The sequence below is a fragment of the Halomonas sp. ML-15 genome, assembly GCF_014779595.1.
GTDB lineage: Bacteria > Pseudomonadota > Gammaproteobacteria > Pseudomonadales > Halomonadaceae > Franzmannia.
This window is the reverse complement of sequence record NZ_JACXZT010000019.1, coordinates 406090-462243: the sequence shown is the minus strand read 5'-3', so window position 1 is coordinate 462243 and position 56154 is coordinate 406090. Positions and strand designations below refer to the sequence as shown.

54 protein-coding genes and 4 pseudogenes (2 of these 58 cut by a window edge) are annotated in these 56154 nt (G+C 60.0%); 41 read left to right on the top strand and 17 right to left on the bottom strand.

Going from position 1 to position 56154, the window contains the following annotated elements:
- The 6 genes in view from IEI94_RS13765 to IEI94_RS13740 are tightly spaced (at most 54 nt apart) and all read left to right on the top strand, a layout consistent with a single transcriptional unit that may run on beyond the window.
- Positions 1 to 31: the 3' end of an alpha/beta hydrolase gene (locus IEI94_RS13765; RefSeq protein ID WP_191167868.1), read on the top strand. The gene continues 656 nt to the left of window position 1, outside the view; the window shows 31 of its 687 coding nt (coding positions 657–687); the start codon falls outside the window, past its left edge; it ends in the stop codon at positions 29 to 31.
- 11 nt (positions 32 to 42) lie between these two features.
- On the top strand, positions 43 to 690 hold the full coding sequence (locus tag IEI94_RS13760; RefSeq protein WP_224750141.1) for a DUF938 domain-containing protein: 648 nt from the start codon (positions 43 to 45) through the stop codon (positions 688 to 690).
- 54 nt (positions 691 to 744) lie between these two features.
- Positions 745 to 969: a hypothetical protein gene (locus tag IEI94_RS13755; RefSeq protein ID WP_191167867.1), complete on the top strand. Its 225-nt coding sequence runs from the start codon at positions 745 to 747 to the stop codon at positions 967 to 969.
- A gap of 14 nt (positions 970 to 983) precedes the next feature.
- Complete coding sequence (locus IEI94_RS13750; RefSeq protein ID WP_191167866.1) at positions 984 to 2216, top strand: complex I subunit 5 family protein; 1233 nt, start codon at positions 984 to 986, stop codon at positions 2214 to 2216.
- Entirely contained in the window at positions 2213 to 3721 is a 1509-nt protein-coding gene (locus IEI94_RS13745) for a proton-conducting transporter membrane subunit (protein ID WP_191167865.1), read from the top strand. The genes IEI94_RS13750 and IEI94_RS13745 overlap by 4 nt, the downstream gene beginning before the upstream one ends.
- Entirely contained in the window at positions 3718 to 5595 is a 1878-nt protein-coding gene (locus IEI94_RS13740; protein WP_224750140.1) for a complex I subunit 5 family protein, read from the top strand. Before IEI94_RS13745 ends, IEI94_RS13740 begins: the two co-directional genes overlap by 4 nt.
- 37 nt (positions 5596 to 5632) lie before the next feature.
- On the opposite strand, the gene IEI94_RS13735 is transcribed toward IEI94_RS13740, so the two are convergent.
- From IEI94_RS13735 to IEI94_RS13715, 5 genes are all read right to left on the bottom strand, one after another.
- Positions 5633 to 6106, bottom strand: a complete 474-nt coding sequence (locus IEI94_RS13735; protein WP_191167864.1) for a RidA family protein — start codon at positions 6104 to 6106, stop codon at positions 5633 to 5635.
- Between the two features lie 2 nt (positions 6107 to 6108).
- On the bottom strand, positions 6109 to 6486 hold the full coding sequence (locus tag IEI94_RS13730) for a c-type cytochrome (RefSeq protein WP_191167863.1): 378 nt from the start codon (positions 6484 to 6486) through the stop codon (positions 6109 to 6111).
- Positions 6483 to 8111, bottom strand: a complete 1629-nt coding sequence (locus IEI94_RS13725) for a flavin monoamine oxidase family protein (protein ID WP_224750139.1) — start codon at positions 8109 to 8111, stop codon at positions 6483 to 6485. The genes IEI94_RS13730 and IEI94_RS13725 overlap by 4 nt, the downstream gene beginning before the upstream one ends.
- 257 nt (positions 8112 to 8368) lie before the next feature.
- A complete protein-coding gene (locus IEI94_RS13720) occupies positions 8369 to 9778 on the bottom strand; it encodes a PhoH family protein (RefSeq protein ID WP_191167862.1) in 1410 nt (469 codons plus the stop codon).
- A 231-nt stretch (positions 9779 to 10009) separates the two neighbouring features.
- Entirely contained in the window at positions 10010 to 10507 is a 498-nt protein-coding gene (locus IEI94_RS13715) for an Lrp/AsnC family transcriptional regulator (RefSeq protein WP_224750138.1), read from the bottom strand.
- An 87-nt stretch (positions 10508 to 10594) separates the two neighbouring features.
- Here IEI94_RS13715 and IEI94_RS13710 point away from each other — a divergent pair, with 87 nt between their 5' ends.
- Positions 10595 to 11593, top strand: coding sequence for a nucleoside recognition domain-containing protein (locus tag IEI94_RS13710; protein ID WP_224750137.1), 999 nt, complete (start codon positions 10595 to 10597; stop codon positions 11591 to 11593).
- 43 nt (positions 11594 to 11636) lie between these two features.
- Here the strand turns inward: IEI94_RS13710 and IEI94_RS13705 are convergent.
- Positions 11637 to 12614: pseudogene (locus tag IEI94_RS13705) on the bottom strand (patatin-like phospholipase family protein); the annotation flags it as partial.
- A 251-nt stretch (positions 12615 to 12865) separates the two neighbouring features.
- On the opposite strand from IEI94_RS13705, the gene IEI94_RS13700 reads away from it, so the two are divergent.
- Entirely contained in the window at positions 12866 to 14578 is a 1713-nt protein-coding gene (locus tag IEI94_RS13700; RefSeq protein ID WP_191167861.1) for a thiamine pyrophosphate-dependent enzyme, read from the top strand.
- A gap of 73 nt (positions 14579 to 14651) precedes the next feature.
- Here the strand turns inward: IEI94_RS13700 and IEI94_RS13695 are convergent, their stop codons facing one another.
- Positions 14652 to 16049 carry a PLP-dependent aminotransferase family protein gene (locus tag IEI94_RS13695; RefSeq protein WP_191167860.1) on the bottom strand — a complete coding sequence of 466 codons (1398 nt, stop codon included), beginning with the start codon at positions 16047 to 16049 and terminating at the stop codon, positions 14652 to 14654.
- Positions 16050 to 16202: 153 nt separating this feature from the next.
- On the opposite strand from IEI94_RS13695, the gene IEI94_RS13690 reads away from it, so the two are divergent.
- Both IEI94_RS13690 and IEI94_RS13685 read left to right on the top strand, forming a co-directional pair.
- The gene (locus tag IEI94_RS13690; protein ID WP_191167859.1) at positions 16203 to 17372 is read left to right on the top strand and encodes an MFS transporter; all 1170 of its coding nucleotides are present in this window, start codon (positions 16203 to 16205) and stop codon (positions 17370 to 17372) included.
- The gene (locus IEI94_RS13685) at positions 17369 to 17989 is read left to right on the top strand and encodes a LysE family translocator (RefSeq protein WP_191167858.1); all 621 of its coding nucleotides are present in this window, start codon (positions 17369 to 17371) and stop codon (positions 17987 to 17989) included. Before IEI94_RS13690 ends, IEI94_RS13685 begins: the two co-directional genes overlap by 4 nt.
- A 237-nt stretch (positions 17990 to 18226) precedes the next feature.
- On the opposite strand, the pseudogene IEI94_RS22650 reads toward IEI94_RS13685, so the two are convergent.
- Positions 18227 to 18355, bottom strand: a pseudogene (locus IEI94_RS22650) (tyrosine-type recombinase/integrase); the annotation flags it as partial.
- A gap of 84 nt (positions 18356 to 18439) precedes the next feature.
- On the bottom strand, positions 18440 to 18709 hold the full coding sequence (locus IEI94_RS22645) for a site-specific integrase (RefSeq protein ID WP_224750134.1): 270 nt from the start codon (positions 18707 to 18709) through the stop codon (positions 18440 to 18442).
- 217 nt (positions 18710 to 18926) lie between these two features.
- Here IEI94_RS22645 and IEI94_RS13675 point away from each other — a divergent pair, with 217 nt between their 5' ends.
- The 23 genes and pseudogenes from IEI94_RS13675 to IEI94_RS13565 all read left to right on the top strand — a co-directional run bounded on the left by IEI94_RS13675 (position 18927) and on the right by IEI94_RS13565 (position 37325).
- Entirely contained in the window at positions 18927 to 19787 is an 861-nt protein-coding gene (locus IEI94_RS13675) for a hypothetical protein (RefSeq protein ID WP_191167857.1), read from the top strand.
- Positions 19788 to 19897: 110 nt separating this feature from the next.
- Complete coding sequence (locus tag IEI94_RS13670) at positions 19898 to 20821, top strand: phage exclusion protein Lit family protein (protein WP_191167856.1); 924 nt, start codon at positions 19898 to 19900, stop codon at positions 20819 to 20821.
- Between the two features lie 85 nt (positions 20822 to 20906).
- Positions 20907 to 21143, top strand: a complete 237-nt coding sequence (locus tag IEI94_RS13665) for a helix-hairpin-helix domain-containing protein (protein WP_191167855.1) — start codon at positions 20907 to 20909, stop codon at positions 21141 to 21143.
- Between the two features lie 140 nt (positions 21144 to 21283).
- A complete protein-coding gene (locus tag IEI94_RS13660; protein WP_191167854.1) occupies positions 21284 to 22003 on the top strand; it encodes a hypothetical protein in 720 nt (239 codons plus the stop codon).
- A 632-nt stretch (positions 22004 to 22635) separates the two neighbouring features.
- Positions 22636 to 22866: pseudogene (locus tag IEI94_RS22640) on the top strand (integrase core domain-containing protein); the annotation flags it as partial.
- A 208-nt stretch (positions 22867 to 23074) separates the two neighbouring features.
- On the top strand, positions 23075 to 25024 hold the full coding sequence (locus IEI94_RS13655) for a hypothetical protein (protein WP_191167853.1): 1950 nt from the start codon (positions 23075 to 23077) through the stop codon (positions 25022 to 25024).
- Between the two features lie 18 nt (positions 25025 to 25042).
- The gene (locus tag IEI94_RS13650) at positions 25043 to 25282 is read left to right on the top strand and encodes a hypothetical protein (protein WP_191167852.1); all 240 of its coding nucleotides are present in this window, start codon (positions 25043 to 25045) and stop codon (positions 25280 to 25282) included.
- 933 nt (positions 25283 to 26215) lie between these two features.
- Positions 26216 to 26794 carry a hypothetical protein gene (locus IEI94_RS13640; protein ID WP_191167851.1) on the top strand — a complete coding sequence of 193 codons (579 nt, stop codon included), beginning with the start codon at positions 26216 to 26218 and terminating at the stop codon, positions 26792 to 26794.
- Positions 26795 to 26974: 180 nt separating this feature from the next.
- The gene (locus IEI94_RS13635; protein ID WP_191167850.1) at positions 26975 to 27322 is read left to right on the top strand and encodes a DUF3024 domain-containing protein; all 348 of its coding nucleotides are present in this window, start codon (positions 26975 to 26977) and stop codon (positions 27320 to 27322) included.
- Positions 27323 to 27662: 340 nt separating this feature from the next.
- The gene (locus IEI94_RS13630) at positions 27663 to 28064 is read left to right on the top strand and encodes a GNAT family N-acetyltransferase (protein WP_191169589.1); all 402 of its coding nucleotides are present in this window, start codon (positions 27663 to 27665) and stop codon (positions 28062 to 28064) included.
- 68 nt (positions 28065 to 28132) lie between these two features.
- Positions 28133 to 28783 (top strand): glutathione S-transferase family protein, encoded by a 651-nt coding sequence (locus IEI94_RS13625; RefSeq protein WP_191167849.1) that lies wholly within the window; start codon positions 28133 to 28135, stop codon positions 28781 to 28783.
- A 74-nt stretch (positions 28784 to 28857) separates the two neighbouring features.
- Positions 28858 to 29172, top strand: coding sequence for an NIPSNAP family protein (locus tag IEI94_RS13620; protein ID WP_191167848.1), 315 nt, complete (start codon positions 28858 to 28860; stop codon positions 29170 to 29172).
- A 93-nt stretch (positions 29173 to 29265) separates the two neighbouring features.
- On the top strand, positions 29266 to 29880 hold the full coding sequence (locus tag IEI94_RS13615; protein ID WP_191167847.1) for a SagB/ThcOx family dehydrogenase: 615 nt from the start codon (positions 29266 to 29268) through the stop codon (positions 29878 to 29880).
- Between the two features lie 109 nt (positions 29881 to 29989).
- On the top strand, positions 29990 to 30226 hold the full coding sequence (locus tag IEI94_RS13610) for a helix-hairpin-helix domain-containing protein (RefSeq protein WP_191167846.1): 237 nt from the start codon (positions 29990 to 29992) through the stop codon (positions 30224 to 30226).
- Positions 30227 to 30521: 295 nt separating this feature from the next.
- Positions 30522 to 31010 (top strand): SRPBCC family protein, encoded by a 489-nt coding sequence (locus tag IEI94_RS13605; protein ID WP_191167845.1) that lies wholly within the window; start codon positions 30522 to 30524, stop codon positions 31008 to 31010.
- 76 nt (positions 31011 to 31086) lie between these two features.
- Entirely contained in the window at positions 31087 to 31680 is a 594-nt protein-coding gene (locus IEI94_RS13600) for a methyltransferase domain-containing protein (protein WP_191167844.1), read from the top strand.
- A gap of 180 nt (positions 31681 to 31860) precedes the next feature.
- Positions 31861 to 31985: pseudogene (locus IEI94_RS13595) on the top strand (type II toxin-antitoxin system prevent-host-death family antitoxin); the annotation flags it as partial.
- A gap of 161 nt (positions 31986 to 32146) precedes the next feature.
- Positions 32147 to 32692, top strand: coding sequence for a nucleotidyltransferase family protein (locus IEI94_RS13590; RefSeq protein ID WP_191167843.1), 546 nt, complete (start codon positions 32147 to 32149; stop codon positions 32690 to 32692).
- A 90-nt stretch (positions 32693 to 32782) separates the two neighbouring features.
- Positions 32783 to 33184: an NUDIX hydrolase gene (locus IEI94_RS13585; RefSeq protein WP_191167842.1), complete on the top strand. Its 402-nt coding sequence runs from the start codon at positions 32783 to 32785 to the stop codon at positions 33182 to 33184.
- Between the two features lie 567 nt (positions 33185 to 33751).
- On the top strand, positions 33752 to 34318 hold the full coding sequence (locus tag IEI94_RS13580) for a histidine phosphatase family protein (protein ID WP_191167841.1): 567 nt from the start codon (positions 33752 to 33754) through the stop codon (positions 34316 to 34318).
- Between the two features lie 411 nt (positions 34319 to 34729).
- Positions 34730 to 35293 carry a GNAT family N-acetyltransferase gene (locus tag IEI94_RS13575; protein WP_191167840.1) on the top strand — a complete coding sequence of 188 codons (564 nt, stop codon included), beginning with the start codon at positions 34730 to 34732 and terminating at the stop codon, positions 35291 to 35293.
- Positions 35294 to 35360: 67 nt separating this feature from the next.
- On the top strand, positions 35361 to 35660 hold the full coding sequence (locus IEI94_RS13570; protein ID WP_191167839.1) for a YciI family protein: 300 nt from the start codon (positions 35361 to 35363) through the stop codon (positions 35658 to 35660).
- A 378-nt stretch (positions 35661 to 36038) separates the two neighbouring features.
- Positions 36039 to 37325 (top strand): hypothetical protein, encoded by a 1287-nt coding sequence (locus tag IEI94_RS13565; protein ID WP_191167838.1) that lies wholly within the window; start codon positions 36039 to 36041, stop codon positions 37323 to 37325.
- Positions 37326 to 37392: 67 nt separating this feature from the next.
- Here IEI94_RS13565 and nirD read toward each other — a convergent pair whose 3' ends face one another.
- The 5 genes from nirD to IEI94_RS13540 form a co-directional block, all read right to left on the bottom strand.
- The gene (nirD, locus tag IEI94_RS13560; RefSeq protein ID WP_191167837.1) at positions 37393 to 37773 is read right to left on the bottom strand and encodes a nitrite reductase small subunit NirD; all 381 of its coding nucleotides are present in this window, start codon (positions 37771 to 37773) and stop codon (positions 37393 to 37395) included.
- 22 nt (positions 37774 to 37795) lie between these two features.
- The gene (gene nirB, locus IEI94_RS13555) at positions 37796 to 40300 is read right to left on the bottom strand and encodes a nitrite reductase large subunit NirB (RefSeq protein WP_191167836.1); all 2505 of its coding nucleotides are present in this window, start codon (positions 40298 to 40300) and stop codon (positions 37796 to 37798) included.
- Positions 40297 to 41631 carry an NAD(P)/FAD-dependent oxidoreductase gene (locus tag IEI94_RS13550; protein ID WP_191167835.1) on the bottom strand — a complete coding sequence of 445 codons (1335 nt, stop codon included), beginning with the start codon at positions 41629 to 41631 and terminating at the stop codon, positions 40297 to 40299. The genes nirB and IEI94_RS13550 overlap by 4 nt, the downstream gene beginning before the upstream one ends.
- 266 nt (positions 41632 to 41897) lie before the next feature.
- Complete coding sequence (locus IEI94_RS13545; protein ID WP_191167834.1) at positions 41898 to 42920, bottom strand: CmpA/NrtA family ABC transporter substrate-binding protein; 1023 nt, start codon at positions 42918 to 42920, stop codon at positions 41898 to 41900.
- Complete coding sequence (locus IEI94_RS13540; RefSeq protein ID WP_191167833.1) at positions 42917 to 43510, bottom strand: ANTAR domain-containing response regulator; 594 nt, start codon at positions 43508 to 43510, stop codon at positions 42917 to 42919. The genes IEI94_RS13545 and IEI94_RS13540 overlap by 4 nt, the downstream gene beginning before the upstream one ends.
- 596 nt (positions 43511 to 44106) lie before the next feature.
- On the opposite strand from IEI94_RS13540, the gene IEI94_RS13535 reads away from it, so the two are divergent.
- The 4 genes from IEI94_RS13535 to IEI94_RS13520 all read left to right on the top strand — a co-directional run bounded on the left by IEI94_RS13535 (position 44107) and on the right by IEI94_RS13520 (position 49451).
- Complete coding sequence (locus IEI94_RS13535) at positions 44107 to 46866, top strand: nitrate reductase (RefSeq protein ID WP_191167832.1); 2760 nt, start codon at positions 44107 to 44109, stop codon at positions 46864 to 46866.
- Entirely contained in the window at positions 46826 to 47731 is a 906-nt protein-coding gene (cobA, locus tag IEI94_RS13530) for a uroporphyrinogen-III C-methyltransferase (RefSeq protein ID WP_191167831.1), read from the top strand. The genes IEI94_RS13535 and cobA overlap by 41 nt, the downstream gene beginning before the upstream one ends.
- 110 nt (positions 47732 to 47841) lie before the next feature.
- Positions 47842 to 49071 carry a formamidase gene (gene fmdA, locus IEI94_RS13525; RefSeq protein ID WP_191167830.1) on the top strand — a complete coding sequence of 410 codons (1230 nt, stop codon included), beginning with the start codon at positions 47842 to 47844 and terminating at the stop codon, positions 49069 to 49071.
- A 47-nt stretch (positions 49072 to 49118) separates the two neighbouring features.
- Positions 49119 to 49451 (top strand): zinc ribbon domain-containing protein, encoded by a 333-nt coding sequence (locus IEI94_RS13520; protein WP_191167829.1) that lies wholly within the window; start codon positions 49119 to 49121, stop codon positions 49449 to 49451.
- A gap of 31 nt (positions 49452 to 49482) precedes the next feature.
- Here the strand turns inward: IEI94_RS13520 and IEI94_RS13515 are convergent, their stop codons facing one another.
- Both IEI94_RS13515 and IEI94_RS13510 read right to left on the bottom strand, forming a co-directional pair.
- Entirely contained in the window at positions 49483 to 49968 is a 486-nt protein-coding gene (locus IEI94_RS13515) for a GNAT family N-acetyltransferase (RefSeq protein WP_191167828.1), read from the bottom strand.
- 73 nt (positions 49969 to 50041) lie between these two features.
- Positions 50042 to 50941 (bottom strand): LysR family transcriptional regulator, encoded by a 900-nt coding sequence (locus IEI94_RS13510; RefSeq protein WP_191167827.1) that lies wholly within the window; start codon positions 50939 to 50941, stop codon positions 50042 to 50044.
- Between the two features lie 121 nt (positions 50942 to 51062).
- On the opposite strand from IEI94_RS13510, the gene IEI94_RS13505 reads away from it, so the two are divergent.
- Genes IEI94_RS13505 through IEI94_RS13490 form a run of 4 tightly spaced genes read left to right on the top strand, consistent with a single transcriptional unit; the run spans position 51063 to position 55740 of the window.
- Positions 51063 to 52043, top strand: a complete 981-nt coding sequence (locus tag IEI94_RS13505; RefSeq protein ID WP_224750132.1) for a TAXI family TRAP transporter solute-binding subunit — start codon at positions 51063 to 51065, stop codon at positions 52041 to 52043.
- A gap of 22 nt (positions 52044 to 52065) precedes the next feature.
- Positions 52066 to 53985 (top strand): TRAP transporter permease, encoded by a 1920-nt coding sequence (locus tag IEI94_RS13500; RefSeq protein WP_224750131.1) that lies wholly within the window; start codon positions 52066 to 52068, stop codon positions 53983 to 53985.
- Positions 53982 to 55370, top strand: coding sequence for an acyclic terpene utilization AtuA family protein (locus IEI94_RS13495; protein WP_191167826.1), 1389 nt, complete (start codon positions 53982 to 53984; stop codon positions 55368 to 55370). Before IEI94_RS13500 ends, IEI94_RS13495 begins: the two co-directional genes overlap by 4 nt.
- Positions 55357 to 55740, top strand: a complete 384-nt coding sequence (locus tag IEI94_RS13490) for a hypothetical protein (protein WP_224750130.1) — start codon at positions 55357 to 55359, stop codon at positions 55738 to 55740. The genes IEI94_RS13495 and IEI94_RS13490 overlap by 14 nt, the downstream gene beginning before the upstream one ends.
- 81 nt (positions 55741 to 55821) lie before the next feature.
- On the opposite strand, the gene IEI94_RS13485 is transcribed toward IEI94_RS13490, so the two are convergent.
- Positions 55822 to 56154, bottom strand: the 3' portion of a protein-coding gene (locus tag IEI94_RS13485; RefSeq protein ID WP_191167825.1) for a peroxiredoxin. It continues 144 nt past the right edge of the window; only the last 333 of its 477 coding nucleotides appear in the window; its start codon lies off the right edge, out of view; it ends in the stop codon at positions 55822 to 55824.

Below are 56154 nucleotides of genomic sequence, written 5' to 3'. Positions count from 1 at the left end.
CTGGCTAGCGTCACGCCTGGCGCAGGATTAAACGGAGCCGTGATGGATACCCTCGACAAGATGGCAGCACCCGGGCCGGATCGACGGCTGTCGAGTCCGGCGGCGATGCGCAATCGCGAGCCGATTCTCAAGGTACTACGCGACTGGCTACCGGCCCAGGGGCAAGTGCTGGAGGTGGCGAGTGGCAGTGGCGAGCACGCGCTGCATTTCGCCACGGCACTGCCGCATCTGAGCTGGCAACCCAGCGACCCGAGTGAGAGTGCACGTGTCTCGATCGAGGCGTGGCGCCTCGAGCAGGGGCCCGCCAATCTGCTCGCGCCGCTGGCGCTGGACGTACTGCAGCGGCCGTGGCCGGTGCCCGAGTTCAACGTGCTGATGGCCATCAATCTGTTGCATATCTCCCCCTGGGCGGTGAGCGAAGCGCTGTTCGCCGAAGCGGGTGAGCGGCTACCCGAAGGCGGCATGGTGTACCTGTATGGCCCCTTCAAGCGCGACGGTGAGCACACTGCCGAGAGCAACGCCGCCTTCGACATCGACCTGCGCCGACGCAACCCCGAGTGGGGCATTCGCGAGCTCGAGGAGGTGTTGGCGCTGGCCGAGCGCCATGCCCTCGGTGTGGTGGCCGTGGAAGAGATGCCGGCCAACAATCTCAGCGTCGTGCTGCGCGTCGAGCCGCCCGGTGGAACTTGAACTCGTCGCCCCTGCCCCAAGGTCTAACGGTAAGCCTATCAAGGAGGAGTAAGCATGCACGATCTGTCTGAAGACATCCGCCTGCCCGACGGTTGCCCCAACTGCGGTAGCCATCGCGCCAGGGTTTCGCGGGTCGGAAATCCCGATGACAAGGTGTTCTGCGCGTCCTGCAACACCGTCATCGGCCTGTATGGCGAGGTCAAGGAACGCCTCATCAAGGCCTCTCCCGGTGAGGCCGAACAGCTGCTCGAGGAAGCCGCCAACAAGAAAAGCTCCTGACCTTCCCCGCGCCGATGCCGTTTCCGCATGCCGATGGCTTGGCCCTGCTGCTGATCGCGCTGACCACCCTGGTGATCGGCGCCAGCGCCCTGCATGGCATGCGCTATCTGCGCGAGAGCGGTGCGCCGCGCCGCCGCAGCCTATTGCTGTGGCCGCTGCTGGCGATGCTCTGGCTGGCGTTAAGCACCCTCTTCGCCAGTGCTCATCTGGTGATTCAGTACCTGGCCCTCGAGGTCACCGCGCTGTGCGCCGTGGCGCTGATGCTGCTGCCTGGCAGCCAGGCCTCGAAGGAAGCCGGGCGCCGCTATCTGCTATGTACCCTTAGCGGTTCGCTGCTGATTCTGCCGGCGGTGGTGTGGCTGGCGAGTCGGCACGACGACCTGAGCATGGCCGCTCTGGCACAGGTAGAGGTCGCACCCTTGTGGCTGGCGGCGGTGACCGCGGGGCTGTTGATCAAGATGGCGGCCTTTCCGCTGCACGGTTGGCTGCCGCCGGCCCACGCCGCTGCCTGGGTGTCGGTGAGCACCGTCCACGCGGCCCTGGTGATCAAGGCGGCGTTCTTCATGGCGGTGAGCCTGTGGACGACGCTGGCGCCGGAGGCGGTGGGAGGCGCGCAGCTGCTTGGCTGGCTAGGGGCCGCGGCGATTATCTGGGGCAGCCTGCTGGCGTGGCGACAGAGCGAGCTCAAAAGCGTGGTCGCCTACTCCACGGTGGCTCAGGTGGGCTACTTGCTGCTGCTGTTTCCGCTGCTGTTCGGCACTACCGGCGAGGTGGCGGCGCTGGCCTGGCAGAGCACCTGGCTGCTGGTGGTCAGCCACGCCCTGGCCAAGGCGGCGATGTTCATGGCCACGGGCAGCCTGGTGCTGGCGATGGGGCGCGGCGACCTGCAGGGGCTGTCGGGTGTCGGCCAGCGCTTGCCGCTGTCGCTGCTGGTGTTCGGCCTGGCCGCGGTATCGCTGCTGGGGCTGCCGCCCAGCGGCGGCTTCACCGCCAAGTGGATGCTGCTGCATGCGGCGATCATCGCCGAGCAGTGGCAGTGGGTGCTGGTGGTAGGCCTGGGCACCCTGCTGGGGGCGGCCTATATCTTCCGGGTGTTTCGCTACTGCTTCATCGTCCCCGAGAATGAGCAAGAGATCCGTGTGCCGCCGGTGACGCTGGACGTGATTGCGCTGCTGCTGGCACTGGGTGCCATGGGTGTCGGCCTGGCCGCTGCGCCGGTGGTGGCGCTGATAGGAGGCGCACCATGAGCGACAATCCGGGCCTGCTACTGGCAACCCTGGCCGCGTCGCTGCTGGTTGCGCCGGTGATCTTCCTGCTGCCGGAGCGCGCCTGGCTGGCGCGCACCGCGTTCAACCTGGGCGCCGCCCTGCTCAAGTTGGGCCTGGTGGCGCTGATGGTGTGGGGGGTGGCCCGCGGTGAGAACTACGCCTTCGGCTTTACGGTCGTGGAGGGGGTCAGTTTTCAGCTGCGCGCCGACCCGCTGGGCATCATGTTCGCCGGACTGTCGTCGTTGCTGTGGCTGTTCACCACCCTGTACGCCATCGGCTACCTGGAGGGGTCGGACAACCGCAAGCGCTTCTTCGGCTTCTTCAGCCTGTGCGTGGCCAGCACCCTGGGGATTGCCCTGGCCGGCAACCTGTTCACCTTCCTGCTCTTCTATGAGCTGCTGACGCTCTCCACCTACCCGCTGGTGGTGCATCGCGGCACGCCCAAGGCGCTGGCCTCCGGCGCCACCTACCTGCGCTATACCGTGAGCGGTGGGGTACTGCTGCTGATCGGGGTGGTGGCGCTGCACGCCCTGGCCGGCGAGGTGAACTTCGGCCAGCGCGAGGTACTGGCCGACCTGGGGCCCGACTATCACCCCTGGCTGATCGGCATCTTCGTGCTGATGATGGTGGGGCTGGGGGTCAAGGCCGCGCTGGTGCCGCTGCACGGCTGGCTGCCCCAGGCGATGGTGGCCCCCGCCCCGGTCAGCGCCCTGCTGCACGCGGTGGCGGTGGTCAAGGCCGGGGCCTTCGGCATCGTGCGGGTGGTCTACGACGTCTACGGGATTGCCTTCAGCTTCGAGCTGGGGCTGCTGACCGGACTCGCCATCATCGCCTCGTTCACCATCCTGTATGGCTCGCTGAGAGCCCTGGCCCAGGTCGATATCAAGCGCCGCCTGGCGTTCTCCACGGTCAGCCAGGTCTCCTACATCATGCTGGGTATCAGCCTGTTCGGCCCCATGGGCACCGTGGCCGGGCTGGCACACCTGCTGCACCAGGGCTTGATGAAGGTCACGCTGTTCTTCTGTGCAGGCAATTACGCCGAGGAGCTGGGCATCCACCGCATCGATGAGCTGGACGGGGTAGGGCGGCGCATGCCGGGTACCAGCCTGGCGTTTACGCTGGGGGCGCTGGGCATGATCGGCATCCCGCCGCTGGTCGGCTTTCTCAGCAAGTGGTACCTCGGCATGGGGGCGATTCAAGCCGGCATGCCGTGGGTGATTGCGGTGCTGGTGGCCAGTAGCCTGCTCAATGCCGCCTATTTCCTGCCCATTCTGTACCGGCTGTGGTTCAAGCCTGGCCCGCTGGAGGGCGTCGGCGAGTGGCCCCATGAGCAGCGCCTGGGTCGGCTCGAGACCAGCGGTTGGCTGCTGTGGCCGGCGTTGGCCACAGCGGCGTTCAGCCTGCTGGCGGGGATCTTTGCCGGGCTGCCGTTCAGTCCGTTGAGCTGGGCGAGCCTGATCGCCCTCCAGGAGTATCTGCCATGAGTCTGGCGCATATGCTGCTGCTGACGGTGGCCTGGCCGCTGGCCCTGACGGCGCTGGTGGCGGCCACCCTGGCCTGGCGCCACGGCCGGGCGCTGGTCGCGCAGCGCAGTTCGGGGCGCTACGTGATGCCCCCGGGACTCGCCGGTGACTGGTCGTATCGCGGGCGCGTGGCGCTGTGGCTCAGCGCGCCGCTACCGGCCCTGGCGGTGGCGCTGGCGTTGCCCGAGTCGACGCTCATCCTGGACTGGTGGCTGCTCGGCGGCGTCTGGCAGTTGGACGGCGTGCGCCGTGCGCTGCTCGGCTTCAGCGCACTGCTGTGGGCGCTGGCCGGCGTCTACGCCCACGGCTACCTGAGTGGCAAGGCGCGCCGGGCGCGTCACGGCGACCAGGATGCCGAGCGCGACCTGCAGGGCTTCGTGCTGCTGTGGCCGCTGACCCTGGCCGGCAACCTGATGCTGATCCTGGCCGAGGATATCGCCAGTTTCTATACCGGCTTTGCCCTGATGACCTTTGCCGCTTACGGACTGGTGGTCAACGCCGGCAGCCGCGAGGCGTATCGCGGCGGTCGTGCCTATCTGATCATGGCGATCCTCGGTGAGGGCATGATCCTGGCCGGCCTGCTATGGGCGGCGGCGAGTGCCGAGACCCTGACGCTGACCGGCCTGCGCGAAGGGCTGGCGGTATCGCCCCATGCCAACGCCATGGCCACGCTGCTGTGGCTGGGCTTTGGCGTCAAGGCTGGGGTGATCGGGCTTCACGTGTGGCTACCGCTGGCGCATCCGGTAGCGCCGACCCCGGCCAGTGCGGTGCTCAGCGGGTCGATGATCAAGGCCGGCTTGCTCGGCTGGTGGCAGACCCTGCCACTGGGGCTGACGGCCCTCGAAGGGCTCGGGACGGTGGTCATGACGCTGGGACTGCTCGCCGCCTTTGGTGCGGCGCTGTACGGCGTGACCCAGCGCCACCCCAAGGCGGTACTGGCCTACTCCAGCGTCAGCCAGATGGGCATGATGACCGCGCTGGTGGGGGTGGGCCTGCTCTCCCCATCGCTATGGCCCGTGTTGGCTCCGGCGCTGATGCTGTTCGCGGTGCATCATGGGCTCAACAAGGGCGCGCTGTTCCTCGGCGTGGGTATCACCGAGCACCCGCCGCGCTGGCCCGGCTGGCTGCTGTGGGGGCTGTTGGTGCTACCCGCGCTGTCGCTGGCCGGCGCGCTGGCCAGCGGCCTGAGCGCCAAGTGGGTGCTCAAGGCGGGACTCTATGATGCCGGCTGGAGCGGACTGGTGATGCTGCTGACCTTGGCCGCCCTGGGCACCAGCCTGCTGATGGCGCGAACCCTGTGGTGCCAGGCCCACGCCTGGAAGGAAGCGCACCGCCATGGTGCTGCCCCGGCGCCGCTGTCGATGACCCTGGCCTGGACGCTATGCGCACTGCTGGCGGCGGCCGTGCCCTGGTGGCTGGCGCTGCCCGAGGCGCCGGTTGGCACGGTACAGGCTGGCGAGCTGCCGCCCTTGGGTGAGCTGCCCGGCCTGCTGTGGCCGGTGCTGCTGGGGGCGGTGTTGACCGCCGCACTGGTGGTGGCCTGCCACCTCGAACCGCGGCTGCATACGCGCCTGAGTCGAGCCGAACGCCTGCCCCCGGGGGATCTCTGGCAGCTCTACGTACGCTCGACGAATGTGCTGATGGATGGCATGCGGCGCGGCGTGGCGCGACTGGCCAACGCCCAGGAAGCGGTGCAGAGCACGACAACTGCCACCGGCCAGTGGGCCATGGGCTGGCTGACGTCGCTGCAGCGCGGCGAGGCGTGGCTGCGTCGTTGGGCAGTAGCGCTGATGGTGGTGATGATCGCGGGGCTGTGGTTGGCGCTGGTGCGTTGAATCGCGCCGCGCCGGCGACCGCCGGCGCGGCGATGTGTCAGCGTTCGGTGGCGGCGACTACCTCAATCTCTACCAGCCATTCCGGATTTGCCAGGTCGGCGACACCAACCACCGATCGAGTCGGCAGATTGGGCTGCTCCTCGGTGCCAAAGTACCGCGTATAGCCGTCCATAAAGCCGCTGAAGTCGATACGGCCGGTTTCCTCGGTGGGCACCAGGAAAACGGTCATCTTGACCACGTCGGACATGTTGAGATCGAGCCGCTCCAGGTTCCCTTTTATACGCTCCAGCACAGAGATCGTCTGCGCTTCTGTATCACCGAAATCGCCGTCGTCATCGGCCAGCGGCACGGTGCCGCTGAGGTAGGTGATATCAACGTCGCTGAGGGTCACGGCCTGCAGAATCGGAAAATCCGAGTCCGGTATCGGGTGGCGCTCGATGGCGTCGGCATGGACGCCGGTCGCCATTGCGGCGGCTAGCAGGGCGCTGGCAAGTGCGTATTTAATCGTCATGGTCACTCCTCTCTTCCCATCTTGGCGGTTCCAGTGACCTTGAGCGCCTCTACATCGGTGGCACTCAGGTCGCTAGGGGTGTCATTGAAGGTGTCGCGGATATAGTTGAGGATCTCGGCCAGTTCCGCGCTGGCCAGTTCGTCGCCAAAAGAGGGCATGCCGGCGCGTCCATAGGCCACGATGCGGATCAGCTCCTCGAGGTTGCCGGCGACGAAATCGCTGTCGGCGAGGGCGGGGAAGGCCCCGGGGATCCCGCTGCCATCGGTCATGTGGCAGGCCGAGCAGTTCTGCTGGTAGAGGGGCTCGCCGTCGGCAAGCGCTGATTGAGCAGCCATCAGCAGCGGTACGGCGATCACGGTGGCAGGTATCAGCTGTTTCATGACGCCATCGCCATCGCATGCAGCTTCTCGATCTGCAGCCAGGATGACTCGATCGCCCCCGACATCCAGCCGGTCATGTAGCTGAGGTGCTCCCCGGCGAGTAGCACGCGCCCTTGGGGTTCATTGAGCAGCGGGTAGCTATGCTGACGCGCCTCATCGGACCAGCTGGCCCAGCCGCCGAGGTTCTCCGGCACCAGGTGCCAGGCGGTGCTGAAGGCATTCTCGAAGTCGCGCCGATAGCCGGCATGGATCTTCTCGCCGACGCCCAGGGCTTTATCGATACGCTGATCCCGAGGCAGGGCGCTGAACTGGGCGGCGTTGGCGCCAAAGTTGTAGACCCCTTGCAGGACCCCCTTTCTGCCCTGCCAGCCGGTGGAGGGGTAGCTGATATTGCCCACTTCGCTGTTATGGGTGAAGGAGTGCCCGCCGAACACGTGATCCTCGACCTCCCAAAAGCGGGTCTTCATCTGCAGGGCCAGCTTGCAGGTCGGGGTATAGCTGACTGCATCCATGGCGCTGCGGAATTCGTCGGAAAAGTCGTTCTCGATATTGCGCAGTACCGAGAGGGGGATGGTGCATAGGCAGTAGTCACCCGCTAACTGACGGGTCTCTCCGCTGTCACCATCCAGGTAGTCCACAACGACTCCGTCATCGCTATGCTGCAGCTGCGTGACCCGGGCGCCGAAGGTGATGGCGTCACCGAGCCGCTCCTCGAAGGCCTTGGGAATGCGGTCCATTCCGCCAATCGGCTGGAACATGGTCTTCTGCTGGGTATAGCCGCTCACCGAGCTGACGATGCCGAAGAGGTCGGAGTTCAGCAGCGCCGCGAGGGTGTGCGGTGATGAGGGCTCGCCGGGATTGAGACCGGCGCCGGGGTCGCTGGCATAGCCGCGGCCTCCAGTACCCAGGTAGTCGAGACTGTCGCGCTCGAGGTGGCCTTCGCCGACCAGAAATTCCAAGAATTTCTCGCGCTCCTCGGCGCTGAGGGGGACGTCCAGGGCGCCTTGATCGACATGCTTGGCAAGGATTTCCGCGGTATGGCCGCGCATGTCGGCGATGATCTCCTTCTGGCGCACTGGCTGGCCGTTGAGGGGCCCTCCGCCATCGCGATAGGCAAAGGCGGCTTCGTTGTGGTTGACGAATATCTCCAGGGGGATACCGAACTCCTGGGTGTAGTGCAGGGTCGAGCGGTGGTGATAGGGGATCCGCCAGGGGCCGTGGTTGAAATACTCACCATCGTCGAAGTCACACACTTCGTCATCCTGTCCCAGCTGGGGCAGGACGAAGCCGCGGCGCGCCGTCTGGCAGCGCCCTCCCGCATAGCGGCGCGCCTCCAGCACCTTGCAGTCATACCCCTGACGCCCCAGCTCATAGGCGGCGACAAGTCCTGCGAGCCCTGCCCCCAGAATGATCACCGACTTGCCGTTGGCATCACCAGAGAGGGGCGGCGGCCGGTCTTGGGCCGAGGCAATGCCGATGTTGAAGGCCGAAAGCCCTGACATCAGCATGCCAGCGCCGCCCACGGTCCCCAGGGCCTGCAGAAAATGGCGCCGGGTCAGCAGTCCGGTGACAGCGCCAGTGCTATCCCGCTCGCCAGCCAATGGCGTTTGTTCTTGTTGATGCATCTGCGATTCCTCCGTGTCAGACATAGAGGACAGCGCAGCATTCATGCCAAGTTACGATATATCTTTATAAGACAAGACAGTATGAGAATATTCGACTTTACAATTCCATTAGCCTGCAATCTATTTGCACCAGGATGACGAGTGCTGGTGACGGATATTGAAGGAAGTGGTGCAGTGGCAAGGCCAACAGGTAGCATGAAATGACAAGCCCCGCGTGCCGGCGGTACCAGCACGCGGGGCCTTGTGCGGTGGGCGGGTTACAGCAGCTCTTCGGCGGCCAGCGCCAGGCGTGAGCGTTCGACGCTCTTGAGGGTGACATGGCCGGCGTGGGGCCAGTCGCGGAAGCGTTCGACCACTGCGGCCATGCCGCAGGTGTTGGCGGTGAGGTAGGGGGTATCGATCTGGCCGACGTTGCCGAGGCAGACGATTTTGGTGTTGCGGCCAGCGCGGCTGACCAGCGCCTTGAGCTGTTTGGGCGTAAAGTTCTGCGCCTCGTCGATGATCAGGAAGGTGTCGTTCAAGGTGCGCCCGCGCATGAAGCCGGGCGAGCGGATCTGCACCCGCGAACCGAGCAGCTGGCGGGTGGCGCCGTTGTCCCAGCTGGTATCGCCATCCTCGCTGCGCAGCAGGTTGTCCATGTTGTCGTGGAAGGCGCCCATCCACGGCGACATCTTCTCCTCCTCGGTGCCGGGCAGAAAGCCGATGTCCTCGCCCATGGGGATCGGCGCACGGGTGAACACGATGCGTTCGAACTGCTTGGCGTCGAGGGTCTGCTGGAAGGCCGCGGCCAGCGTCATGAAGGTCTTGCCGGTGCCGGCGTTGCCGGCAATGGTCACCAGGTCGATCTCCGAATCCATCAACAGGTTGAGGGTGAAGTTCTGGCGGCTGTCGTGGGCATGCACGCCCCATACTCCCGCGTGGTGACGATAGTTGGTGAGCAGTTGCAGCCGCGCCGATGACGGCGACAGCTCGCGCACGATGGCCTCGAAATCGGCGCCATTGTCGCTGTCCGAGACCAGCATGCCGACATGCCAGTCGCGCGGCATCTCGCCGCTGAGCTGATAGAAGGTGTGGTGGTCGACGCGCTCGACCTTGACCTCGACGTTGAGGCAGCTCCATAGCCCGTCGCCGTCCTGTCCGGCATCGGCATAGACCTTGGTGCCCTCGATCATGGCGTCGCTGTCGGAGAAGGCGCGGTCGTTGAGGTAGTCCTCCACCGGCACCTTGAGCGCCGAGGCCTTGACCCGCAGGTTGATATCCTTGGTGACCAGGATCACCGAGGCGTCGGGGCGCTCGTCGCGCAGCCGGCAGGTCTCGGCGAGAATGCGGTTGTCGGGGCTGTCCTCGAGGTTGTCGAGGGGCTTGAGATCCTGATAGCAGAGAAACCGCAGGCGGCCGGTCTCGCCGCTGATGCGGGGGATCGGGATGCCCTGCTGGATCTCGTCGAAACTGACCTGGCTGGTGAGGTCGGAGAGGGTGCGGCTGACTTGCCGAGCGGTACGCGCGATCTCGCGGATGCCGTTCTTGTGCTTGTCGAGTTCTTCGAGGACGGTCATGGGGATGACCACGTCGTGCTCTTCGAACTGATAGAGCGCGGCGGGATCGTGAATCAGGACATTGGTGTCCAGCACGTAAAGCCGTGTCGCCTTCTTGTCGATTCGTACCATCGGTGGAAGCACTCCTTGGTTGACGGCAATGTCGACACTGGCAGTGACACCTTACGGTCATGTGACAGGCTGTCATCTGGCGCCCAGCGTCGCTTCCATGATGCGTGCGCTACGTTCCTCCTCTGTGAGTGTGACAGTTATGCTTTCGACATTAGCATGTGCCGCAAGCTCCCGCTTCGCCACTTTTTGTGTCAACGCTATGTCATTCCTCGCCGCCAAGCACCGGGTGAGCTATGCGTTCAACGGCAGCCGCGTCTCGAACTTGTTGCGCTTGCGCGAGATCAGCGTGCGGAACTTGTGCATGCCCCCACCGGCATAGAGCACACTCTCACAGAAGCGATCATAGCCCTGCATGTCGGGTACGCTGACGATCAATACGAAATCGACCTCCCCGGTTACCTGGTAGCACTGGGTGACTTCGGGCGCCGTTTCCACCCGCTGAATGAAATCGCGATAGAGGGCCTTGTCGTCTCGTGCCATGGTGACCTCCACCACCATATTGAGGCTGGCACTAAACGCGTCGGGCGCCAGGATGGCGACTTCGCGTTGAATAACGCCGCTCGCCTTCAGTCGACGCACACGCTTCAGGCAGGCCGAAGGGGAGAGCCCGACGCGTTCAGCAAGCGCTTGATTGGTCAGGCTAGCGTCGTGCTGCAATTGATCGAGGATCCTCAGGTCGAGTCTGTCCATGTGCAGTAAATTTCCCTCGCCGCCTTCAGAAAGCAACATTCTTCCCGTTCCACGCCAAGAACGCCATCGCCTTGTTCGAGAGCTGCGTAACGTTAGCGGTTGACTCCCTGACGGAACATGACAGACATGGCGCAACGACTCCCTGCTCGACTGCTCAGCACACTGGAGCAGCTGTTTCGAGAAGCCTGGACGGTCTATTGGACCCTGCTCAAGGTGATGGTGCCGGCGCTGCTGATCGTGAAGGCGCTCGAGATGCTGGGCATGACCGAGCTGCTCGGCCACTGGCTTTCACCGTTGATGTCGCCGCTGGGGCTGCCTGAGCCACTCAGCGTGGTATGGGCTGCCACTTTGCTGACCAACATCTACACCGGCCTGGTTATCTTCTTTGAGGTCACGCGGGATACGCCATTGACCGTCGCTCAGGTGACGGTGCTGGGGGCACTGATGGCAGTGGGGCATTCGCTGCCGATAGAAGGCGCGGTCGCGCGCATGGCGGGCGTGCCCTGGTGGTTAACACTGTTGATGCGAGTCGGCGGTGCCTGGCTGCTTGGCTGGTTGCTTCATCTGAGCTACTCGCTGGGGGGCTGGCTCCAGCATGCGAACCAGGTGGTGTGGGAGCCCTCTCCACAAGAGGCGACATTGGTGGCCTGGGGGATGGCGCAGGCTACCACCCTCGCGACCATTTTCGTGGTGATCCTGGTGCTGATGGGCTTCCTGAGGCTGCTGCGCTGGCTGAGAGTGGAGCGGCTGATTCACAAGCTGCTCTACCCCCTGTTACGGCTACTGGGCATCGGCCCGGCAGCGGCCAATATCACCGTGATCGGCATGACCCTGGGGCTGAGCTTTGGTGCTGGCCTACTACTACGCGAGGCGCGTTCGGGGCGCCTGACCCCGCGGGACATCGTGCTAACGCTCTGCTTCCTTGGCCTCTGCCACAGTCTGATCGAAGATACGCTACTGATCATGCTGTTAGGGGCGGACCTCTCCGGCATTCTATGGGCACGACTCGCCTTCGCACTGGTGGTCATCGCCCTGCTGGCCAGGCTGCCTTGGTTGCGTCATGCGCAGCTGCCCACCTGGATGTTTGTCGAGAGAAAGCCACCTGACAGGGCGCGAAACCCCTGAGTTGGCTGCTCTAGCCAGGCAGCTGTGGGACGGCAAGGCTGCCTTACTCCTGCTGCAGATAGACGCTGTCGATATCCAGCGAGGAGCGCTGGCCGAGGTCGTCGAAGGAGGCGTCGAGCCAGGCGTCGCAGGCCTTGCGGCCGCTGTCGCGCAGCTTGCACAGAAAGGCCCACTCGGCGTTCATCTTGCTCGACACCGAGAGCCCTTCCAGGGCGTGGTCGGCGCTGATGCGGTGGAAGAGGGTGTCGCGGTAGCAGCCGATGTCCATGCCGCTGTCGCTGATCAGGCCCTTGAGCATCGCCGCCATGCGTACTTCCTTGATCAGCGACGCGTTGAAGGTGATCTCGTTCATACGATTGAGGATGGCCGCGGCGCTGGTCGGCACCTCGTCGCGCTCGATGGGGTTGATCTGCACGATGACGATGTCGCGCGAGCCGCACTCCTCCATCAGCGGGAACAGCGCCGGGTTGCCGACATAGCCGCCGTCCCAGTAGGCGCGGCCGTCGATCTCCACGGCCTGGAACATGAACGGCAGGCAGGCCGAGGCCATCACTGCATCGGCGCTCATCTCCTCGCGGCGGAACACCCGCTGTTTGCCGCTCTTCACATCGGTGGCGCAGACGAACAGCTTGAGTGAGTCGCAGCGGCGCACGCGCTCGAAGTCGACCAGCTCGGCCAGCAGGTCGCGCAGCGGATTGAGGTTGAAGGGGTTGAACTGGTAGGGCGAGACCACGCGGCTCATGAAATCCATCATCAGGTAGCCGGGGGAGTGGTCGAGGCTCCAGTTGCCGAGCAGCATGTCCAGCGGGGTGCGCTTGATGGGGCTGTGCATGGCGGCGTCGCTGACGGCCCGCCAGAAGGTCTCGAGTCCCTCCCGTGCAGCCTGCTCGCCGCCGCGGGTCAGGCCCTCGGCCACCACCACGGCGTTCATGGCGCCGGCACTGGTGCCGCTGATGCCCTCCAGCTCGATGCGCGGGTCTTCCAGCAGGCGGTCGATCACGCCCCAGGTGAAGGCGCCGTGAGCACCGCCGCCCTAGAGTGCAAGGTCTATGGCTTTGGTCTCTGGCATCTCGCCTCCCTGGTGTTGATGCGATGCAATATGCGTCCAGCATAGCGGCCATTCCCTCATGCCACCAAGCCAGTGCTCAACGGCTCAGGAAATTTGAACCCCGCCCGCAGCAGGGCCTAGGCTGGAGGCAACGCCTGCGCCATCAAGGAGGGCAGGCCCAAGATGCACCCCCAGGGGTGCCAACCACGCGGAGGGATTCGCAAATGAGCAAGAAAGTCGCCGAGATTATCGTCGAGACACTGCAGGAAGCCGGCGCCAAGCGCTGCTATGGGGTGGTGGGTGACACACTCAATCACTTCACCGACAGCCTGCGCCAGAGCGACATCCAGTGGGTGCCGGTGCGCCATGAAGAGGTGGGCGGCTTTGCCGCCGGCGGCGAGGCCTATATGACCGGCGAGCTGGCGCTGTGCGCCGGCTCCTGCGGGCCGGGCAGCCTGCACTTCGTCAACGGCCTGTTCGATGCCCACCGCAACGGCGCGCCAGTGGTATTCATCGCCTCCCAGGTGCCGATCGGTGAGTCCGGCGTCGGGTTTCCACAGGAGGTCGACCAGACGCCGATCTTCAAGCAGTACAGCGTCTTCTGCGAGACCCTGGTTTCCCCCGAGCAGGCCCGCCGCATGACCGCCATCGCCGCGCAAACCGCGCTGGCCAAAGGCGGCGTAGCGGTACTGATCGTGCCCGGCGATCTGTTTACCCAGACGCCGTCCCAGGACCTGCCCTACCGGGCGCACCGCTTCGACTATTCGTTGCGGCCCAGCGCCGAGTCCTTCGTGCCGGCGGTCAAGCAGCTCAACCGCGGCGGCAAGATCTCGATCTTTGCCGGTTCCGGCTGCGAGCACGCCCGGGAGCAGGTGCTGGCGCTGGCGGAAAAGCTCAAGGCGCCGGTGGCCTGGACCTCGCGGGCCAAGGACTTTATCGAACACGACAACCCCTACCAGGTCGGCATGACCGGGGTGTACGGGCTGGAGGGCGGCTACGAGGCGGTGGCCGAGTGCGACACCCTGCTGCTGCTGGGCTGCAACTTCGCCTGGACCCAGTTCTATCCCGACAAGGCGACCATCATCCAGGTCGACCACGACCCGACGCAGATCGGTCGCCGCCACCCGGTGGACATCGGCCTGGTGGGCAGCACCCGGGATACCTGCGAAGCGCTGCTCGAGGTGGTCGAGGAGCAGAGCAGCACCCGCTGGCTCGACAAGTGCCTCAAGAGCTACCGCAAGTCGCTGGAGAAGTCGGCGCACAACACCCGCGATGACGGCCTGATCCATCCCCAGGAGCTGACCCTGGCCATTGATCGCCTGGCCGCCCAGGACGCCATCTTCACCGCCGATACCGGCAGCCCGATGGTGTGGATGTCGCGGCATATCCAGACCCACGGCCGCCGCCGCACCCTGGCCAGCCTGCAGCACGGCAGCATGGCCAACGCCTACCCCCAGGCGATCGGGATTCAGCTCGCCTATCCCCAGCGCCAGGTGGTGGCGATGTGCGGCGACGGCGGGTTGGCGATGCTGCTCGGCGACCTGCTGACCCTGGTGCAGGAGCAGATCCCCCTCAAGCTGGTGATCTACAACAACAGTTCGCTGGGCTTCGTCGAGCTGGAGCAGAAGGTGGAAGGGCTGCTGGATGCCTACACCGGCCTGGCCAACCCCGATTTCGGGCGCCTGGCCGAGACCATCGGCATGTGGGGCAAGCGCGTCGAGCGTGAGGATGAGCTCGACACCGCCCTCGGCGAGCTGTTCGCCCAGCCGGGGCCCGCGCTGCTGGATGTGAAGGTCAATCCCATGGAACTGGTGATGCCGCCCAAGGTAGAAGCCGGGCAGGTCGCCTCCACCGCCCTCTACTCCGGCAAGGCGGTACTCGACGGGCGCATGGGTGAGGTGGTCAATCTGGTCAAGAGCAACTTCCTCAAGCGCTGACCTGGCACGGGGCGCTGATCTCAGCGCCCCATGTGTTAGCCGGGGTCGTTACCCGCTCGCTGTCGGTGCGGCGTCAGATTCCAGTGGAGAGCAATGGCTGCTCAATAAACCGCTTCGCCCTAGGGTCGTTGGCATAGGCCACATTGAGGCGCAGCCAGGGCGAGGCGTCTTTGTGGGGGAAGAACAGATCCCCCGGGGAGAGGCGAATGCCTAACTGAGCTGCTCGCTCAACGAGTTGGGAGGAGCGCTCCACCGCGGGGTGGCGAACCCAGAGGAACATGCCGCCAGCAGGGGTGGCGAACACCTCCCAGCCGGCCTGTTTCACCAGCGCGAGCGTCCGGGCCAGCTGCGCTGCGAGCTTTATCCTCAACCGCTCTGTCAATTTCCGGTAACTACCGTTCTCCAGCAGGGTAGCCACCACCTGCTCGGCAAAGGGCGAGGTGGAGATCGCGGTGAGCATCTTGATATCGACCAGGCGCTTCAGCAGCGGTGCCTGGCTGGCGATAAAGCCCACCCGCAATGAGCTCGACAGGCTCTTCGAGAAACTGCCCAGGTAGATCACCCGCTCCAAGCCATCCAGCGCGGCGAGGCGTGTCGTTGGCTGCGCTTGAAAGTCGGCATAGATATCGTCCTCAACGATCTGCACGTCATGCCGTTGCGCCAACTGCAGCACACGATGCGCGATGGTGGGCGCCAGGGTCGTGCCGGTAGGGTTCTGGAATACGCTGTTAGTGAAGAATAGCTTGGGCCGGTGGCGGTGGAGCAGTGCCTCCAGGCGTTGGGTGTCTGGCCCATCGCAGAGGCGGGGAACGCCAACCACCGTGACGCGCTGCAGATGTAGCAGGCCGAACAGGTTGTAGTAGCCCGGGGCCTCGACGAACACCACATCGCCGGGGGAGAGCAACAGCCGCACGATAAGATCCAGTGAATGGCTACCGCCGCCGGTCATAAGAATCTGGTTGGCCTGGGTGTTGATATCGAGCAGCCGCAGCCGCTCCTGAATCAGTTGCCGCAGCCGCGGCGTGCCCATGGGAGTGCTGTACTCGAAGAGACTCGCGCCACCCTGACGAGCCACCTGACGAATGGCATAGGTCAGGTCGTCGTCCTCCCGCCAGTGGTTCGGCAGCCAGCCGCATCCCAACTTCAGGTCGCCCTCATCCGCCTGGAAGAGCCGCCACATCTCATCGGTGACATCCTCCATGCTGACCGAGGGCGTCTGCGTCTCGCCGGCCGCGTTAATGGCGACATAGAAGCCGGAGCCCGGTCGGGCGCGAATCACGCCATGCGCCACCAACTGATCATAGGCCTCGATCACGGCGTTGCGGCTGATGCCATGCTCCGCCGAGAGGCGCCTTATGGAGGGTAGCCGCTGGCCGTCGGCGACCCCATGCTGCTCGATCCACTCCCGAATAGCGTCCACCAGTTGCTGAACCATGGGGGTACTCGAACGGCTGTCGAGGCGCAGCTTCATGGGCAGGAGACTCTCCGTTGCATCCAACCGTTCAGCAAAAAGCGGGAACAGTGCAGGGATAACCGAGGAGAAGTGTACCTTACCGCGACGGCATGCGGATGCGAGCCTGAGACGCCACACCACCGCTGATCTCGTTCGACAGGGAACCTCTGCATGCCGCGTACCAGTGCCATCCGTCTTGCCTTTGTCCTGTGCATGATCACCACGGCAGTGAACCTGCAGGCGCCGCTGTATGATGCCTTGGCCGCACGCAGCGGGGCCGGCGTGGGGGCCACGAGCGTTGCGTTTGCCTGCTATGTGCTGGGCATCCTTCCGGTGCTGCTGGGGCTCAGTGGCCTCGCCGACAGGGTAGGGCGCAAGCCGCTGATCGTGACGGCGCTGCTGCTATGCCTGGCCGCCACGACCTTGACCCTCTTACTGCCTGGCTTGGTGGCCCTCGGCATTGCCCGCTTTCTAATGGGGATCGGTACGGCACTGACCTCGGCAGTCGCCCCGGGATACATGGGTGACTTCTTTACCGGTGAGGACACCCGCAGGCCGGCTAATTGGGTAACGGCCAGTACCGCACTGGGGTTTGGCCTGGGTGCGGCCCTTACCAGTCTGTTCGTGCTGCATACGCCAAGCCTGACACCCCCGGGCCTATGGCTCTATCTGGGTGCCGCTTGGCTGGCATTAATGCTGGTGATAACGTTAAAGGATGCTTCACCCCGGCGGGCGCAAGCGAAGATGCTGCGCTTGCCCGCCTACCCATCGGGCGCCTTCGGCTATGGGTTGGCCATCCTGCTGGCGTGGGCCAGCGTAGGGCTGGTGATTGCGATTCTCCCAGCGACCTTGGCGCAGCATGGCCTATCGGGCTGGGCCGGTTTTGCGACGTTCGGCGTCTGCAGCTGCGGCGTGCTGTTCCAGCCCTGGGCCAGACGGCTGGCGGCGCGTACGGCGACGCAGGTGGGCTTGGTCATCCTGCCGCTGGCCTATGCCCTGATCGCCTGGGGGGCTTTGCAAGGCACCTTGGTGGCCGTGCTGCTGGGTACCGTCATGGCGAGTAGCGCCTGCTATGGCTTTATCTACCTGGGCGGGCTGAGTGGTGTGCTCGAGTTGGCACCGCAGCAGCCGTCGCGGATGAGTGCCGGCTATTTCCTGATGGCCTACCTTGGCTTCAGCGTGCCGGTGATCGCCACCGGCGTGCTGGTCGATGCCGTCGGCCATGATGCTGCGCTGGGGATCTTTGGCTTGGCGCTGCTGGCCGGGGTGATCGCGACACTCGGCGTTATCCGGCGTGATGGCCATGCCAACGTCTATCTCAGGGAGGAGAAACAACCGTGACCTTAATGACCGTGCTGCTCTTTATACCCGCCTGCTTTGCACTGAACATGGCGCCTGGCCCCAACAACCTGCTCTCCATGGCCAATGCGAAGCGCTACGGTGTGCGAGTGGCCTGCTATGCGGGAATCGGGCGTCTTGTGGCGTTCGTGGGGATGATCACGCTGGCGGCGACCGGGCTTGCCACACTGTTATATACCTCTGAAAAGCTCTTCCTGGCGATAAAGGTGGTGGGAGGGCTATATCTGATCTGGTTGGCTTTCCAGCTCTGGACGGCAGACACCATTGACGGCGGAGGTGAGGCCCTGGGCGGAAAGAGCCTGTTTCAACTGGCGAGGCAAGAGTTCCTGCTGGCCGCCGGCAACCCCAAGGCTATCCTGATCTTTACCGCCTTCCTGCCACAGTTTGTTGACCCCAGCGGCCATGTCGCGGGCCAGTTCCTGGTGCTAGGCGTGCTGTTTTTAATGCTTGAGTGGGTCGCCATCGCCGGCTATGCGTTCTTCGGCAAAGCACTGCGCCACTGGTTCTCGCGCCCCGCGATGCGCCGCCTGTTCAACAGAGTATGCGCGGGGCTGATGGGGAGTGCTGGAGTAGGGCTGCTGCTGTCGCGTCGCGAATGATCAAAAAGCGGTCAACTCTACATGCGTACGCCGGCCCCACGTGATTAACGCCCAGCCTCATGTCTTAGTGGGAATTGCCCTTGGCACACCGCTCGGTTAGGGTGATAAAACAAAGGCCGCTTAAGATGGCTCATGCAGTAACAGGGTACGCATGGACTGCCGCACCAGGATGATGCGAGGCATCATCGATGCTGCCAGGTAGGGGCGGTAGCGTATCTAAAGTACGCCATTAACCGCTCAACCCAATGGACTGCGCACTCCGGCGAACCCTTTACCCAGCACATGGGTGTAGATCTGCGTCGTCTCGGGACTCTTGTGCCCCAACAACTCCTGTACTGTTCGAATATCCGTGCCTTGGCTCAGTACGCCCATCACTTCTTAATGGGATAGCACCACTGGCAGCCGGCGTGGGCGCCTGGCGCGTGAGAATTCGCCGATTTCTCCCAATGGCTACTCTAGGATATGGCGATAGAGAAAGACGAGAGCATTCAGAGCCTGATTCTGAGTGGCCGCTGCCACATGGCGTTCCACCGCAAGGTGTTCCAGAAAAACCCTGACTTCGGAAGCTCCCATGCTGGCAGGATGACGCACGCCATGGAAGCGAATGAAGAGGCGTATCCAGTAGCAATAGGTCTTCTCGGTACGTGGGCTGTAGCGCTTCACGCGCATGGCGGCCTTCACCCGGTCCATTAGCTTAGGCGGTTTGTTGTGCGTATCCATACGGCAGCTTCCTCGTTATATGGACATGCATACAGTATTATTGGTTCCGGCAAAACGCGCAAGCGCGCGAATCCTGCATAGGTGGCCGAATTATGCTTAGCTTCTTGTGAAATCAATAGGTTAGGGGAAGAAATATTTGCTCGGCAACATTGTTGAACACGCGGGTATGTTCATCCAATATCAGGACGTGCAGTCCAATCACTGTTAGGCATTAATCATGAAAAACCTGCAAGAACTAGTTGAGTCCGTCAATTCATTGGAGTTGGCTGGAAAGAGCTATGGTGCTAGGGAATGGTTATCGATACTGTTTTCTAGATTTTCAGGTCTCAAGTACGCGACAGAGTGGATTGAATCCGAAAAGTACACTGGAGTCGACGTAAGGCCAATGGTGTTGTTTCGAGTTGAAAGTGCAACCATTTGGTATGAGCAAAACATTGTTGCAAGCGTTGAGTTATGCAATCAATACGAACGGATTATTCTTGATCATGGCTACGAAAGAGAGTTCGCAATTAAACATGCTGCCAACCTACGAGAGATCCAGAACCGGGTTGGCTATTTAGACTCAGTCTACTTTGCCTTCGATTACTTTGTGTCTCAAATGTTAAAAATTCACGGAATCGAACACAAAGGACAGAACAAAGTTAGCGATTTTGAGGCGTTGCTAGGCCATTTTTCTATGGAAACGTCAGGATCGACGAAACACCAAATACTGTCTGAGATTCAATCTCACCTACCCGAAAGCATGTCAGGAAGTGTCGATGCTCTCGTAGAGACAAGCGACGGGTTGGTGACGTTCCAGAAGTCGTTTGAGTACCTCACGCTAATTCGGAACTCCCTACACAACAATGGGTTTGCCAACAAGAATATGAATAATCTAGTTATAGGACCTTTCAAGTATAGAAACATTAAGAAGAATGAGTCATTATGGTGCCTGAGCCTTCCGCATCTACTTGTTTTAATTCTTCAAATTGTGAACTGTATAGAGCAGCTTTGTGAGCGATCTGTATGTGAAGTTCCTTCAAATCAGGTCGATCCGAACTTGCAGTCGTTGCACGGCGAACTGGGCTTCTATCCTTAGAAGCAGAGTAAGGAACATGCCTAACAAGCGGCGGCAGGCGGATCAAATTCCCGTTCGTTCCTCACTGCAATTTTCCCGCTGCGACGGGCATTAGATGAATAGGATCGGAAGTGAGCGAGAATGACGAGTTAACAAAATTGTTTGAGGGCGTGGTTCCAGAGCGTCTTGATGAAGTGCTCGACCTCATTGATATACACTCCGCTCAATTTCGTAGGGTTGGTGACAAAAGTGGCTTCAATCTTGATGCAGGTGCTTATGGCGCAATTCAGTTTACGCAAAGATCCTTAGAGCAGCTTTGGTTGTTCGGTTTTGCTGGGCTATACGCACTTCACTCCTTCTCAGGCGTCATCTTTCTTGTAAAGTGCCGAGGCTTAAAGCTTGACCTTGACGAAATTGACGGGTTGCCGGAGCAGAAAGAGGAGAATGAGCGCTTTTCTAAAATAATAGAGATCATTAAAGGACTAAATTCCGCTGAAAGCGAATATGATTTCACTTGGCCAGCTGGAATACCTAAGCCTGAAGAAGGAAAGCCAAAAGATACAGAGCAAGCTGCTGTGTACGACCTTGTGCTCATGGCTACGGCATATGTTTTTCTGCACGAGCTGAAACACGTCATTTTTGAATCGGAAGGAAACGCTCCCGAAGACAGATTATGTGAAGAACTTGAGTGCGACTCCTTTGCCTCAGAGATGATGCTCTCAAAAATACAGGACTATTCAGCCAAGAGTGGCTACCCAGAAGATCAGGTACGCATGAAAAGGTCAATTTCTATAGCGCTTGGGAGTGCCTTCCTTGCTGTTGCTACTCCCCCTCATAACTTAGGTGGAACGGCAACTCATCCTGCGGTTCACGACCGTTGGTCTGCCGCTCTCGGGAAAATTCAGCTAGAGGAAAATGATTTTTACTGGTTATATTTTGCTTCGATCGCCATAGCTTTATTGAAACACATGAAAATTGTCTTTCCTGCTCAGATGGTTGTTACTTATAAGCAGTTGGCAATGGCAGCAATCAAGGCGCTAGAAGAAGGCATCTAACTAATTGCTGCACGCGGATAAATTACTCGCTGCGCTCGCAATTTACCGGTGAGCAGGGCGTTATGTGCTCAAAAGGAGGTAAGTAGTGGCGTTCTCTGAACCCGAAAGATCCGCTTTATTGGAAATTAAAGGTGTTGGGCCTACAGTACTGAAGCGCTTTGAGGAAATCGGTATCGATTCCTTCAGTAAGCTTTCGGATCACAATGCGAAAGATATTGCTGAAATGGTGGCTTCAATGCTGAGAACCACCTGCTGGAAAAACAGCCCTCAAGCGTTGTCGGCAGTTGAGGCCGCTATTTCTAGAGCAAAACAGGGCCTTTAGTGTTTCATTAGAGCCACCCATAACCAGGCTAGTCACAGCGACGGCGTTTTCGTTGCGGCTCCGCCTCCACTACAAAGCCGCGCGTGCTGGCGGCGTTGGACAGCGGGCCATTGACGTGTGGCGTATTCACCGAGGATTAAATGAAGCAATTCCTGGAAACGAACAAGGTGTACTTCGAGACGGTCGTAGCTATCTTGCTTGGGATCATGGCAGTTGTTGTAGCTGCATCACAGGCTTGGTTGGCTTATAAGTCCTATGAGTTGACAAAGCTTCCATACCTCCCCCAAATAGCTGCGAACATCACCATGGGCGGTGAGCGCTGTGGAGAAGAAAGCTGGAAGCTAACTACAAGAAACCTGTCAGGAAGTGCGTACGATGTACGAGTGGAGCCGATTGCGTTTTTGAGTATACGGGAGCTTCAGTTGTTGAGGGTTGGACAGGAACCAAATTCAAATATCGAGCTAAAGACTGCGTTGTTACCCCTCCGGGGGTATTTCTCACTTCTTTCGTATGCGAGCAGTGCGACGCAAGGAGAGCTCGTAATTCACTGCACTAAACCTCTAAAGGAGATGGACAGCTCAAAGCGTGAGTTCGAGGCTTTGTACGCGTCGAATGCGGAAAAATCCATAACGTCTCACGTTGATGTTTATATGGTTGTAAGTTACAAGGATAGGTTCAGAAACAGCCATACAAAATATTTTCAAGTTAGCGCTGGGGGGATGGCGGAACCTATCTCCGAGGATTCAGGCCGCAATCTATCCGGGCGATACTCACGAATGGTCGACGAAGGTCAGCACTTGGAGTACAGCTCATCAACTGGGGATGACATCCTGCGAGCGTGGAGGGTGAATGCACTGTGAGGGGGCAATTAGCCGCCCAACCATTCACTGCACCGGATACCAATTCCGCTCACGCTCCATTGCCACCGGTGAGTTTAACGTTATGTTTTATGAGGAGGCTTAGTTGAGGACTCGAGTCATTGAGGTGGCGAAATTTAGAGCTAAATATAGATATTCATTTGATGATGAGTACTTTTACTTGTTTTGGAAGAAGGGGCTACGAACGCTAGTTCACGATAGATATCCATTGAATGAAATGTCACCCGAGTTAGATCACTGGCGTGGACGCCCTCATTCCACTATAGCGAATATAAAGAAGTCTATATTCTGGCTTATAGTGTCGGTTGTGGTGGTCATTCTGTCTTCTTCCCCTTTGACAGTGTTGGTTGCTGTTTTTGCTTTCATCATATCCAGTCTATTGCTATTCAATGAAATTGGCTTTTTGCTCCCCGTGAGTGCAACAATTCTGGATTACGAAGATTTCAGTGGAAGTGTTTATATGTTCCATGGGCGCAAAGAATCTGAAGATTGGCCAGCTTTTGAGAGAGGGCTTTCAGATGCAATTCGAGTCTCTAAGCTGCCCAGAACATAACAAGTCGCGTCACGCGGGTGGTGGACTTCCCCCTGTGCAGTAGACACTCCTAGTCTATGATTGGACTTACCAGATGAGGCAAAGTCTCTGTCGCCGTAGAAAATGCTGGGATAACGCTCTGACAGAACGCTTTTTCAGGAGTTTGAAGTCGAAGTGGATGCCAGAGATAGGCTATTCCGATGTTGCTGCGGCGAAGTGATCTATCACGGATTACATTATCGGTTACTATAGCAGCCTCAGACCGCACAAGCATAACGATGAGCTGCCGCCGAATGTGGCAGGAATAAAATAATTAATGCTCAAAACTCAGTGGCCAATCACGCTTGACCACTAAATATTATACATTTGATATTCAACTCATTCATGAGGGCGCCGCTGCTAAGTGGTTTGGTGGCTCAAAAGCGCTCATTATTCTTAGTTAATATACACTAAGCTAACCTGTAAACGAAAGTAGTAGCAGATCAGGTGTTGAGAATATAATAGGTAAGGCGTCGACAAAGATGGAAATGTTAAAGTTGGTTACGCTTTCTAGTGTGTTAACCAGTATCATGTTTATCATCGGTTGTGCAGGAGAGCAGGATATAGACCAGGAAGGGCTTGGCGTGAAAGCGAAGTTTGATCAGTTGAAAGCCGCCCATAAAGCCCGCACTGCGATTTTAGAGGACATTGAAGATAAAGCGTTGGCCCAACTACTGTGGCAAGAACAAAGCGGAAACTACTACAGTATGTTGAATCTTATTCCTTTCCATATGGGGCCCGACCAATTTAAGTACACTCAGCCATGGTTGCTGCGACTGGAGGACTATGCAGGCCTTGATGATTTGACGGACACTTATGTGCAGAGTTTGCTAGCGTTAAGTAGCTACGACCACCCCCAGTGCATGGGGTATTCAGATCACCATGGTTTTAAATTGAGTCAGGGGTTTGAATTTCCATTTCGTCATTATTTGGACTTTCCGCAGATGACATTTGAGGACGGCCGCACGATAGAGATCCCAGAGGTTGCGAACCAGCAGCGGGAAACCGCCGATGTTGTGTACGCTGGTGAGAGTTTTTGTTTCAAGGCGCCCTTTACTGCCAACGATCCGCAGCCACTAAAAGTAACTGGTGTATTTCATGCGGACTTGCCAAACCATTTTCTTGAGTTTGAATTCACTGCTGATGATGTGGGTAAAACAGCTGAGCGGGGGGGGTATTTAGTGACTCTGCTGGAGTTCGAAAATGGGCGCTATGTGATAGAGGTGGATGCCGAGGAAGGCACACCTATGAACTTTGGTAATAGGGATATCCTTGCCGAAGCAGTCGATAACCATGGCAATTATATTGCCTGGCGCGCAACTGAACGGGCACCGACGAGCCGCCCTCAACGCATAGATGAGGTGTTGGAAGACCTCTTCCAACGGGCGGAACAGGGGACCCTGGACGAGGAAGAGGCACGTAGCGAACTTGAAGCGCTACGCGATACCCTGCGTGAGGAGCAGGGCCGTAAGTTATTCTTGGGCCGCTCGTTCAATGGCATTGTCGACAAGGCACGCATTACCCTGATGGTTTATACCGAGGGGAGCGAATCGGTGAGCCATGAACTGGAGTTGCCCGTGCACAACTTCGCGCATCCGCTGAAGATTAATGACGGAAATTTGGACGCTTTACCTGAAATTCCGCCCACGGCGCCGGTGTATAGTACCCGTGACGAACACAGACTACCTATTGTTGAGCTCGATGACGCACTGATGCAAGAGCGGATAAGAATGAGCCAGTGGCATGAAGAGGGTGAAGGGTTGGACCCGGATCGGGAACACTCAGGGCAGATTGGCTGGTTCTATCCACCAGTGCAAAGCGATCTTTTTATGAAGAAAGAGGACCGCGCAGGAGCCCTGCATGTGCTCGGTACATTCGATTTTTATGATGCTCAGGGTGAGCGGGTTGAAGCGCGTGAGGCGAGCGAGATCGAAAGTGAGGTGGTTGCCTTTGAATACAAGCCGGGAGACAGAGGGCTAAGTATTGTATACCCACGCATGTTTGGACGGCTGGACTATAGTCCTGACCGATTCACCGAGACTCCAGTGCGCATCAAAGGCACGTTACCGATGATTGTTGCGCCGAATCTGATTAAGGACAGTTTTTCCAGAGATGAGCTTCCGGCAGGTATCACACTGAACGGCAACCAGTTAATTATCGACTATGCTGTGTTTGAGCCACGGGAAATGGCAGAGGTGCGTGATGATCGCACTGAACGTAGAAATCAGGTTTTCGTCAAGGACAGCCAGGGCTACCTGGCAGAAATCACGAAACGAACCTATTTCAATCATCTGCCACAACGAACGCCGGTGGATGTTTATTACTTTCATGGTCAGCCGGAAAGCGTCGAGATTTGGTACAAAGGTGCGACCACGCTTGTTGACTATGAATTCGACTTTGAACTAGCTACTCATGCTTTTAAGGTTCAGTGAGCCTGAGTAGGCGCCTAAGTGCGCTGGACTTCGCTGAGCTCGGTAACTGTTGGCGGCGTTGATGCTGTAGAAAATGAGGGCTGGGAACGAATATCAAAACTTGATTTTGCAGCAGAGCTCGACCTTGATGGTGGGACATTCTCTCAAGCAGTTACGAGTGGTGCCGCATTCGATTTTTACTACTACATTCACCGGGCCGATGTGAGTGGCTATCAGCGGCACCGTGTCGTTGCTTGCATCTTTATCCCATGTAAGTGAAGAACGGTTTATTTTGAAATAGTCCCTTAACAAGTGAATGAAGGAAAGCCAACTTTTCGCTGTCGCTATAAGTTGGTGGTTTATTCAAGGCGTTAATTTGTTGCTTAGTATCCGAGCTGATTTATGGAATTCAAAGTTGGGGAATGCGTAAAGAAAAATCCGCTGACTTGGCAGCCGAATGACTTTGACTCTTGGGGCCGCGGTATAGGTGTAGGACAGATCGTCGAGCCCCCCTTTGAGATGCCGAACGATCAAGTTGATGTGCTGTGGCCTGGAGGTAGGTGCTTTGAAAGCATACACCAGCTATTGCTGATAACTAAAGCTGGGGGCCATGGCAATGGCAGTTAATAAACCAAGGCGGCTGTAATATTTCCCTGCTTGGGGCGTTAGCCCGGATTTCTCATAGCACCTCAGCCACTACCCCGCTCAGGCTTTCATGCTGCTAAACACCTATTGGCTCCACTTATACTGCCTGCTTTTTAACCACTTCCCGTCGTTCAGACACACTGCCCTCTTTCCCCCATTGTGCCGGGCCGGTGCTGCCCGAGCATTCAGATTGACACCAGCCGTCTGACGAGATCGGATAGCGCTGCTTTTTAGGGGTAGCTGTCACTCATGAGGACTCGGATGCGGCGCGTATTGCGGATGATGACAGGGGGCATGAAGCATTTTGGCCTAGCGGCGTGTCAGGCGACGCTGTTTATCGACTTCACGAAGCAGGAGCAATCCGGCGTCCAACGTAATGTGGCACCGGAGAAATCGGCTTCAATTTAGCGGCGTGAGAGTGGCGAGAAGGTCAGCTTTTCAGGTACCATTTTGGAAGCGGCTGTTGGCGTTGGTTTTGGTGTACGGTCCTGAAAGATTAACAATTTCATACGATTCCTTTTATGCCCAGTGAGAAATCCGGGCTAGGATATGACAAGGAGAAAAAGTGTGCGACTGGCTATTCTATATATGACCTTTACTGCTCTCACTATACCTGCTTATGCTCAAGATGTTGAGACTGATATAACAGCGCTTTTTGAAGCTATTTTTGATGAAGAAAAATGCCCAGAGTATTATGCTAACAAAGCTGCACCTGTTATTGAAGAGTACACTTTTCCATCGGCAGAATATGCTTATGACCCACAGAGGCTCATCCGTGTGGAGTGCAATTTGTCAGATTTAGGAGGTCATGAAAGGTTGCTTCATGTGTATTTTCTCAGCGATGGTAAGCGTTTTTCACATGTTAGCTTTGCCAATCCATCATTGGGTTACAGATCTGAGGATCTAGGCATGTTGAAGGGCTATGTAACTCGGCCGGGTTTAATGGACGCAAAAGTAGATGAGGCTGAAGGTCGTATTATCGAAGATGTGAGCTGGTACTTTGAAGAAACGCTCGAATCTGAGCCAGAGCAGGAATATTCCTCAAGAGGAGAGTGGTACTTCTCCAATGGCGTGTCCGAGTTACGTTACTATGAAGAAGTGGTCGAACTGGGGGCGGCACCAATCACCGTTCTTGACCTCAGGTAATCTCCTGTGGTGGTGAGTGCCTTTGACATCATTGAGGAGCCGAAATAGTCAGCTAGGCTCCTTGGCCAAGAAAATTGTCCGTTTGCTGGGCGGTACACAAAATCAGAAAACAGGCGGTGGGGAGGGCTCGGAATCGGGTTTTTCTACAGCTTCGTTAACATTCATGCTTATGAGGGTGTAATGGCGCTAAGCGAGATTGAGCACAAAAAAATCGAAAAAGCGCTGGGTGGATTCATGGCGCGCCGTCGTCCGCCTGCGCATCTGCGAGATCAGCTTGATCTTGGTCACAGGATCACGGGTCAGAGCGTTGAGATTTTCGAGGTAAGGCCCCAATGGGATAACCCATCGGATTGCATAGAAATTCCTATCGCAAAGGCGACATACGTAAGATCGAATCGTAGTTGGAAGATCTACTGGCAGCGGGCAGATCTAAAATGGCACAGATACGAGCCACAGCCAAGTGTTCGCTCAATAGACAATTTTCTGGCAGTGGTGGAGGCCGATGAATATGCGTGTTTCTTTGGGTGAGGGGGCCAACCACATAACCATGCCTTGCATCCGACAGCGGCTCCGTTGCGCTTCGCCGCTGCTGGCTGAAGGAACGCGTTGAGGCTGTAGGAAAAGGGCGAAGGTCTTTCTCGAGTCGAATTGATAATTAAATAAACTAAAAACAGGGGTTATCTTTAGAATCCGGTTCACTCATAATCGAAAATACACCCAGATATTACTTAGGAGCGCCATCGGAAATAGGGGCGAGGTTTTTATAAATCCTCGTTATGCGTTTGGTCAGGAGGCAGCTGTGGAAATAAGGCTTGATAATTTGGAAAGTCCACAAGTTGTCGCGTTAATACGCGAGCATCTTGAGTCAATGGCGCCAACGGCTCCGCCTGAGAGTCGGCACGCGCTTGATCTGGATGGATTGCGTGGACCTGACATCATGTTTTGGTCTATGTGGGACGGTAAAGATCTCGTGGGTGTTGGGGCGTTGAAGCATCTGTCAGAGGAGCATGCAGAGATTAAATCGATGAGAACCGCACGGCCCTATTTGCGAAAAGGTATGGCATCCAGAATTCTAAGCTACATTATACTTGAGGCTAAAAAGCGTGGGTACAGTCGACTTAGTCTTGAGACTGGTTCAATGGAGTTCTTCGAACCCGCAAGGAAGCTATACTCAGCCTTCGGGTTCAAGATATGCGAGCCGTTTGGTAGCTATGCCGAAGACCCAAATAGTGTTTTCATGACAAGATATATTAGTGATGAGCGCGCCTAGCACGTGTAGGCAAGCGACGCTCCTGACGTCGTGTCCCTGCTAAAAGCGTTCGGTGACAAGGAAATAGCATGTCGATAAAAGTGTACGGTGACCTTACATCCGGAAATTGCTACAAGGTCAAGCTCCTCCTGCTGCAGCTTGGCTGTGAACATGAGTGGGTGCAACTCAGTGCGCTGGAGGGCGAGACACGCTCAGCGGACTTTCTTGCTAGGAACCCCAACGGAAAAATACCGTTGCTGGAGTTGGGGCGAGGGCAGTACCTATCGGAGTCGAACGCGATTCTTCACTATTTGGCTGAAGGCTCGCCCTTTTTGCCAGTCGACCGGTACGAGCGGTCTCAGGTGCTGCAGTGGCTCTTCTTCGAGCAGTACAGCCATGAGCCGTATATCGCTGTGGCGCGCTACATCATCCGGTTCCTCGGTCGTCCCGAACATTATAAACAGGCGCTGCAAGAGAAGATGGCCCCCGGTTATGCAGCCCTGGGGGTAATGGAACAGCACTTGGAGCATCACTCATTCCTTGTCACGGGGCACTACACGATTGCTGATATTGGTCTCTTCGCGTATACCCATGTCGCGCATGAAGGCGGTTTTGACCTGGATCCGTATCCTGCAGTGCGGGCCTGGATTGAGCGGGTGGGGAATCAGCCGGGTTACGTGAGCATGGATGATGCTCTGCAGCAAGACACATCGAACAAGCCACCGGAGCCGGCGGCCTGATGGCCGCGGCTCGGCTCCAGCGTTAGATGCATCGAAATTGAGGCCATCCGTTTACGGATAAGACAAGGAGCAATATGCTAACCTGCTATCTGCGCTATATCATCGATCCATACCAGCTCAAAGAGTTTGAGTACTACGCAAAGCTATGGATTCCGCTCGTCGAGAAGTTTGGTGGCCAGCATCATGGGTACTTTCTTCCCTCGGAGGGCGCGAATAATGTGGCACTTGCACTTTTTACCTTCCCTAGTTTCGCAGCTTATGAGCAGTATCGATTGGAATCATTTGACGACCCGGAATGTCAAGCGGCCTTCAAGTATGCGGAAGATACTCGCTGCATTCTCAGTTATGAGCGGAGCTTCTTCCGGCCCGTTCTTGAGGGCAGCGTCTAGCCAGGCCACGCACGGCGACGCCCACTACATTGCGCCTTCGGTTCCATTCCGCGGGCGTGCATGTTGCAAGCGTTATGTATAGGGAGCAATCGCATGATCTTCCAGTTACCTGCACCAGAATTGAAAAACTCTGAGTCGCTGGTTAGCTGTATCGAGGCTCGGCGCAGCGTGAGGGAGTATACGGATGCACCGTTACCTATAAGTGTTGTGTCTCAATTGCTTTGGTCGGCACAAGGAGTAACAGGGCTAGACCACAAAAGAGCAACACCATCGGCAGGAGGGTTATACCCGCTGCGTCTAACAATCTTGGTGCAGCGTGTAGCGGAACTTGAGCCGGGTACCTATGAGTATCAGGCTGATAGCCATTCGTTAAAGCTAATTGGTGGCCGTGTTTCGGAAAGGGCACTGAAAGAGCTAGGGATTGGCGACCAACCATGGTTAAAAGAAGCGGCTCTCATCATCGGGGTTGCCGCGAACCTTGGAGAGGCGGTTCAGCGCTTTGAATCTCAGCCCCCGCAGGGAGTGCGCGGTGCTCGCTATGTATATATGGAAATGGGGGCTTTAGCACAAAACGTCCATCTCCAGAGTACTGCTCTCGGAGTTGGTTGTGTTCTAGTGGCAGGATTCGATGATTCAAAGGCGAAGAAAACATTGAGGTTGCCTTTAGACTTGGAACCTGCTGCACTGCTGTGTATCGGTCAGCGGTAGGATGTCTAACAGTGCATGACAACACACGACATGCGGATCTCCTTTACGCCGATCCGCTCCGTAAAGACCAGCGGTGCGGTCCGCGTTACGTGGCTTAAGGAATTCAGGTATGGCGTTCAGTGAATCAGAAAGGACCGCTTTACTCGAAGTGAAGGGGGTTGGACCAACAGTAGTTAAGCGCTTTGAGGAAATAGGTATAGATTCTTTCACCGAGTTAGCAAACTATGAGCCGCAAGAAATTGCTGAAAGAGTTGCGTCTATGCTTAGAACCACCTGTTGGAAGAATAGTCCTCAAGCCTTATCGGCGGTCAAGTCTGCAATAGAAAGGGCGAGGCAAGGTTTTTAGGTGTTGGCGTATGATCATTTCATTGGGGAATAGTAGCGGTTTCCGCTGCCGTCCAAACCGGGGCTGAGTTAGACGTTGTGCCAGATTGAATGTTGCTCAACAAACGCATTCAAGAGAGTATCTGATATGGTGAAAGCGCGGGAAGTTCGTCACTGAATCAAGCAAGCTTGGGGCGTGCCAGGCTGGAAATGAGTAGTGGACAGACGCTGCAGAATATCAGCGTCAACACTGACCGACTCTCCGTTGGCACTCCAAAGTATGCCGATTACGCTAACTGTCAGGAGGACGTGGTAAAATGAGAATCGCACTTTCAATCATTGGTTTTATTGCCACATTGGTTGGAGTGACCTATTTTGTAGGTAAGTCATTGCCAGAGAAAAATGAGGTCGTTGTTGAGACATCAATTAACGCTTCTGCCGAAAAAGTATGGTCTGTTATGACATCTTGGGAAGATCAACCTTTATGGAGAAGTGGTATAGATCGGGTAGAGATTATTGATTCGTCCCGATTTGTTGAGTACCCAAAGAGCGGGGCGCCAATTGAATTTGAAATCATGCACGCCGATCCACCACGTTTACTTGAGATGGCGTTTTCCGGTGCTGTGAATGGAACTTATGTTGCAGAGCTGACTGAAGATGAAAGTGTTACACGGTTCAGATCTACAGAGTCTGTGTCCATAGCTAATCCATTTTTTCGTGTCATTAATGCGCTGTTTATCGATTTGGAAGAATTTGCTAATAATTATCAGTCTGAACTAAAGATACAAGTTGAAAATAATTTATAACACTTCACTTCAGCTGATAGCAGGCCGTATGGCCTGCTCCAGCAGAGCTTGGCGTAAAATTTATTGGGAGTCGAGCATGAGTGAGCAGGTCTACCATGAGCGATCCTTGGCCGTAGATGTATATCCTCATCTCAAGATGGCTATAGATGTGATTGATACTCCACTGCCGAAAGTGGCGGTGGATGCGGGCTGTGGTGCTGGGCGGGACACTCTACACTTGGCTGAGAGTGGTTTTACGGTACACGCGTATGACAGAAGTGACGCGGCCATTGCCCGCTTGGAGGAGGTGTGTCACATCCACCTTAATGAGAATGTCTTTCCCCGAGTCTGCAGCTTTGATCGATTTGAGTATCCGCATTCCTCTTTGATAAGCGCTTGTTCCAGCCTGTTCTTTTGTCCACCGAAGTTGTTTCCTATTGCTTGGATGAAGATCACTCAATCGCTTGTTCTTGGCGGCGTGTTTTGTGGCCATTTTATGGGACCGAACGACTCTTGGGCAAGAACGGAGCGCGGTGATCTTACGATTCACACACGCGATGAGTTACATAATATTTTTGATAGGGGTTTTAAGATGATCGATGTCTATGAACATAGTTCAGAGGGCATGACATTGGCTGGGAGGAAAAAATACTGGCACACGTACTCTGTCGTTGCTCAGAAAATCGTTTAATAATCGGCTGCAAGTGGCCTTGGTTACCGGATTCCGATAGAGTTCAGAGAGATTAACTGAAGGTGGCGTGTCCACTGTAGAGGGGGAGGTCCAACGCCTGATAATCTCTATTGTTATGCATGATGTTTGCCCTGACGTACGTACAGAGAGGCCTACGCTTGGGTGGACAAGAGTCACGTTATGACCGGAATCACAGCCACTGAGGCGCGTAGAGAGCTTTATCTGTTGATTGATGAAACCTCGAGCCACATCAGCCAATTGTCATTATGGGTAAGCGTGACAATGCTGTCCTGGTATCCGAAGAATGCCGGCGATGAGTGCTTTGACATCACTAAGAAATCGAAATAGCCAGTTAGGCTTCATTGTTAATATAATCGCTTGTTCTGTATTTAATATAAGAGTTCATAAAGCAGGCGATGGGAAGAGCTCAGAATCGAGCTTTTTGTAGGTTCGTTTAGGCAACATTATGAATTATGAAGACAGAATCTATCAATGGATAGAAGACGATGCCGAGCGAGTGCGAGCGCTCTCCGTTGCCGCAAGCCTCGACCTGCCAGATTGGTGTCTTGCTGCGGGATTCGTGCGGAACCTGGTTTGGGACAATATTCATGGATTTGCATCGCTGACTGCACTGAACGATATCGATCTGATATATTTTGATCCAAAAGATAGCTCCGAAATTAGAGATTGGCAGCTTGAACAGAAACTCAGAAGCGTCTTGGATGTTCCATGGTCAGTAAAGAACCAAGCACGAATGCACAAGCGAAACGACGATAAACCCTACACTTCAACCTCAGATGCAATGAGCTACTGGGTTGAGGTCGAAACGGCGGTCGGTGCTGCTATGAATCATTCTGGAAACATTGTGATAGTGTCTCCATTTGGTTTATCACCCCTGTTCAATTTTACGATAACTATGAATACTAAAAGGCCAAAGTTTAAGGACTTTAACGAGCGCATTACGTCCAAACGGTGGTTGGAAATTTGGCCAAGACTGGTGGTCATTTTTTAACCACGCCATTAAAGTCACCGCATACGGTTGCCGGACGCTCGCTCCTCGCGTTGCTTATGGAAAAGGTAGGGCTTGCTAGGGAGATTTACGGTGCATAACCTCGGAGCATTTGCTGTTATTCTGGACGATGTGTCACGTGTTTTACTGTGTCATCGGAGAGACTTCGATGCGTGGAACTTGCCTGGGGGAAAAGTAGAACCTCTGGAAGCTCCTTGGAAAGCTGCACAGCGTGAAGTTTTAGAAGAAGTCGGTCTCATTGTACGAGTTGAGCGGCTTGTCGGTGTTTACTCTGTGCCTGAGCAGGAGACTGTAGTATTTACTTTTTTGTGTACTGGAACGGGTGGAGCTATTTCCCTTAGCGATGAAGCTGACGATATCCAGTGGTTTCATAAAGACCATTTACCTTCAAATACGCTGCCTCGCCATGTTCAGCGTATCCAAGATGCCTTTAGCAGAAGCGGTTGCGCGTTGCTGTGTGTACAAGCCGAATGAGCGCTTGCAACGGATGGGTCCATACACTAGGCGCTTGCGACATCGTAGAAGCTGGCCGTCGGAACGGATAGAGATCAATGGATAAGCCTGCATACCTGTACCATGGATCAAGGACACTATCTGAGCGGCTGATGCCTAAGCAGGCTGTCGGTTACAGTGGCCCAGCCGATAACGAGTCAGGGATTTATGCTGTGGCACGCCGTGAGCTGGCTATTCCGTTTGCGATCTCCTTCGTTTCCAAGTCCAGCGATGCGCTTTTCTCTGTTGATACCTCATGCCAGCCTCCACGCATTATTCTCCGCGACACTGAAGTCGTTTGGGGAACTATAGGGTATGTTTACAAAGTGCCCAGTGCCACATTCGAATTGGTTGCTCCGGACCAATGGCTATCACGTGTACCAGTAATCCCGGTCGCTGTAGAAGAAGTCGATCCGAGGCAATATGAGGATTGGATTGAGTTAAAGGGGTAGTGCTGCAGGTTATCGAAGAAATCATTGCAGTACGGAGTTAACTATAGCGAGCGTTCCTGCGTCGCATCGGTGAAAATTAGCACGAGAGAGATAAAGTATGGACGTATTCCTCTTGAGACACGCAGAGACAGAGAATAATCGCAATGGTGAGCTCGCCGCAGGAAGTAATGATCCGCTCACACAGCACGGCCACAGTCAGGCGCAAAGCATCATTGAACGCCTCTTGTCATTTGAGATAGAAGGCATTCTGTGCTCTCCATACCCGAGGGCATTGGACACCATTCGCCCTTTTGCGGAGGTCGCCAAGACAAAGATAGAAGTGCATCCATGCTTGGCTGAAGGACATTTACTACTGGGCGAGTCTCCTGCTCGAGAAGAGCCTAAGTATTGCCTCCACGCATCGGGTTATTACTACCCTCAGGAAAATGAGGCTCCAGGTGCATTTATGGGGCGTGTGGCGGAGGCACACAAGTTGATCGAAACCCAGTCTTTTTCTAGAATCTTGGTAGTGACTCACGGGCATGTGCTTCGCGAATTATTAAACAGCATATTGGCTTTACCAAATAAAACGCGCTTCCCACATGATAATTGTGGTCTTACTCACATGTCGTTAGGTGGCGTAAATATTGTCAGGTATATTAATCGACCGATGTCTTCTGTCTAGGCAATAAGCTGGATCCAACTACGCTATTCTGTGTTGGCGCTCGCTATCTTTGCGTTAAGTTATAAGGAGTAGCATGGCATCACTATATGATAAGCCGGTCCGTGCTTTGATGCATGATTTGGTGCATGACTTGGAATTGAATCTGGACGTTGTGATTTCTCGTAATCGCATTCGCTCTTGGTTTAAAGAGTCAGTTCGAGGTTGCTGCATGGTGTATTTCAGAAGATTCAATGCTTGCTTGCTCTGGAGTCCAGGGTGTACAGCTGTTCGAATATGAGCTGTCTGTTAGCCTGCGTGAAGCACGACTGGAGTGAGGAGTCCCAAAGTACACGTTTCGCGGATGACCCTTCTTCGCTTCATATTGAAGTCTCACCAGCGTGCTGTGTGTTATGCGTAAAAATGGAGATCTGAATGTCAGAAGAATTATTTTTCCCGGTTATTGAAACTGAGCGTTTATCACTGAGACCCTTAGTGACTGATGATTCGGAGAGACTGCTGGAGATATTCTCTGATCAAGAGGTCATGCGATACTGGAATACAGCACCTTGGACTACAATTCAGGACTCTCTTGACTTTATTGATGAAAGCAACGAATCGATGAGACGTCAAGAGTCACTTGTGCTCGGTGTATATTTGAAGTCTACCGGTGAGCTGGCTGGTAAATGTATGCTTTTTAGTTACGATAAAGCATCCAAGCGTGCGGAGATCGGTTTTGGTCTGGGGCGTTCTTGCTGGGGGAAAGGTTACATTAATGAGGCAGGAGAGGCATTGATTCAGTACGGGTTCAATTCATTGGGACTACGTCGAATTGAGGCTGAAATCGACCCAGATAACCGGGCGTCAGCGAAGGCATTGGAAAAGCTCGGCTTTACTCAAGAAGGATTGCTGCGGCAGCGATGGGAAATCAATGGAGTTGTCTCCGATTCCGCGCTATATGGCAGATTGGTAAGTGATCGCGTGAGTAGTGCCGTGTAGTGATAAGAGACATGACATACTGGCACGTCGCTGAGGGATTGTCATTCGTTAACCAAAGGAGTGTGCTATGCAGTATGTGATAACAGCATTTGATTTTACCGACTCGGAGGCGCTATCTCGTCGCTTGGAAAATCGAGAAGCGCACCTGGCGGGGGTCAAGAAGATGATTGCTGAGGGTACCTTCCTGAGCGGTGGTGCAATTCTTGACGCCGAAGGTCGGATGATAGGTTCCTCGGCACATGTTGAGTTTGACGATAGAGAGGCGCTGGATCACTGGATTGCGAATGATCCATATACTGTCGGGAAGGTGTGGTGTGATATAGATATTCGGGAGATAAAGCTGGTTCCTGTGGATCAGTTCAAATAGCCATCTGTGTTAGTCTCGCGATAGTCACAGGGTGTACAGTGATGGTATTCACCTGACCCATGCCCCCGTGGGCCTTTATCGCTAAGAAGTATCTACTCCCTCTAAAAGCCGCCGGTGCGCCACGCACCGGCGGCTTTTTTGTGTCACATCACTCACCGCCACTTTTCGACTGGCGCGGCGAGATGCCCTTCCTGACGCTCCGGGCCGCGTTCGATCCATTCTGTCAATACGTTCTGTCGAGACGTTCTTTCCACCCGGCCTACAATGGTATTGGAGGGGCGCCTATGTCGGCGGGCTACCTGACGCAGCGAGTGATGCCCATATCCACCAGGTCAAGGCCGTGGCTCTGAGATCAGCCGACTGACGGGAGGAGATGCCATGTCACATCCGCTTAACTCTCTTGCGCAGTTTCCGTTGCTGGAGGCGATCTTCGGGCGCCGTGCCCGGCGATTCGGGCTCGGGATGGAGCTCCCCTCCGGGCCGCTGGCCTACACGTCGCTTCACGAGCCGGTGCCGCTTTCCGAGCTTGAGACCAGTATTCTGCTGGCGGTAGGCACCGGTGTCAGTGGATGGCACTTCGGCGTGCCCTTCGGCCCGGATCGCCCCGACCAGCACGCCCACTATTCCGTACGCTTTACCGGCCGTACCGCACCCACGGCAGGCGGGTTCGGCACCCCGGCGATGCTGTTCACCGATGACAACGGCACCTGGATCACCAATACCCGAGATGTCACGCCCGAGCGGATACGCGAGTACCAGGGAATCGAGGATGTTGCCGAGCGGATCATCGCCACCGTCCGCGCGCAGACGCGTAAGCTCTCGGACACCCGGCTGGATCTACCCGCCGCACCGCCGCACATGCTGGAGCCGAACCTTTGGATGGCGAACACCCCTGGCTCCACCCTGTTTATGCCCATCGGCGATGCCAGTGAACAGCTGCTTGCGCTGATGGCCATGGCGATCAGCAACGGTAATATCGTCATGGACGATACCGAAGGGCGGATGGCGGGCGATCTGGACCCCTTCATCCGTTCCGGCCTGCTGAATCCGGAAAAGCGCGTACCGCTGTCCGTGCTGCAGCAGATGGCCTACGAGGCAAATGTTTCCGAATGCGCTTTTATGGCCCACAACATTGTATTGACGCAGCAGGCGATGGGCCTCGGCGGGCTTTACTTCAACGGCATGAATCGCTGGTCGATCCTCGGCGCCTTCGCCGAGGCTGGCATCAAGGGCTTCGGGTTCCGCTTCCAGCATGACGAACGATGGACACTGCCCAACCCGGTAGGGCTGGAGGGCATCTATCAGGGAATGTGCCCACCCTGGTTCGAGGATATGCATGCTGCCGTTGCCGCCTTCGTCGCACGCAAGTTCGGCCCTGGCGGCGCCTACGATCCCACGACACCCGGCCCATGGAAGGATGCCGCATCGGTGAAAGGCTCAGTGGCTCCCTACAGTGACGACTTCGTCGCCTGCCTGGGCGCAGTGGCGCAGCATGTGTTCGATACCTATGGAAAGTTTCCGGGCACCTTTACCACCATGGTACTGCCCGGGTTCGTTCAGGCTGTTCACCTCGATCTCGAGTTCTACGACAAGCACTACCAGGAAGGGGCCTATCTGGACACCCATGCCAACCATATGCGCTGCTGGCACGGAGCCGGCGGGTAGTCCTTGCACGTATAAAGCCGCCCGTGCTCCTGGCACGGGCGGCTTTTCTGTTCACGCCAACCTTACTTCAGGCTTCGATCACGATCTTCTCGCCGTCGAGGCGCACCGGCCAGGTGCGCAGCGTTACGCTGTCGTCTTCGATGCACTGGCCGTCGCCGAGGCGGAAGTGTTGCTTGTAGATGGGCGAGGCGACCACCGGTTCGCCCTTGATATCGCCGACGATGCCGCGGGCGATGACGTTGGCGTCGGAGAAGGGGTCGTGGTGGTCCAGGGCATAGAGTTCTTGCTCCAGGCCCGGGAGATAGAAGATGGCGACCTGGGCCGGTCCGTCGGCGGTCTCGAGCCAGGCGGCGACGCCGGAGAATGCGACCAGGTCGGCCTTGGTGCAGATGCTTTGCCAGGTCACGTGGGTGTGTGCCTCATCTTTTAATGCTGTCGCGGTGTTCATAAATGCATTCCCTCGATTTCTATTACGCCGGGCGCAGCTGGCCGCGCTCGCTGGTGAATATTATGTCCGGATCCGGGCGCTCGTCGTTGACGAAGCTTCGGAAGCGCTTGAGCTTCTCCGGGTCATTGATGGCATCGGCCCATTCGCACTTGTAGGTGTCGACCACGGTTTGCATCTGGCGCTCGAGTTCGTCGCCGAGGCCGAGGCTGTCGTTGAGAATTACCTCCTTGAGGTAGTCCAGCCCGCCCTCGAGGTTCTCGCGCCATACCGAGGTGCGCTGCAGGCGGTCGGCGGTGCGCACGTAGAACATCAGGAAGCGGTCGATGGTGCTGAACAGCTGGTCGTCGTCGAGGTCGGTGGCGAACAGCTCGGCGTGGCGTGGGCGCATGCCGCCGTTGCCGCACACATAAAGGTTCCAGCCGTGTTCGGTGGCGATCACGCCGATGTCCTTGCTCTGCGCCTCGGCGCACTCGCGGGTACAGCCGGAGACGCCGAACTTGATCTTGTGCGGCGAGCGCAGGCCCTTGTAGCGATTCTCCAGGCGGATCGCCATGCCCACGCTGTCCTGCACGCCGTAGCGGCACCAGGTGCTGCCGACGCAGGACTTCACGGTACGCAGCGACTTGCCGTAGGCGTGGCCGGTCTCGAAGCCGGCCTCGATCAGCGCGCTCCAGATATCCGGCAGGTCCTCGAGGCGGGCGCCGAACAGGTCGATGCGCTGGCCGCCGGTGACCTTGGTGTAAAGGTCGTACTTCTGCGCTACCTGGCCGAGCACGATCAGCTTGTCTGGGGTGATTTCGCCGCCGGCGATACGCGGCACCACCGAGTAGGTGCCGTTCTTCTGCATGTTGGCCATGAAGGTATCGTTGGTGTCCTGCAGCGGGATATGCGCGGCGTCGGTGATCGGCTCGTTGAAGCAGGAGGCGAGGATCGAGGCCACCGCCGGCTTGCAGATATCGCAGCCTAGACCGTGGCCATGTTTCTTGATCAGCTCGCTGAAGGTCTTGATGCCCTCGACGCGGACGATGTCGTAGAGCTCCTGGCGGGTGTAGTGGAAGTGCTCGCAGATCGACTGGTCGACCTCGACGCCGCGGGCGGTCAGCTCGTGGTCCACCACGCTCTTGAGCAACGCCGCACAGCCGCCGCAGCCGCTGCTGGCCTTGGTGTCGACCTTGACCGTGCCCAGGTCCACCGCGCCGGCGTCGATGGAGGCGCAGATATCGCCCTTGGTGACGTTATGGCAGGAGCAGATGGTGGCGGTTTCCGGCAGGGCGTCCGGGCCTAGCGCTGGGGCGCCTTCGCTGCTCGGCAGGATCAGCGAGGCGGGGTCCTCGGGTAGCTCGAGGCCGTTATCGTAATACTGCATCAGGGTGTCGAAGACGCTGTTGTCGCCCACCAGCATGGCGCCGAGCAGCTGCTTGCCGTCGCTGGAGACCACCAGCTTGCGATACTGCTGCTTGATCTGGTCGAGGTAGCGGAAGTTGCGCGCGCCGGGGTTCTGGTTGCCGTGGGCATCGCCGATGGAGCCCACGTCGACGCCGAGCAGCTTGAGCTTGGTGCTCATATCGGCGCCCTGGAAGCGTGTCTCGCCGCCCATCAGGGTGGCCAGCGCCGCCTTGGCCATCTGGTAGCCGGGGGCGACCAGGCCGAAGATGCTCTGGTTCCACAGCGCCACCTCACCGATGGCGAGGATCTGCGGGTCGCTGGTCAGGCACTGGTCGTCGATCACCACGCCGCCGCGCTCGCCGATCTCCAGGCCGCTGTCGCGGGCCAGCTCGTCGCGGGGGCGAATGCCCGCCGAGAACACGATCAGGTCGGTCTCGAGGATCTTGTCATCCTGGAACACCATGCGGTGGCGGGCGGTGTCGCCGTCCTCGATGCGCTGGGTGGCGCGCTCGGTCAGGACCTGAACGCCGAGAGACTCGATCTTCTCGCGCAGCAGCTCGCCGCCCTCGCTATCCACCTGCATCGGCATCAGGCGCGGGGCGAACTCGACCACGGCGGTATCCAGGTTGAGGCCACGCAGGGCGTTGGCGGCTTCCAGCCCCAGCAGGCCGCCACCGACCACCACGCCGGTGTTGGCATGTTCGGCGGCGTCGCGGATGGCATCGAGATCATCGAGGGTACGGTAGACCAGGCAGCCGTCGCGGTCGTTGCCGGGGATCGGCGGCACGAAGGGGAAGGAGCCGGTGGCCAGCACCACCCGGTCGTAGGGGTAGCGGTCCTGGTCGGTCACCACCTCGTTGACCTCGCGGTCGAGGGCAAACACCGCCTCGTTGAGGCGCAGCTCGATGCCGTGCTCGGCGTAGTAGTCGGCGGTGGAGAGCGCCAGGGAGTCGGCGTCGCGGCCGCTGAAGTACTCCGAGAGGTGCACGCGGTCGTAGGCCAGATAGCGCTCCTCGCCGAAGACCGTGACCTGGTAGCGCTCGAGGGCGCCCTGTTCGACGAGCTGCTCGACGAGGTGGTGGCCGACCATGCCGTTACCGATGATGATCAAGCGCTGCTTGGTGGATGCGGGGGTTGTCATGCGGCCTCCTCGACGGGGCGTTGCAGATGAGCGGAGTCGGCGGCGCGGTCGGCGTCCTCGGCGGCTGCTTCGAGCAGCGCCTCGACATCGGCCGGGCCGAAAAGTAGTGCCTGGCGGCAGGCGTTGAGATCGCTGCCGGCCAGGGCCTGTTCGAAGGCCCAGGGGCCGATGCGGGTATCGCCGTAGAGCACCACGCCCTCGAGGCGGCCATCGCGCAGCAGCAGCCGGCGGTAGTCGCCGCGCTCCGGGTCGTGGTAGCTGAGCACGTCGTGCTCCGGGGCCGCTTCGGTGGGGCCGAAGGCGAAGAGCGAGACGCCGCTGACCTTGAGCTTGGTGGCGCTGGGCTGCTCGACGTAGCCGCTGACCGCCTCGCCGGCGAGATGGGCGGCGAGCACCTCGACCTGGCGCCAGATCGGCTCGACCAGGCCGTAGGTGTGCTGCTCGAACTGGCAGCACTCGCCGAGGGCGTGAATCGCCGGGTCGCTGGTGGTGAGGTGGGCATCGACGCGAATCGCGCGGTCGCTGTCGAGACCGGCGTCGCGGCCCAGTTCGGCGTTGGGGGTAATCCCCGCGGCCACCACCACGCAGTCGGTGGCCAGGCGGCGGCCATCTTCGAGGCGTACCGCGGCGACTCGGCCGTGGCCGTCGTCCTCGACGGCGGCCAGCCGGGCGTCGGTGACGACCGTCAGCCCGCGGCTGGCGAGTTCATCCTCGAGCAGGCCGGCGGCGGTGGCGTCGAGTTGGCGATTCATCAGCCGCGAGGCGCGCTGCAGCACACTGACCGCCATGCCGCGCTTGCGCAGCCCTTCGGCGGCTTCCAGGCCCAGCAGGCCACCGCCGATCACCACCGCGTTGCCGCCGCCTTGCGCGCACTCCGTCAGGGTGGCGGCGTCGTCGAGATCGCGGAAGCCGTGGACGCCCTGGAGCTCGATGCCGGGTACCGGGGGCATGGCTGGGCGCGAGCCGGTGGCCAGCACCAGGCGCTCGTAGTCGAGCCGGCGGCCGCTGGCGGTGATCACCCGGCGGGCCTGGCGCTCGATGCGCTCGACGCGGTCACCGAGGATCAGCTCGACGCCCCGCTCGGCATACCAGTCGGCGTCGCGCAGGGTCAGGGCGTCCGGGTCCAGCTCACCCGCCAGCAGCGGCGAGAGCAGAATGCGGTTGTAGGCCGGGACCCGCTCGGCGCCGATCACGGTAATCTGCGACGGCGGCGCGGGCTGGGCCAGCAGCGCTTCGACCAGCCGCTGGCCGGCCATGCCGTTGCCGATGATCAGCACCCGGTCGCGGGGGGCGGTGCCACCGGGAATGGGGGCTTGGGATGTTGGTGTCATGTCGGTCGACTCCTCGATGACTGGGGCATGCGGCCAAAAAAAGACGCCTCGGCGTCCTGCTGGAGCAGGAAGCCAAGACGTCTGTGTCTGGTGGTGACGGTCGCCATTGACCGTCGGGCGACCGCGATGCCGCCGAATATTGCGTTACCTTAGCTAAAGCAAAGCTTCTGCCAATCGGCAGTGATTTCGGCTTTTCTCAGGATTTTCAGGCGACTGGATAAGTCGCCTGGAGGAGGGAATGGCCCCGGAGCGGGGCCAGTTGCACGTCAGTGGTGCAGGGCGCGGTCGAAATGCACAGCGCTGTAACACTCGCTGAGGGTGGCGAGGTCGAGCTGCTGCCCCTGCTCGCGCAGCTGCTGGTCGATCTGTTCGGCGAGCAGCTCGGCAAAGGCGGGGTCGGGGCGCAGCATATCTCGCCCGCAGAGCCGCTGCAGCAGCGGCGGGGCGTCGATGGGCAGGGTCTCGAGATGGCCCACCGAGCGGTCGAGGTAGGGCGGCAGGGCCAGCCAGTCGCGCGCCTGCAGGCGGTTGGCCGGCGATTCGGCCAGCCAGTCGCTGGCGGCGATCAGCGCGTGGATCAGTCGGGCTAGCGTCGCCGGGTAGCGATTCGCCCAGGAGCGGGTCACGCCGAGCACCTTTTCCGGCTGCTCCGGCCACAGCTGGGCGCCCGTGGCGACGATGCGACCCACCTGGCGGTACTCGGCGAGGCTGCCCCAGGGCTCGCCGACACAGAAGCCATCGATCTTGCCCTGCTGCATGGCGTCGACCATGCGCGGCGGGGGCAGGGCCACCAGCTCGACGTCCTGATCGGCATCGATGCCGCCCAACCCCAGCCAGCGGCGCAGCTGATAGTGCTGGCAGGAGTGGGGGTAGACCATCCCCAGGCGCGTCGGCCGGCTGGTGCCGGGCAGGTAGCCGGCCAGTGCGCTGGCGCTAGCGGCCGGGTCGTCGCTGAGGCGCGTCGCGCTGGCTTCGGCCAGGGCCTGGGAGAGGACGATGGCGTTGCCGTTACGGCTCAGGGTGATCGGAGCCAGGGTGTCGCAGGGCGCGCGGCCCAGCCCCAGGCTCATGGCCAGCGGCATGGGGGCCAGCATATGGGCGCCGTCGAGCAGCCCGGCGGCGACCTTGTCACGTAGCGTCGACCAGGCGTTCTGGCGCGATAGGGTGACCTCGAGGCCCTGATCGGCAAACAGGCCGCGCTCGCGGGCGACCACCAGCAGGACGCAGTCGAGCAGCGGGATAAAACCCAGCTGCAGGCGCGGCAGCTCGGCCTGAGGAAGCGTGTTCATAAGCCTTTCTCTAGTCGTTCTAGGATGTCGATGACGCTTGTGGCGACCTCGGCGATGCGTTGGCTGCGGTCCATGGCCAGCTTGCGCAGCATTTGGTAGGCCTGCTCTTCGTCACAGCTCTGGTGACGCATCAGCAGCCCCTTGGCACGCTCGATGCGCTTGCGCTCGGTGAGCTGCGTACGGGTACGATCGAGCTCCTGGCGCATCGACTGAAACGCCTCGAAGCGGGCGATGGCGACCTCGATGATCGGCTCGACCCGCCCCTGGGCCAGACCGTCGACCACGTAGGCACTGACCCCGGCCTTGAGCGCCGACTGCATGGTGTCGGGGTCGTGATGGTCGGCGAAGAACACCACCGGACGCGGGTTCTCGCGGTTGAGCTGAGTCATGCTCTCGAGGGTATCGCGGTCCGGCGACTCCATATCGATGATCACCACGTCGGGCTGATGTCGGGCCACCATATCATTGAGGCTGGCAGGGCTCTTGAGGTGGCAGATCACCCGATGGCCCTCGCGGGTGAGCGCCTCCTCGACCATGGCGGCGCGCACCTCTTCATCGTCGACCAGTAGAACGTCAAGCGCTGTGGGCATGATGTGGGCTCGTCTTGCAGTGGTAGAGGCGCACGTACTTAAGGTATTGCAATATCTATTCCACGGCGGCTCAGAGGGCGTCTCCAAAAGGGCTGCACTCGACAATACGTCGTTAAAAATTGACTCAATATGCTCATTTACACCCCCGTAAACTCCGCTATCTCGTCAATTTTTGCCTCGTCTTGCCTTCGTTCGCCTCTTTTGTAAACACCCTCTCGGCGGCCGGCGGGGCGGCGCATGCGCGGCAAGGCAAAGGGGGCGGCTTCGTGTCCCTGAGCCGGCTGCTGCGCCGCATTATACTGGTGCAAAACCAAGGCCAAGTGCAATGCCATGGTGCGAGCAGCGCTCTCTCTGGCGACACGCTGTGGTGCCGACGGTAGGCCGTCAGGCCCGGCCTGCACGGCCGCAGCGACGTCACAGAAGCGAGCTGGCATGGCGTTTGCTTTACTTACTACCTAGAGCATAGACAATTACCGAGGGCCAGCGCCGGTCCTCACCCGACAACGACGTCCACTATCGACATCCCCAGATGCCGATAGTGGGCGTTTTTGCGTTTTAACGCCCTTGCCCGGGCGGCGGCGAAACGAGGAGTCACTATGTACCAGGCCGATGATTCAGCGCCGATATGCGGTCAAGCACAGACCACCTGCCCCTACTGTGGGGTGGGCTGTGGCGTGACCGCAACCCTCGAGGACGGGGCGATCACCGCCGTGGAAGGCGATCGCCAGCACCCCGCCAACTATGGCCGCCTGTGCGTCAAGGGCTCGGCATTGCATGAGACCCTGGGTCAGCAGGGGCGTCTGACCCGGCCACGGGTGGACGGCGCCGAGGTCGACTGGGACACGGCCCTGGATACCGTGGCCAGCCGCCTGACGGCGATCCGCAGTGAACATGGCAATCAGGCGCTGGCGGCCTATCTCTCCGGCCAGCTGCTGACCGAGGACTACTACGTCGCCAACAAGCTATTCAAGGGGTTTCTCGCCACGCCTCATCTGGATACCAACTCGCGGCTGTGCATGGCCTCGGCGGTGGCCGGCTACAAGCGCGCCTTCGGCGCCGATGCGGTGCCGTGCTGCTACGAGGACCTTGAGGAGGCCGAGCTGGTGGTGCTGGTGGGCTCGAACCTGGCCTGGAACCATCCGGTGCTCTATCAGCGCATCAAGGTGGCCAAGACCCGTAATCCGCTGATGCGGGTGGTGGTGATCGATCCAAGGGTCACCGATAGCTGCGAGATCGCCGACCTCTACCTGGGCCTCAAGCCCGGCAGCGACGCGCGCCTGTTCAATGGCCTGCTGAGCTGGATGGCGACCAAACGTAAACTGGACAAGCTCTATCTGGCGCGCCATACCCAGGGCTTCGACGAGGCGCTGGCCGCGGCCCGCGAGGAGGCCAGCGACCTCGAGTCGGTGGCCGCCGACTGCGACCTCGACGCCGAGGCGCTGGAGACCTTCTACTACTGGTTCGCCAGCCAGCTGCACGTGGTCACCCTCTACTCTCAGGGCGTCAACCAGTCCTCCAGCGGCACCGACAAGTGCAACGCGATCATCAACTGCCACCTGGCCGGCGGCAAGCTGGGCCTGCCCGGCGCGGGGCCCTTCTCCATCACCGGCCAGCCCAACGCCATGGGCGGACGCGAAGTGGGCGGGCTGGCCAACCAGCTAGCCGCGCATATGGACTATCACACCCCCGGCGCCATCGATCGGGTGACCCGCTTCTGGCGCACCGCGTCGCTGACGCCGACCCTGCCCGAGGGCCCGGGGCATAAGGCCGTCGAGCTGTTCAGCGCCATCGAGCGCGGCGAGGTCCAGGCGCTGTGGGTGATGGCCACCAACCCGGCGGTGAGCCTGCCGGATGCCGCCCGGGTGCGCGCGGCGCTGGCCAAGTGCCCGCTGGTGATCGTCTCCGAGTGCGTCACCGACACCGACCTGCTGGCCTACGCCGATATCGTGCTGCCGGCCTCGAGCTGGTCGGAGAAGGACGGCACCGTGACCAACTCCGAGCGCTGCATTTCGCGCCAGCGCGGCCTGCTGCCGCCCCCCGGGGAGGCGCGCCACGACTGGTGGATCATGTGCGAGGTCGCCAAGCGGCTCGGCTATGGCGAGGCCTTCGCCTACGAACACCCCAGCGAGATCTTCGACGAGCATGCCCGGCTCTCCGGCTTCGAGAATGCCGCCGAGATCCCGGGCGCCCGGCGGCTGTTCGATATCTCCGGCCTGGCGGGCCTCGATCGCGCCGGCTACGACGCCCTGGCGCCGATCCAGTGGCCGGTCACCGCCCAGGCGCCGCAGGGCACCGCGCGGCTGTTCGAGGATGGCCACTTCGCCACCGATAACGGCCTGGCGCGGCTGGTGCCGATCACCCCGCGCGGCCCCGAGCAGCGCCTGAGTGCGGAGCGGCCATTGCGCCTCAATACCGGGCGCATTCGCGACCAGTGGCACACCATGACCCGCACCGCGCGCGCCCCGCGTTTGATGAATCATCGCGCTGAGCCGTTTATTGAAGTACATCCCGACGATGCGCTGGCCTACGGCGTCGCCGACCAGCGCCTGGCGGTGCTGAGCAGCGCGGCCGGTGAGTATCGCGCCCGGGTGCGGGTGGCCAACGCGCAGCGGCGCGGCGAGGTGTTCGTGCCGATGCACTGGAGCGACCGCTTCACCAAGCAAGCGCGCAGCGGCGCCCTGATCAGCGGCTACACCGATCCGCTCTCTGGGCAACCGGAGTCCAAGCACGGCGCCGTGGCCCTGGCCCCAATGAGCACCGCCTGGGAGGCCACTCTGTTAGTCAGCGAAGAGCTCAGCGACGAACTAAGTGACTCGGCGCCCTGGTGCGAGAGCGACTACTGGGCGCGCATTCCCATGCGCGGCTGCCAGCGCTGGCAGCTGGCCAGCGGGCGAGTCGAGCACGACTGGCTCGAGCGCCTGGCGGCCTGGCTGCCCGAGGCGGCGACGCTGTGGTGCGAGGATGCCGGCGATGGGCGACTGCGCGCCGCGGCGGTGCGGGACGGGCAACTGTGCTGGTGGGTCATGGTCGGCCCGCCCGCCGAGCTGCCCGGCCTGGCTTGGCTCGAGCAGCGCTTCAATGACGCCGAGCTGAGCGACACCCATCGCCGTCGGCTGCTGGCCGGCTGCGACGATGGCGCCGCCGATACCGGCCCCACCATCTGCAGCTGTCACCAGGTCGGCCAGAAGGCGATCGTCTCCGCCATTCGCAGCGGTGATGCCAGCGTCGAGGCGCTGGGCGCCCGGCTCGCCTGCGGCACCCAGTGCGGCAGCTGTATTCCCGAACTCAAATCCCTGATTGAAGAGGAGCGCAGCCATGAGCGCGCCAAGCCGACCCCTGAAACCCAAGTGGCCTGATGCCCTGGTCCGCCTCAGCCAGCGCATGACGCGCTACTTCACCACGCTCGGCGGTGAGTCCTCTGACGCCACGCCCGGCGTGGCGCTGCGCGGCGAGTGCCGCCCGGGCAAGGTCTACCTGGTCGGCGCCGGCAGCGGCGATGTTGAGCTGCTGACCCTCAAGGCCGCGCGGCTGCTGCAGCAGGCCGATGCGGTGGTCTACGACCGCCTGGTGGAGGAGGAGGTGCTGGCGCTGATCCCAGCCGGCCGTGAGCGCTACTACGTGGGCAAGGCGCGCGGCCACCACAGCGTGCCCCAGGCCGAGATCGGCGCGCTGATGGTGAAGCTGGCTACCGAGGGCAAGTCGGTGGTACGCCTCAAGGGCGGCGACCCTGGGGTATTCGGGCGCATGGGGGAGGAGCTGGCCGCCCTGGCGCAGGCCCAGGTGCCCGCCGAGATCGTGCCCGGGATTACCGCCGCCTCGGCCGCCGCGGCGAGCATGGGCATTCCGCTCACCGACCGCGGCCATGCCCAGCAGCTGCGCTTCGTCACGGCCCAGCTATGCCGCGAGGATGGCACGCCGGACTGGGCCTCGCTGGCGCGCCGCGACGAGACGCTGGTGTTCTATATGGGACTCTCCAAGGTGTCTGCCATCTGTGCCGGACTGCGCGACGCCGGGCTGCCCGACGACTGGCCGATCATGCTGGTGGCCAACGCCAGCAAGCCTGAGCAGCAGTCGCTGATCGGCAGCCTGGCGGATATGCCGGCGCGGCTAGCGGAGCAACCGCTGCCCTCGCCGTGCCTGATCGTGGTGGGCAGCGTGGTGCGCATGGTGGCCACTAGCCCCGCGGTTGGGGCACGAGGTGAAGTGGTAGGTGTCGCCTAAGTAAAATTGAGCGATTGGCCTATAGTGAAAGGGGCAGGCGGGGCTGCCGTTACCTTGGCAGCCGATTGCGCAATCGACGCTACAACACCTACAACATGAGGAGTTGTCCCATGGCCGAGCCCATCATCAAGATCGACCTCGATAAGCCACCCTACGAGAACGAAAGCATCCACAACCGCTGGCATCCCGATATCCCTATGGCGGCCATGGTCAAGCCTGGTGACGACTTCATCGTGGAGTGTCATGACTGGACCGGAGGGCAGATCCATAACAATGATGATGCCTCGGATGTGCGTGATGTGGATTTGACTCAGGTTCACTTTCTATCCGGGCCGGTGGGGGTGGAAGGCGCCGAGCCTGGCGATCTGCTAGTGGTGGACATTCTCGATATCGGTACCTTCCAAGAGAGTCAGTGGGGCTTCAATGGCTTCTTTTCCAAGCAGAATGGTGGTGGATTTCTCACTGAGCACTTTCCCGAAGCCCAAAAGTCTGTCTGGGACTTCAATGGCATGTTCACCAAGTCGCGGCACATACCCGGAGTCGAGTTCGCTGGTCTGATCCATCCGGGATTGATCGGATGCCTGCCATCCAAGGAGATGCTGGAAGAGTGGAACAAGCGTGAGAAGGCGCTGTTCGATAGCGCCCCTGAACGAGTGCCTGCACTCGCCACCCTGCCCTATGCCGACACCGCGCACATGGGCAAGCTGAGCGGGGAGGCCAAGAGGCGAGCGGCCGAGGAGGGGGCGCGTACTGTGCCGCCTCGCGAACATGGCGGTAACTGCGATATCAAGGACCTGTCACGGGGCTCCAAGATCTACTTCCCGGTCTACGTGAAGGATGGTGGGCTTTCGGTAGGCGATCTGCACTTCAGCCAAGGAGATGGGGAGATCACGTTCTGTGGTGCCATCGAAATGGCGGGCTGGATTCACCTACGAGTGGAGCTCATCAAGGATGGCATGTCCAAGTACGCCATCAAGAACCCTATCTTCAAGCCCAGCCCGATGACCCCGAAATACGACGACTACCTTATCTTTGAAGGCGTCTCGGTGGATGAGCAGGGCAAACAGCACTATCTCGACGTGCACGTGGCCTACCGCCAGGCGGTGCTCAACGCCATCGAGTATCTCAAGAAGTTCGGTTATAGCGGTGCCCAGGCCTACTCGCTATTGGGCTGTGCCCCTGTCCAAGGGCATATTAGCGGTGTGGTGGACATTCCCAATGCCTGCGCCACCCTGTGGTTGCCCACCGATATCTTCGAGTTCGATGTAAAGCCCAATGCCGATGGGCCCAAGCAGCACGTAAAGGGCAACATCGACCTGCCACTGGCTAAGGACAAGTGACGCGGTCAACGCCACTGCCATGAATGATCGAAGTGAAGGAGTCACTCATGCCACTGTACGACTACAAGTGCGCCGAGCATGGCCTGTTTCATGAACTGATCCCCATCAGCGCGTCGGGTGAGGCCTGGCCTTGTCCAAGTTGCCAGGCGCTGTCACCTCGTGTGCTGCTGGTGCCCCCGCACTTGCTGGACATGGCGCCGGAGAGGCGCCAGGCCATGGCCCGCAACGAGCGCGCCGCACATGAACCGCGACACGGCAACGCACTGAGCGAGCGGGAGCAGGGAGGGTGTCATCATGACAAGCGTAAGCCGATGGTCTTCTATACCGCCGAAGGCAACAAGATGTTTCCGTCGGCACGTCCCTGGATGATCAGCCACTAAGTGGCAGTAGACGGCCGGGCCCTGGGCCCGGCTAGCGTAGCGCCTTGTACATGATGCGGGTATCCACCAGCCCCAGCTCGCGGTGGCGGTAGCCGCCCGGCACCGTGCCGATGATCTCGAAGCCGAGCTTCTGCCATAGGCGAATGGCCACCTCGTTGGTGGCCACCACGGCGTTGAACTGCATGGCCAGGTAGCCGGCATCGATGGCGACCCGCTGGGAGTGCTCGCACATGGCGCGCGCCACGCCCTTGCCGCGGGCCTGGGGGGTGACCATATAGCCGCAGTTGCAGATATGGTCGCCGGGCCCGGCGGCGTTGGGCTTGAGGTAGTAGGAGCCGAGCAGCTCGCCGTCCTGCTTGACGACGAAGGTGAACTGGGGAAGCTCGCACCACAGCCGCCAGGCGCTATCGAAATCCATGTTCGGGTCGAAGGCGTAGGTCTCCTGCGCCTCGACGATGGCCTGGAAGGTCGGCCAAAAGGCCCGGAAGTCGTCGCGGGTAATCGGGGTAATATCCATGCGAACTCTCGATGATGGCAGCCGACTATTTTGACCAGTCACCCCGCTGACGCACAAGGGCCGACAGCCCCCTTCACCGCCATCCCGCTTCGACGTGTTCCATGATCAGCGACTGTAGCGCAGCGGCGGCAGCCGATGGCGCGTGACGACGCCGCATGACGATGCCCAGCGGTCGTTTGACGTCTGGTGAGATCAGCGGCCGGTAGTCGATGCCCCCGGTGGCGATCTGCCGAAAGCTCAGCTGCGGCAGTACGCTGATGCCGAGCCCCGCGGCCACCATGCGGCCCACGGTGGCAATCTGGCTGGCATCACAGAGAATATCCAGCGGCGCGCCGACGTCAGCCATGATGCGGTCGATATCCTGGCGTGAACTGGATAAACGGTTGATACCGATGAACGGGTGACCGGCCAGCTGCTTCCACTCGACGCTTTGCTGCTCCAGGAGAGGATGCCCGCTGGGGCAGACGGCGACATAGCGATCTTCCAACACCGGTGTAAAGGCCAGCTCCTCGGCGTCGTGCGGCACCACCGACAAGCCCAGGTCGGCGCGACCCTCGCTCACCATCTGACTGACCTGCTCGGCCAGCACATCGTGAAGACTCAGGTTGATACGCGGGTAGCGGTCGTGAAAGGTCGCGATGATGGCGGGTAGCAGTCCTGCTGCCAAGGTGGGCAGGGCGGCGACCGTCACCTTGCCGCGCTGCTTGGAAAAGCGCTCTTCCAGGTCCTCGAAAGCTTCCGACCAGTCATGCAGCAGCCGTATCGCCACCGGCAGGAAGGCGTCACCTTCCGGTGTCAGGGTGAGCTGGCGCGTGGCGCGTGAGAACAGGGCACCGCCCACCGTCTCTTCCAGTTTGCGCAGGGCGATGGAGATCGCCGGCTGGGAGAGGTGAATGCGCTCGCTAGCCTCGGCGAGGCTGGATGACTGTGCCGCGGCAACGAAGGCACGCAGCTGCTGGATGCTCGGATTCATTTATAAAGTAAAACACAAGTTAAAAACTATTCAATATACAAAACTCATACCCCGACCCATTCTGCTAAGTGGGGTTACCCCTAACGCAACTCGACAATAATAAGTCCGCCAAGGAGCCACCATGAAAACGCCAATCAAGACGATGCTCACCGCCATGGCTGCCAGTGTCAGCCTGCTCGGCGCTGCTTCCGCCGTCCAGGCCGATGAACGCCTGCTGATCGGCTCGACCTCGAGTTCCTCCAGCCACTACGGCTACTTTGTCGCCGTCAATCAGATCATCAACAGCCAGCTCGACGGCGTCAGCGCCTCGGTGGCCGAGACGGGCGCCACCGTGGATAACCTGCGCCGACTCGGCCGCAACCAGATCGACATGGGGCTGGTGACCACGAATACCGGCTATCACGCCTATGCGGGACTCGATGACTTCGACGGCCGTCCCGTGGATAGTCGCCTGCTGTGGGTCTATACCGTAGCGCCACAGAACGTGGTGATGCGTGAGGATGCCGGCGTCACCAGCCTCGAGGAGCTCGAGGGGGTGCGCTTCAACCCGGGGATTACCGGCTCGGCTACCGAGAAGACCACCGAGGCCGTCATGCGCACGCTCGGCATCTCACCGGACTATGTGCGTGGCTCCACCACCGATATCGTCGATGCCATGAAGGATGGCCGGGTGATGGGCTCGGCCAAGTCCGGCGTTGGCAATCGCCTCGACGGCTCGAGTATGGATATCGCCACCTTCACGCCGATCAGCGTGCTGTCGCTCTCCGACCAACAGGCCGAGGCGCTGCGCACCGAGATGCCGGACGTGGCCATCGTCGATGTGCCGGAAGGCGCCGGTGACGGCATTCCCGCCTACACCACCTGGGCCTTCGGCGTTGCCGTGCATGCCCATCCTGACCTCGACGAGGAGACCGCCTACCAGATCGTCAAGGCGGTGATGGAGAACCCCGAGCCTCAGGCCAACGCTTTCTCCGCGGTACGCGACGCCGACCTGGCCGCGATGACCCTCGATGTGGGCACGGTGCCGCTGCATGCCGGTGCGGCACGCTACTTCGAGGAGCAGGGCCACGAGATTCCCGATGCTCTGAAACCTGCCCAGTAACGGCTAGCGATAGGTGTCAGCCATGCGCGCGAACCTGACCAAAGTGCTGGCCCTGATGCTGGGCGGGCTAATTCTCTACACCTCTGCCACCGGGCCCTTCGAGAGCCTGGTCCAGCGCAGCGTCTTTCTCGCGCTGGTGATCCTGCTGGGGCTGGTCGTCTATCCGCTGGGAGCGGGCAAGCGCTGGCGCCCGCTGGGGTTGGCCGTCGACCTGGTTCTGGCGGTTGGCGTGACGCTGGCCTGCGGCTATGTGGCCATGAATCACGACCATATTCTGGTGGAGCTGCCCTGGGCATCGGCCCGCGACATGCTGTTCACCGGGGTATTGCTGGTGGCGATTCTCGAGCTATCGCGGCGCGCCATCGGCGTGATCTTCCCGCTGCTGGTGATGGCGGGGCTGGCCTATGCCTGGCTGGGGGCCGCCATCCCCGGGCCGCTGGGACACCGTGGCTTCGATGTCTACTACATCACCGAGACCATCTATCTGGGCGATCTGGGTGTGTGGGGGATGCTGGTGGGTGTGGCGGCCACGACCATTGCCGCCTTCGTACTGTTCGGCTGCCTGCTACTACACACCGGTGGTGGCCAGACCTTCATGGATATGGCGCTGCGTATCAGCGGTCGTTCGCCGGGCGGTGCCGCCAAGGTGGCCACTGTGGCCTCGGGGCTGTTCGGCATGGTCAGCGGCAGTGCGGTGGCCAACGTGGCCACCACCGGCAACTTCACCATCCCGATGATGAAGCGGCTGAATTATCCGCGCCCCTTCGCCTCCGGCGTGGAGGCGGTGGCCTCCACCGGCGGCCAGATCGCCCCGCCGATACTCGGGGCGGCGGCCTTTATCATGGCCGAGATCCTCGGCGAGAGTTACCTGCGCATTGCGCTTGCTGCACTGCTGCCGGCGATCCTCTTCTACCTCGGTGTGTTCCTGACCATCCATCTGGTGGCGAAGCGCCGCAACCTGCAGGTGGTGCCCGACGACGAGCTTCCCACCTGGCCCGAGGTGCTGCGCCCCGAGCGAATCATCCCGATCCTGGCGGCGCTGGGTGGGCTCTTCTACGGCGTGCTGTCGGGGCGCTCGATCCAGTTGTCGGCGTTCTACGGGATCCTGATGACGCTGCTGACCTTTATCCCCTTCGCCCTGCTGGCGAAAATGCCGCTGCGCGAGATCGTCGGCAAGCTGCTCTCCGGGCTGATGGATGCCGGCAAGGGCATGGTGATCATCGGCGTGCTGCTGGCTGGAGCCCAGATTCTGGTGGCGATGATCGGGATGACCGGCATCGGCGTGACCCTGGCCAGCCTGATCGTCAATGTGGGGGGCGAATCGCTGTTCCTTGTGGCCTTTATCGTCGGTGGCGTGTGCCTGATTCTGGGCATGGGCATCCCCACCACCGCCGCCTATGTGCTGGTGGCCTCGGTGCTGGCGCCGGCCCTGACCACCATCGGCGTCGAGCCGCTGATCGCTCACCTGTTCGTGTTCTATTTCGCCACCCTGTCGGTGATCACACCACCGGTGTGTGTGGCGGTGTTCGTCGCCGCGGGTATCGCTGGCACCAACTGGCTACCGGCGGCGGGGGAGGCGGTGCGACTGGCGGCGGCGATCTATGTGATTCCCTTCCTGCTGCTGATCTATCCGGCCCTGGCCGGCTTCGGTGGCGCGGTCGATATCCTGCTGGCCAGCTCCCAGGGTGTGGTCTTCGTGCTCGCCTTCGCCTCGCTGATGTCGCGGGTGGCGATCACCGGCAGTCGCATCCTGGACGTGGTGGGACTGCTGCTGGTAGTGGGGCTGGCGCTGACGCCCGGCTGGTTGACTACCATAGGTGCCCTGCTGGTGCTGGCGGGACTCTATGCCCGCCACCGCCAGCTGGCGTCATTGATCTCCCAGGCAACGGCACCCGCGGTCTCCGGCACTCACGTCGCACACACCAAGGAGACCCACCCATGACCTTTCTGTTGGGTAGTGGGGCCGGCTTCTCCGGTGACCGCACCGATGCGGCGATTCCCGTGGTGGCCGAACTGATTCGCCGTGGTCAGCCCTCGGCCCTGGTCTTCGAGACCCTGGGGGAGCGTACTCTGGCCGCCGCCCACCGGGCCATGCGTGACGCCCCCGAAGCAGGATACGAGCCCCTGCTGGCCGAGCTGCTCGCGCCGGTGCTGGGGGATTGCCTGAGCCATGGCATCACCATTCTCGGCAACTTTGGCGCGGCCAATCCGGACGGCGCCTGCCAGGTGGTCGCCGAACTCGCCGGGCGCGCGGGCTTTCCCCAGGTGCGCATCGGTCGCGTCCACGGCGACGATATTCGGACAGGCCTGGCCAGCCTCGACCTGCAGCGCTGGGAGGCAGAAAACCGCGACCTGCCCGATGAGCAGGCGCTGATCTCTGCCAACGTCTACCTGGGAGCGGTGCCGCTGACCGAGGCGCTGGCGCTGGGCGCCGAGGTGGTGGTGACCGGGCGAGTGGCCGACCCGGCGCTGTTTCTTGCTCCCCTGGTGCATCACTTCGGCTGGAGCTGGGACGACTGGGACCTTCTGGCCGCCGGCATGATGGCCGGCCACCTCGCCGAGTGCGGGGCCCAGGTCAGCGGCGGCTATTTTGCCGATCCGGGATTCAAGGACGTGCCGAACCTGGCGACGGTGGGCTATCCGATCATCGAGGTGGAGGAGGACGGCAGCCTGGTGGTGACCAAGCCACCGGGTACCGGCGGCTGCGTGACCGAACGTACCGTCAAGGAGCAACTGCTCTACGAAGTCCACGATCCGGCCAACTACCTGACCCCCGACGTGGTGGTGGATCTCACCTCGGTCGAGGTCAGGCAGATTGGCCCCGACCGAGTCGCCGTGAGTGGCATTCGCGGCAAGCCGGCGCCGCAGCGGCTGAAGACCACGGTCTGCTACGAGGGCGGCTGGCAGGGCGAGGCGGAGATCTCCTACGCCGGCCCCAACGCCCTGGCCAGGGCGCAGCTGGCCGCCCAGGTGCTGCGCGAGCGGCTCGGTTTTCGGGCACCGCCGGAGCTACGTACGCGACTGGATATCGTCGGCCTTGCCAGTGTCTTCGACAGCGATGCCGGCGACCTGCAGAGGACCAGCGTGGGCACGGGCAACGGCGATTATCGCCTGCGGCTGGCTGCTGAGCACGCGGAGCGACGCTGGGTGGAACGTGCCACCCAGGAGCTGTTGGCGCTCTACTGCGCCGGGCCGGCAGGGGGCGGTGGCGTGCGCCGTCATTATCAGCGTCGCGTGTGCACGGCCTCCTATCTGGTCAAGCGCAGCGATGTAGAGGCCTTTGCGACGCTGTTCGAAGAGAGGAGTAAGTACCATGTCGCCAGTTGAGCCGACCCAGGCGCAATCAAACGCTGAGATGCCTCACGAGCCGCTCGACGACGGCGCCAAGGTTCCGCTTCATCGGCTGGCTCACGCTCGCGCCGGCGACAAGGGCGACCGGCTCAACCTGGCGCTGTTCGCCTACGACCCGGATCACTACGCCCTGCTGATGGAGCAGGTCACCGAGGCACGGGTACTGGCGCTGTTTTCCCATCGGGGGGCCAGCCGGGTACGCCGCTACCCGATGCCGGGCCTGGCCGGGATGAACCTGGTGATCGACGACGTCCTGCAGGGCGGGGTCAACGGTGCGCTCAACCTGGATGGCCACGGCAAGACGCTCTCGTTCCTGCTGCTTGGCATGACCGTCGCGGTTAACTAGGCGTGGAAACCAACAAGGCGCCACCCATCCTGGGTGGCGCCTTGGCTACAGATGGCCTATTGGCGGAATGGCCGGCTGTGGTTATAGCTGCGCCAGCACCGTTTCGGCACTGCTCTGCTCGACGCCCTTGGCGTCGATCCCCATGTACTCGACCACACCGTCGTTGGCGATCAGCGCGAAGCGCTTGCTGCGGATGCCCATGCCGCCGCCGCTGGCATCCATCTCGGTGCCGATCGCCTTGGTGAACTCGGCGTTGCCGTCGGCCAGCATGGTGAAGGCCTCGGCATTCTGATGCTTCTGCCAGGCGTCCAGCACGAAGGCGTCGTTGACCGCCATGCAGGCGATGGTATCGACCCCCTTGGCGAGGATCTCGTCGGCCTTGATCACGAAGCCGGGCATATGGGTGTTGGAGCA

Bases quoted from the DNA above. Each gene is read 5' to 3' on its own strand.
- IEI94_RS13760 (WP_224750141.1), top strand. From the start codon at position 43: ATGGATACCCTCGACAAGATGGCAGCACCCGGGCCGGATCGACGGCTG.
- IEI94_RS13755 (WP_191167867.1), top strand. From the start codon at position 745: ATGCACGATCTGTCTGAAGACATCCGCCTGCCCGACGGTTGCCCCAAC.
- IEI94_RS13750 (WP_191167866.1), top strand. From the start codon at position 984: ATGCCGTTTCCGCATGCCGATGGCTTGGCCCTGCTGCTGATCGCGCTG.
- IEI94_RS13745 (WP_191167865.1), top strand. From the start codon at position 2,213: ATGAGCGACAATCCGGGCCTGCTACTGGCAACCCTGGCCGCGTCGCTG.
- IEI94_RS13740 (WP_224750140.1), top strand. From the start codon at position 3,718: ATGAGTCTGGCGCATATGCTGCTGCTGACGGTGGCCTGGCCGCTGGCC.
- IEI94_RS13735 (WP_191167864.1), bottom strand. From the start codon at position 6,106: ATGACGATTAAATACGCACTTGCCAGCGCCCTGCTAGCCGCCGCAATG.
- IEI94_RS13730 (WP_191167863.1), bottom strand. From the start codon at position 6,486: ATGAAACAGCTGATACCTGCCACCGTGATCGCCGTACCGCTGCTGATG.
- IEI94_RS13725 (WP_224750139.1), bottom strand. From the start codon at position 8,111: ATGCATCAACAAGAACAAACGCCATTGGCTGGCGAGCGGGATAGCACT.
- IEI94_RS13720 (WP_191167862.1), bottom strand. From the start codon at position 9,778: ATGGTACGAATCGACAAGAAGGCGACACGGCTTTACGTGCTGGACACC.
- IEI94_RS13715 (WP_224750138.1), bottom strand. From the start codon at position 10,507: ATGTTGCTTTCTGAAGGCGGCGAGGGAAATTTACTGCACATGGACAGA.
- IEI94_RS13710 (WP_224750137.1), top strand. From the start codon at position 10,595: ATGGCGCAACGACTCCCTGCTCGACTGCTCAGCACACTGGAGCAGCTG.
- IEI94_RS13700 (WP_191167861.1), top strand. From the start codon at position 12,866: ATGAGCAAGAAAGTCGCCGAGATTATCGTCGAGACACTGCAGGAAGCC.
- IEI94_RS13695 (WP_191167860.1), bottom strand. From the start codon at position 16,049: ATGAAGCTGCGCCTCGACAGCCGTTCGAGTACCCCCATGGTTCAGCAA.
- IEI94_RS13690 (WP_191167859.1), top strand. From the start codon at position 16,203: ATGCCGCGTACCAGTGCCATCCGTCTTGCCTTTGTCCTGTGCATGATC.
- IEI94_RS22645 (WP_224750134.1), bottom strand. From the start codon at position 18,709: ATGGATACGCACAACAAACCGCCTAAGCTAATGGACCGGGTGAAGGCC.
- IEI94_RS13675 (WP_191167857.1), top strand. From the start codon at position 18,927: ATGAAAAACCTGCAAGAACTAGTTGAGTCCGTCAATTCATTGGAGTTG.
- IEI94_RS13660 (WP_191167854.1), top strand. From the start codon at position 21,284: ATGAAGCAATTCCTGGAAACGAACAAGGTGTACTTCGAGACGGTCGTA.
- IEI94_RS13655 (WP_191167853.1), top strand. From the start codon at position 23,075: ATGGAAATGTTAAAGTTGGTTACGCTTTCTAGTGTGTTAACCAGTATC.
- IEI94_RS13635 (WP_191167850.1), top strand. From the start codon at position 26,975: ATGGCGCTAAGCGAGATTGAGCACAAAAAAATCGAAAAAGCGCTGGGT.
- IEI94_RS13630 (WP_191169589.1), top strand. From the start codon at position 27,663: ATGGCGCCAACGGCTCCGCCTGAGAGTCGGCACGCGCTTGATCTGGAT.
- IEI94_RS13625 (WP_191167849.1), top strand. From the start codon at position 28,133: ATGTCGATAAAAGTGTACGGTGACCTTACATCCGGAAATTGCTACAAG.
- IEI94_RS13620 (WP_191167848.1), top strand. From the start codon at position 28,858: ATGCTAACCTGCTATCTGCGCTATATCATCGATCCATACCAGCTCAAA.
- IEI94_RS13615 (WP_191167847.1), top strand. From the start codon at position 29,266: ATGATCTTCCAGTTACCTGCACCAGAATTGAAAAACTCTGAGTCGCTG.
- IEI94_RS13610 (WP_191167846.1), top strand. From the start codon at position 29,990: ATGGCGTTCAGTGAATCAGAAAGGACCGCTTTACTCGAAGTGAAGGGG.
- IEI94_RS13605 (WP_191167845.1), top strand. From the start codon at position 30,522: ATGAGAATCGCACTTTCAATCATTGGTTTTATTGCCACATTGGTTGGA.
- IEI94_RS13600 (WP_191167844.1), top strand. From the start codon at position 31,087: ATGAGTGAGCAGGTCTACCATGAGCGATCCTTGGCCGTAGATGTATAT.
- IEI94_RS13590 (WP_191167843.1), top strand. From the start codon at position 32,147: ATGAATTATGAAGACAGAATCTATCAATGGATAGAAGACGATGCCGAG.
- IEI94_RS13580 (WP_191167841.1), top strand. From the start codon at position 33,752: ATGGACGTATTCCTCTTGAGACACGCAGAGACAGAGAATAATCGCAAT.
- IEI94_RS13575 (WP_191167840.1), top strand. From the start codon at position 34,730: ATGTCAGAAGAATTATTTTTCCCGGTTATTGAAACTGAGCGTTTATCA.
- IEI94_RS13570 (WP_191167839.1), top strand. From the start codon at position 35,361: ATGCAGTATGTGATAACAGCATTTGATTTTACCGACTCGGAGGCGCTA.
- IEI94_RS13565 (WP_191167838.1), top strand. From the start codon at position 36,039: ATGTCACATCCGCTTAACTCTCTTGCGCAGTTTCCGTTGCTGGAGGCG.
- nirD (WP_191167837.1), bottom strand. From the start codon at position 37,773: ATGAACACCGCGACAGCATTAAAAGATGAGGCACACACCCACGTGACC.
- nirB (WP_191167836.1), bottom strand. From the start codon at position 40,300: ATGACAACCCCCGCATCCACCAAGCAGCGCTTGATCATCATCGGTAAC.
- IEI94_RS13550 (WP_191167835.1), bottom strand. From the start codon at position 41,631: ATGACACCAACATCCCAAGCCCCCATTCCCGGTGGCACCGCCCCCCGC.
- IEI94_RS13545 (WP_191167834.1), bottom strand. From the start codon at position 42,920: ATGAACACGCTTCCTCAGGCCGAGCTGCCGCGCCTGCAGCTGGGTTTT.
- IEI94_RS13540 (WP_191167833.1), bottom strand. From the start codon at position 43,510: ATGCCCACAGCGCTTGACGTTCTACTGGTCGACGATGAAGAGGTGCGC.
- IEI94_RS13535 (WP_191167832.1), top strand. From the start codon at position 44,107: ATGTACCAGGCCGATGATTCAGCGCCGATATGCGGTCAAGCACAGACC.
- cobA (WP_191167831.1), top strand. From the start codon at position 46,826: ATGAGCGCGCCAAGCCGACCCCTGAAACCCAAGTGGCCTGATGCCCTG.
- fmdA (WP_191167830.1), top strand. From the start codon at position 47,842: ATGGCCGAGCCCATCATCAAGATCGACCTCGATAAGCCACCCTACGAG.
- IEI94_RS13520 (WP_191167829.1), top strand. From the start codon at position 49,119: ATGCCACTGTACGACTACAAGTGCGCCGAGCATGGCCTGTTTCATGAA.
- IEI94_RS13515 (WP_191167828.1), bottom strand. From the start codon at position 49,968: ATGGATATTACCCCGATTACCCGCGACGACTTCCGGGCCTTTTGGCCG.
- IEI94_RS13510 (WP_191167827.1), bottom strand. From the start codon at position 50,941: ATGAATCCGAGCATCCAGCAGCTGCGTGCCTTCGTTGCCGCGGCACAG.
- IEI94_RS13505 (WP_224750132.1), top strand. From the start codon at position 51,063: ATGAAAACGCCAATCAAGACGATGCTCACCGCCATGGCTGCCAGTGTC.
- IEI94_RS13500 (WP_224750131.1), top strand. From the start codon at position 52,066: ATGCGCGCGAACCTGACCAAAGTGCTGGCCCTGATGCTGGGCGGGCTA.
- IEI94_RS13495 (WP_191167826.1), top strand. From the start codon at position 53,982: ATGACCTTTCTGTTGGGTAGTGGGGCCGGCTTCTCCGGTGACCGCACC.
- IEI94_RS13490 (WP_224750130.1), top strand. From the start codon at position 55,357: ATGTCGCCAGTTGAGCCGACCCAGGCGCAATCAAACGCTGAGATGCCT.